The organism is Streptomyces sp. WG7 (assembly GCF_049975785.1).
GTDB lineage: Bacteria > Actinomycetota > Actinomycetes > Streptomycetales > Streptomycetaceae > Streptomyces.
This window is the reverse complement of the sequence record NZ_JBNGGE010000037.1, coordinates 1-54,698: the sequence shown is the minus strand read 5'-3', so window position 1 is coordinate 54,698 and position 54,698 is coordinate 1. Positions and strand designations below refer to the sequence as shown.

Here is a 54,698-nt window from a genome sequence, read left to right as displayed (position 1 = left end):
ACCGACTGGTTTCGACGTACCCGTTGAACCGCTGAGGCGGGCGGCACACTACTCCGGTGAGCCGGGATGCATAGCGCAGGCGCGTGCCTTCGCCTCGCTCTTCCTCGACCAGTTGAGGACCGAGTGGTGCGCCACGATCGGCCAGCGCGCCGACGGCGCGGTACTGCTGGTGGTGAGCGAGCTGATCACCAACGCAGACCGGCACAGCAAAGGGCCGTACATCCTGGAGCTGGAGGGCACGGGCGGCTCCGTGGCGGTGACCGTCTACGACAGCAGCGGGGCGGTGCCCCAGCGCTTCCCCCGCGACCCCGAACGCGTCGGCCGGCACGGCCTGGAGATCGTCCACGCCCTGGCGGAGGCGGTCGTCGTCGAGCAGGTACCGGTCGGCAAACGGGTGCGCGCCGTGGTGCCCCTCACCGAAGCATGACCGTGCCACACCGTTCCTGAACGTCCCGAGCGTGGGGTGCCCCGCCTGCCGGTTGCCGTCAGGCGCAGCCGAGTTCGCCCAGCATGCCCTCGCGCAGCCGGGTGATGATCCGCTTGATCAGCCGGGACACGTGCATCTGCGAGCAGCCGAGCCGCTCGCCGATCTCCGCCTGGGTGGCCTCCTCCACGAACCGCATGTGGATGATCTGCCGGTCGCGCTCGCTGAGCTCGGCCATCAGCGGGGCGAGCGAATGGAAGTCCTCGACGAGCCGCAGCCCGTCCTCCTCCACGCCGATGAAGTCGGCCAGCACCGACTCGCCGTTCTCGGGCCCGTCCCCGGTCAGCGCGGCGTCCAGCGACGAGGAGTTGTAGCCGTTGGACGCGATCTGGCCCTCGACCACCTCGCTCTCACTGATGTTCATCAGCGTGGCGAGTTCGGCGACGGTGGGTTCCCGGTCCAGTCGGGAGGAGAGCTCCTCGCGGGCCTTGGCCAGCTCCACGCGCAGCTCCTGCAGGCGCCGGGGCACGTGCACCGCCCAGGTGGTGTCGCGGAAGAAGCGCTTGATCTCGCCGACGATGTACGGCAGCGCGAAGGACGTGAACTCCACCTCGCGCGACAGCTCGAACCGGTCGATGGCCTTGATCAGGCCGATCATGCCGGTCTGGACGACGTCCTCCATGTCGTCCCCGCGACCGCGGAAGCGGCCGGCGGCGAACCGCACGAGCGACATGTTCATCTCGATCAGCGTGTTGCGCGCGTACTGGTACTCGTGCGTGCCCTCTTCGAGTTCCGCCATGCGCCGGAAGAACTGACGGGACAGCTGCCGTGCGTCACGCGGAGCCACGGTGCGCGGGTCCCCGACACCCGGCAGTGGTCCGCCGCCCGTCCTGCTCCCGGTGGTCTTCTCGACGACCTGTGCTTCCGGCCGGATCACGGCGGACTCCATTACCTCTCCCACGAAAGTCACGGTTCGACGTCTCCCTAGGTTCTTCCCGCTTGCGGGTACCCGGGCCACGGCGGCGCATGCCCCCCGTCTTCACGGGTGGCGAGAACTCGGTGCCGCTGCGTCATCGCGGGGTGATGTGTTCCTCCTCAGCGTAGTCCCGTGGGCGGTGACCGGCACCCGGTGCTTCCCCTCCGGTTTCCCTCTGGGCGGAACGCCGCCCCCTTCCCTCGTGCGGCAGGGATCCTAGGCTGAGGAGGTGACCAGCCACGTGCCGAACGAAGCCCGCATCATCGCGCTGCGCCCGCAGACCGCGCGCCCTGGAGCCCGCCCCGCCGCCTCGCCGGTTCCCCCGGAGCGGAGGTCGCCCACCGGCAGAGAGCCCTTGTGGCGCGATCTCGTCGGCGACGTCCTGCGCCGTGAACGCCTCGCCCAGGAACGCACCCTGAAGGAGGTGGCGGAGGCGGCCCGGATCTCCATGCCGTATCTGTCGGAGGTGGAGCGCGGCCGCAAGGAGGCGTCGTCGGAGGTGCTGGCCGCCGCCGCGGGCGCTCTCGGCCTGGGCCTCGGCGACCTGCTGGCGCGGGCCCACGGAGAGCTGGTCCGCCTCACCTCCCGGCACACCGCCGCCGGCCGGGTCGGTGGTACGTCCGGTGCCCGGTACGACGGAATGTGCCTGGCCGCCTGACCGCCCGCACGGGCCGGCGCCTCGCGGACGGCGACGCGCCGGCCCGGCCTCTCACACCCTCACCAGACGCCGGCTGAGCACTTCGTCGGCCAGCCCGTACGCCACCGCCTCCTCGGCGGTGAACACCTTGTCGCGGTCCGTGTCCGCGCGCAGCGTCGCCACGTCGTGGCCCGTGTGCCGCGCCAGCACTCCCTCCACCTGGGAGCGGATCCGCACCATCTCCTTGGCCTGGAGCGCCAGATCGGACGCCGTGCCGCGCTGTCCGCCGGCGGCCGGCTGGCCGAGCAGCACCCGCGAGTGCTCCAGCACGAACCGCCGCCCCGGATCCCCGCCGGCCAGCAGCACGGCCGCCGTGGAGGCCGCCTGCCCGACGCAGAACGTGGAGATCGGCGCCTGCACGAACGTCATGGTGTCGTAGATCGCCATCAGCGAGGTGTACGAGCCGCCGGGCGAGTTGATGTAGATCGCGATCTCGGACTCCGGGGCCGCCGACTCCAGATGGAGGAGCTGCGCGATGACGACGTTGGCGACGCCGTCGTCGATCTCGGTGCCGAGAAAGATGATCCGCTCGTTCAGCAGCCGGCTGAACACGTCGAAGGACCGCTCGCCCTGCGGGGTCCGCTCGATGACGTTCGGAATCGTGTACGTCCCCATCACCGCAGCCCCATCCTCGGTCGCGTCGTGGCCGGGCGGACGTCCGCGAGGGACTCCAGGACCCGGTCCACCATCCCGTACTCCCTGGCCTGCTCGGCCGTGAACCAGCGGTCCCGGTCGCCGTCCCGGGAGATGGTCTCCGGGCTCTGGCCGGTGTGCTCGGCGGTGATCCGCTCGATGGTCCGCTTGGTGAACTCCAGGCTCTCCGCCTGGATCTCGATGTCGGCGGTGGTGCCGCCGATGCCTCCCGACGGCTGGTGCATCATGACGCGCGCGTTCGGCAGGGCGTACCGCTTGCCCGCGGTGCCGACGCTCAGCAGGAACTGCCCCATGCTGGCGGCGAACCCCATGACGAGCGTCGAGACGTCGTTGGGGATCAGCCGCATCGTGTCGTAGATGGCGAGCCCCGCGTGCACGGAGCCGCCGGGACTGTTGATGTACAGGCTGATGTCGGTCCGCGGGTCCTCCGCGGACAGGATCAGCAGCTGGGCGCAGACCCGGTTCGCGGAGACCTCGTCGACCTGCGTGCCCAGCAGCACGATCCGCTGCGCGAGCAACTGCGCGGCCAGGTGGTCGTCGAACGGGGTCGGAGGGGTGTCGCCCTCCTCCGCCCGGGGCAGCGAGGCCGGGGTGCGGCCGGCGATGAGTGGAGACATCGGCGCTCCTTGTCGAGTCGTGGAGAACGTCGTACGCGGCTGGCGGCGCCGCGGTCCGTCCACTCTGGGCCCGCCCCGGCCCCCGGCGGGGGTTTCTCTGCCCGCGGCAGATTCGCCACGGGCAGATCCCGGTCCGTACGACCGATGAGTTCTTTGGCCCGCACCGGTCGACAGTGGTGACCGTGTTCCACGCCCGGGAGGTACTCATGAGCAGCGACGGATTCACCACGTGTCTCTGGTTCGACGGCCAGGCGGAGGAGGCCGCCCACTTCTACGTCTCCCTCTTCAAGGACTCCGGCATCGGCGCCGTCACCCGCTACCCCGAGGGAGCGCACCAGCCCGCCGGCACCGTGCTCACCGTCGACTTCACGGCCAACGGCCAGAAGTTCATCGCCCTCAACGGGGGGCCGGAGTTCAGGTTCAACGAGGCGATCTCCTTCCAGATCACCTGTGAGAACCAGGAAGAGGTCGACCACTACTGGACCGGACTCACCGAGGGCGGCGGCGAGGAGGGGCCCTGCGGCTGGCTCAAGGACAGGTTCGGCGTCTCATGGCAGGTCGTCCCGAGCCGGCTCGAGGAGATGTTCCGCGACCCGGATCCCGCGAAGGCGGCGCGCGCCAACCAGGCGATGATGTCGATGCACAAGCTCGACATCGCCGCGCTGGAGAGGGCGTACGCCGGGGAGTGAGCGGCCCGCCGGCGCGCGGAGCGGGGCAGGGGCCGACCGGCGTGAGGAAGCGGACCCCCGTCCGGCGCTCCATGTCTCCGACCCGGGCGACCGCACCGCGCTCGGCCGCACGGCCGCGGTTCGGGCCGGTGGACACCCCCTTCGGCCGGTCCGCGGCCCTGAGCGGCCCGCGGGACGCGAACTTCCCGGTGATCGGCATCACGACGACCGAGGGGGGAGATGCCGAAGGTCACGGACGTCTCCCGAGCCCCGTCCGGGCACCCCGCCGGACCATGGCATGATCGGGCGCATGCGTGAACGTGTTGTGGCCGCGTGCGACGGGGCTTCGAAGGGAAACCCGGGTCCGGCCGGCTGGGCCTGGGTGGTCGCCGACGCCTCGGAGAGTCCGGTCCGCTGGGAGGCGGGCCCGCTCGGCAAGGCCACCAACAACATCGCCGAACTCACGGCGCTGGAGCGCCTGCTGGCGTCGACCGACCCCGACGTACCGCTCGAGGTCCGCATGGACTCGCAGTACGCCATGAAGGCCGTCACCACCTGGCTGCCCGGCTGGAAGCGCAACGGCTGGAAGACGGCCGCCGGCAAGCCGGTCGCCAACCAGGAGCTGGTGGTGCGCATCGACGAGCTGCTCGACGGCCGCTCGGTCGAGTTCCGCTACGTACCCGCCCACCAGGTGGACGGCGACCGGCTCAACGACTTCGCCGACCGTGCCGCCAGCCAGGCCGCCGTCGTCCAGGAGCCCGCGGGCAGCGGCCTCGGCTCACCGGAGCCGCCGCCGTCGCCGGACGTTCCCGCGGCCCGCAAGGCACCGCGCCGCAAGCCGGGCGCGGCCCGCAAGGGCGGCGGTCCGCCGGCGCGCACGATCAAGGCGAAGTTCCCGGGGCGCTGCCTGTGCGGGCGGTCGTACGCGGCGGGGGAGTCCATCGCCAAGAACGACCAGGGCTGGGGCCACCCGGAGTGCCGCACGGCGGCGGCCGGGTAGCCCACGCAGGGCCACGGCCGGGCAGCCGGGCCGGGCAGCCGACGCAGGCCCGCGGCCGCGTAGCACCGGCCTGCGCCCCCTCACTTGTTACTGTGCGTTCCCGAATGACCGGAATGTCCGTAATGAGTGCATGCCAGGGGTGTGTGTGAAGGTCGCTTGTGTCGGCGGCGGGCCCGCCGGACTGTATCTGTCGATCCTGCTCAAGCTGCAGGACCCGTCCCACGACGTCACCGTCCACGAACGCGACCCGGAAGGCTCCACCTACGGCTGGGGCGTCACCTACTGGCGCGGACTGCTCGACCGGCTCCGGGAACACGACCCCGAGTCCGCGCGCGCCCTCGCGGAGCACTCGGTGCGCTGGCGGGACGGCGTCGCCCACGTGGGCGGCCGGTCCGCCCGGCACCGCGGCGACGAGGGGTTCGGCATCGGCCGCCACCGGCTCCTGGAGATCCTCGCCGCCCGCGCCCGCTCCCTCGGCGTGCGCCTGGAGTTCGAGCACAGGATCACCGGCGACGACCCGCCCGCCGCCGACCTCGTCGTGGCGGCCGACGGAGCGGGAAGCGCCCTGCGCACCCGCCACGCCGGTCACTTCGGTACCCGGATCCGGGCGGGGCGCAACCACTACGTCTGGCTCGGCACCACCCGGGTCTTCGACGCCTTCACCTTCGCCTTCGTCGAGACCGACCACGGCTGGATCTGGGCGTACGGCTACGGCTACGGCCCCGAAGGCAGCACCTGCGTCGTCGAGTGCGCGCCCGGGACCTGGACCGGCCTGGGCCTGGACCGGGCCGACGAAGCCGAAGGGCTGGTCCTGCTGGAGAAGCTCTTCGCCGACGTCCTGGACGGCCACCCGCTCACCGGCCGGTCCGCGCCGGGCGCCGGTACCCCGTGGCAGACCTTCCGCACCCTCACCAACCGCACCTGGTCCCGGGGCAACCTCGTCCTGCTCGGCGACGCCGCCCACACCACGCACTACTCCATCGGCGCCGGGACCACCCTCGCGCTGGAGGACGCCATGGCCCTGTCCGCCGCGCTGCGCGACCGGGCGACCCTCCCGGAGGCCTTCGCCCACTACGAACGCGAACGCAGGGCGGCCCTGCTGCCGGTACAGAGTGCGGCCCGCCACAGCGCCCAGTGGTACGAGAACCTGCCCCGCTACATCCATCTGCCGCCGGAGCGGATGTTCGCCCTGCTCGGCCAGCGCCACTCGCCCCTGCTGCCGTACGTTCCGCCCCGTCTCTACTACCGGGTCGACCGGGCGGCCGGGCGACTGGCGGCGCTGCGCCGGCTCAAGCGCTGGCTGGGACCGAGGGTCGCGCGGACGGTGCAGGCACGGAACCTGGCCGCCCATGACCAGGGTGCCGGAACCGGGCGGCGGAACCGAAGCCGTCCCGACGCGGTGGGCGATCACTTCGGATGACAGACTGACGGCATGGACGAGCGCACATTCGACAGGTCGGATCAGCACGCATCGGTGGTCGGCCTCGGCACCTGGCAACTCGGCGCCGACTGGGGAGACGTCGACGACAAGGAAGCCCTCGCGGTGCTGGAGGCGGCGGCCGAGTCGGGGGTGACCTTCTTCGACACGGCGGACGTCTACGGCGACGGACGCAGCGAGGAGACCATCGCCACGTTCCTGCGCGGCAGGCCCGACCTGCACGTGCTGGTCGCCACCAAGATGGGCCGCCGGGTCGAGCAGATCCCGCAGAACTACGTCCTCGACAACTTCCGGGAGTGGAACGACCGCTCCCGCCGGAACCTGGGCGTCGACGTCCTGGACCTGGTCCAGCTGCACTGCCCGCCGACCCCCGTCTACTCCACCGACGAGGTCTTCGACGCCCTGGACACCCTGGTCGAGGAAGAGCGCGTCGCCGCCTACGGCGTCAGCGTGGAGACCTGCGAGGAGGCGCTGACCGCGATCGCCCGGCCGAACGTGGCCAGCGTGCAGATCATCCTCAACCCGTTCCGGATGAAGCCGCTGCGCGAGGTCCTCCCGGCGGCGCGGGAAGCGGGCGTCGGCATCATCGCCCGGGTGCCGCTGGCCTCCGGTCTGCTGTCCGGCAAGTACACCCGGGACACGGTCTTCGCCGCGAACGACCACCGGAACTTCAACCGGCACGGCGAGGCCTTCGACCAGGGCGAGACCTTCTCCGGCGTCGACTTCGCCACGGGCGTGGAGGCCGCCGCGGAGTTCGCCGCGCTCGCCCCCGAGGGGTACACCCCGGCCCAGCTGGCCCTGCGGTGGATCATCCAGCAGCCCGGCGTGACCACCGTGATCCCCGGTGCGCGTTCGCCCGAGCAGGCCCGCGCCAACACGGACGCCGCCCGGCTGCCGGAACTGTCCGAGGACACGCTCGCGGCGATCCGCGACCTCTACGACCGCCGTGTCAGGGACCAGGTCGAGGGCCGCTGGTAGACGGTAACCCCGAGCCGCCGGCCGACGGCACCCCGGGCCGCCGGCCGACGGTACCCGCGAGCCTCACGGCACCAGGAGCAGCTGCCGCTCCCGCTCCTGGTCGCCGGAGGCCGCTCCTTCGTCCCGCGTGCTGAAGGCGTGGGACAGCGTCTCGCTCGCCGCTTCGACGGCCTGCGGCGTGCCCTGAACGGTGACCGCCACCGGCGCGGACAGCGGGGCACCCGCCTCTCCCGGTGCCGAGGACGCCTCCGGGGCCGCCGGGGAGTCGAAGGTGGCGGTGCGGACCGTCGCCCCCTCGTCCGCCGGGAGGCCGTCGGGTGCGCCGAAGACGCCCTCCAGTGCGCGGACGATCGCCCGCGCGTCGTCGAGACCGCCACCGCTGAGCGTCACGGTGAGCTGAGTGTCGGACATCCTTCGCCTTCCTCCTGGGCCTGCGTCGGTCCCGGCCCGTGTAACCGTCCGCCGATCACCCAAACCGGGCGCCGCGACCCCGCCACGGCGCCTGAGTACGGGGAACCCGGGAAGGGAGAAGAGGACGCAGGCCGCGGAAACCGGGAGGAACAGTGACGGACTCGGGCTCGGACACGGCGGACGGCAACGGCTCGGTCCGGCGCAGGGGGCGCAACGAGAGCGAGGAGGAGCGGGCGGACCGGATGTGGACGGAGCTGATCCAGGAGGTCCGCGTCGCGCAGATGGGCGTGCAGATCCTGTTCGCCTTCCTGCTGACCGTGGTGTTCACCCCGAAGTACGACGATCTCTCGGACACGGACCAGACGATCTACCTCGTGACGGTCGTCCTCGGCGCCGTGACCACCGGCGCGCTGATCGGGCCGGTGTCCCTGCACCGCATCGTCTCCGGGCGGCGCGTGAAACCCCAGGCGGTGCGGTGGGCCTCCCGGCTGACCCTGCTCGGCATCGTGCTGCTGCTGGCCACGATGACGTCCTCGCTCCTGCTGATCCTCCGGGTGGCGACGGACGACGGCTTCGTGCCCTATCTCGTCACCGGCGTGGTGCTCTGGTACCTGCTGTGCTGGTTCGGGATCCCGCTGTGGACCCGGCACCGCTACACGTCCCACTGAGTTCCGCCGTGGTCCCACCGCGGTACGCGTCCCGCTGAGGTCCGGCCCCGAAGGTCAGCCGTCGGCCATCAGCGCCGCGAGGAAGTCGTCGACGCGCACCTGCTCCTCACCCGGCCGGACCACGGCGTGGGTCTCGTGCAGGAAGGCTTCGACGGCCGCGGCCCACACGAACACCACGGCGTGGTGGCGGTCCCCGTCGGGCCGGACGTCGCCCAGCAGTTCGACGCGCAACTCGTCCCACAGGCCCCGCGACTCGGGGCGCAGCCGCACGTCGCCCACGCCGACCGGGCGGGTGAGCCCGTCGCCCAGCATCTCCCGGTCCAGGGTCCAGCGGGCGAGCACGCGGCCGTCGTGGCTGAACACCACGGTGACCGCGAACGGGTCCGCGGCGTCGTACCCGAAGTGGGCGAGCACGGGGAAGCGGTCGGCGTCGCCCGTCAGGAGCTGCACCACCAGGGTCTTGTGCACGACGGTGTTCACGACAGCGGCCTCCCGGGGAAACGGACACAGAGCCCCTCTAGTACCCCGCCCCTCCGCAAGATGCTCACGCGAACGGGTGATTCGCCCGGGCCCGATTCAGGACCGGCCGAGCGCCTCGCGCAGCGCGGGCAGCAGGGTCTTCTCGGACCAGTCCAGGAAGGCCGGTTGCGACTCGCCCCCGATCTGCACCAGGGCGATCTCGGTGAACCCGGCCTCGGCGTACGGGCGAACGGCCTCCACGAAGGCGTCCGGGTCGTCGCCGCAGGGGATCGACTCGGCGACGTCCTCGGGGGTGACGAACTGGGTGGCCGCCTCGAAGGAGTCCGGGTGCGGAAGTTCGGAGTTGACCTTCCAGCCACTGCCGAACCAGCGGAACTGGGCGTGGGCGCGTTTGATCGCCGTGTTCCGGTCGGGGTCGTAGGACACCGGCAGCTGACCGACGCGCGGCTTGCCCTCGCCGCCGTGCCGGTCGAAGGCCTCCAGCAGCCCCGGCTTGGGTTCGGTGGCGATCACCAGGTCGGCGTGCTTGCCCGCGAGCGCGCAGGAACGTTCCCCGGAGACGGCGATCCCGATGGGCGGCGCACTGTCCGGCAGGTCCCACAGCCGGGCCGACTCCACGTCGAAGTGCGTGCCGCGGCGGTTCACATGACCGCCCTCGAACAGCGCCCGGATGATCTCCACGGCCTCCTCGAGCATCTCGTGCCGCACGTCGACGGACGGCCAGCCGCCGCCCACCACGTGCTCGTTGAGGTTCTCGCCCGAACCGAGCCCCAGCCGGAACCGGCCCTCGGACAGCAACTGCAGCGTTGCCGCCTTCTGCGCCACCACCGCCGGGTGGTAGCGGAACGTCGGACACGTCACGTACGTCATCAGCGGGATGCGGGAGGTCGCCTGCGCCGCGGCGCCGAGCACGCTCCACGCGTACGGCGAGTGGCCCTGCGAGCGCAGCCACGGGAAGTAGTGGTCGGAGGTCACCGAGAAGTCGAACCCCACCTCCTCGGCCCGCACCAGATGGCCGACGAGCTCACGCGGGCCGGCCTGCTCGGTCATCATCGTGTATCCGATTTGCACCATAACGGGCGAGTCCCCGTCCGGGCGCGGCGAAAACGGGGCGAAATCGGAGCCGTGCGTTCGCGCACCGCGTCCGAAGCGGGCGGTCCCCTGTCCGTGCGGCCCGGAACTCCGCCACCGCCGTACGCGAAACCAACAGTCACCGGCGTGCGCGAGACCGACATCCGGGGCCGGCCTGCCGTAACCCGGGGTGCCTACCGATCCCGCGCGGAACCCGGCGTCAGCGCAGTCCGAAGCGGTCCGCCCAGGCCGTCATGTCCGCGGTCGTGGAGTTTCCTCCGCACACCACCAGCCCGATCCGGGCGCCGTCGCCCACCCGCTCCACCACGTGCCGGGCCGCGGGCAGCAGACAGCCCGCGGCCGGCTCGGTCCACACCTTGCCGTGCTCGGCGAGCGCCAGCGAACCCTCGACGGCCTCCCGGTCCGGCACCACGACCACCTCGCCGACCAGCGCCGACACGTGGTCGTACGTCAGCTGTGAGACGGACGGGGCGCTGAGCGTGGTGACGACCGAGGACAGGGGCACGGGGAGTGGCCCGCCGGCCGCCAGCGCCCGCGACATCGCCTCGGCGCCCTCGGTCTCCACGCCCCAGATCCGCACGTGTGGCCGCAGCGCCCGCAGCGCCGCCGCCACGCCCGCGATCAGCCCGCCGCCCCCGATGCTCACGAGCACGTCGGTGAGTTCCCCGGCGTCCTCGGCGAACTCCAGGCCGACGGTGCCCTGCCCCGCGATCACGACCGGGTCGTCGAAGGGGTGGACCAGGGTCAGCCCCTCCTCCCGCAGCCGGGCCACCAGGGCGAAGGCACTGTCCATCCCGTCGGTGAGCCGTACCAGCGCGCCCGCCTCCTCGGCGGTCTCCACGGAACGGGCCGGTGCCGTCCGCGGCATGACCACCGTGGCCTTCACGTCGAGGGCGGCGGCCATGACCGCCACCGCGATGCCGTGGTTGCCACCGCTGACCGCGACGACACCGGCGGCCCGCTCCGCCTCGGTCAGCGACAGCAGCTTCGCCGTCGCGCCGCGCGCCTTGAACGAACCGGTGCGCTGGAGCAGCTCCAGCTTCGCGGTGACCGGGACCCCGAGCAGTGCGGACAGCCCGGGGCTCGGCACGGTCGGGGTGCGTACGACATGTCCGGCGATCCGCTCGGCCGCGGCTTCGATCTCCGTGATCCCGATCAAGGCAGTCATCCTTCCGGCGCGGGCGGTGATCCGCGCCGCTTCGCACCCTTTCGCGCGTCACTCCCGAGGTCAACACGGTTCAGCACGGTTCCGAGGACGGTGAGCGTCTGCCGGGGAAGACCCTCGAGGCCGGTCCGCACCGGGACGGCCGGCGGTGACCGCTGCTCCCCGGCCGTCCCCGCTCACGGCCGCCGCGGCCGTCCTCCGGTCCGCGTGCCGAGGCGCCTCAGTGCTGCTGCGGCTTCTGCGGCGTCACCTCGCTCGGCCGTACGACGACGAAGCCCTGGCCCTGGAGCACCAGTTGTACGGCCTCCCCCGAACCGCCGCGCAGCATCGAGCCGATGGACTGCGAACGGTGCAGGGAGGTCGACAGCCCGGCGGACCAGCCGACGACGGCGTCGGTGTCGACGTAGACCGGGTCCTGGGGCGAGACGGGGATGACCAGCGGGCTGCCCTCGCACACCAGCCCCAGCCTGCCCTGCCCCGTGAAGACACTGTTGAACAGTCCGCCGCCGGTGATGCCCGCGCCCTTCACGGTGGCGATGCGGTACGACAACGAGGAGTCGAAGCACAGGACGTTGCGGCCGTTGACCGTGAACTCGTCGCCGGGTTCGACGTCCACGACGAAGCAGTTCTGCGCCTCGTGAGCGAACCACGCCTCACCCTGTCCGCGCACCGCCATCAAAGGCAGTCCCTCCCCGGTGACCGCGCGTTTGAGCATGCCGCCCACGCCCTGGCCCTTGCGTTCGAACTGGAGACTGCCGCGATAGGCGACCATCGCGCCCTGCCGGGCCAGCATGTCTCCGTTCACCGTGTAACGGATGCACTTGGAGTTCTCGACGGTCATGCCCGGCGCTGTGGCAGGCTGCACCATGTGCTCGCTGGAAAAGAGGTCACCCTTCATATGGGCATACTGGCCCGGAGCGTCCCGTTCCGACAAGATCGTGCCGGTGGCAGGGTTCAACCGCCGAAGACCTGGGTCCAGTACGTGCCCGCCCGGCCGCCGCCGGCGAGGCCGATGCCGATGTGGGTGAAGTCGGGCTTGAGGATGTTGGCGCGGTGCCCGGGGCTGTTCATCCAGCCCTCCACCACGTCGGCCGGGGAACGCTGGCCGCAGGCTATGTTCTCCCCGACCGTGCGCCGCGTGGCGCCCGCGGCGGCGGCCCGGTCCCAGGGCTTGCCGCCGTCGGGATCGGTGTGGGAGTAGAAGTCGCGGGCGACCATGTCCGCGCTGTGCGCCTGCGCGGCGTGGGCCAGCCGGGCGTCGACGGCCAGCGCGGGCAGACCGGCCCCCGCCCGCTCCCGGTTGGTGAGGCCGACCACCTCGGCCGTCGTGCGGGCCAGGCCGTCCGGGGTGAACGGTAGGGCCCACAACGCGGTCCAGTACGTGTCGCCCGAGGGCCCGCCGGTGACCCACGCCCACCCGGCGTGCGTGAAGGCCGCGTCCTGCAGGGTGCGCCGGGTCCGCTCCGTGCGCAAGCAGTACGCGACGAACTCGGCGGGCGTGCGCGGACCGGAGACCAGGTGCTCGCCGACGGTGAGATAGGCGAACCCGGCGGAGACGACGCGCTGGTGTACGGAGACACCGTCCCGGGTCTCGACGCTCAGCGTGCCCGCGGCGGCCATGGTGGCGGCGTGCGCGCGGGCCGCGGAGGCCAGGCGCGGGTCGGCACGGACGGCGGGGGAACCGGCCTGTGCCCGGGCGGAGTTGACCAGACCGAGGAAGCCGTCGGGGTCGGCGGCAGGTGCGGAGGGGGCGGGGGACGCGGCCGTCCGCCGGCCGCCGGGCGACGGGGCGTCGTCGACCTCCACCCCGAAGTCGCGGGCGAGACCGGCGAGCCCGTCGGCGTACCCCTGTCCCAGAGCGCGCAGCTTCCATCCCTCACCGCGCCGGTACAACTCCGCGAGCAGCAGTACGGTCTCGTGCCCGGGGCGCGACGGAGTGAACCGGGCCAGGGCGCGCCCGCTCGCGTCGGTGACGTGGAGCGTGGGGGAGGGGAGTGCGCTCAGGGCCGTCCCGGGGTCCGACGCACTGACCGCCACCGTCACCCGGGTGGCACCGGGGCGCAGCCGCGCGGGCTCGACAGTGAGCGTGTCGCCCCGCAGTCGGGCGCCCGGCGCCGCCAACTGGTTGTAGAAGACGAAGTCGTCATCACCGCCCACCTTGCCACCGTCATCGGTGATGAGCGCCGTCACGTCGAAGCCGCCGGGCACCCGCACGCTCACGGGGCCGTCAGGCAGGGGGACATTGCCCCCGGGGACCAACTCGCTCATCGTGCCGCCTGTGTCCTCGTCCCACATTCCGGTCGGGGTGTCGGTGTCGGGTGAACGTCCACCGGACGACGGGAGTTCCCGGCGCGGGGCCGGCCCCCGGTGCTCAGCCGGCCGCGTCGTCGTTCACCTGATCCCGCCGCGACGTGCTGAGGGCGGCGTAGGGAAGACTGGGGACCATGGACGTGACCGCGACACAGGGAGGGACCCGCATGACGCGCCCGATCACGGCAGGGGTCGACGGTTCGGAGGAGAGCCTGGCCGCACTGGCCTGGGCCGCGAGGGAGGCGGTCCGCCGGGAAGCCCCGCTGCACGTCGTGCACGCCTGGCGTTTCCAGCCGCAGGACGCGGCCGGCCCGGGGGACCGGGACGCGCAGGAACGGTGGGTCCGGGACTCGGTCGCCGAGTCGGTCCGGACCGTCACCGAGCGGCACCCGGACCTCCCGGTGTCCACCGAGGTCCGCGAGGCCGACGACGCCGTCGCCGTACTGCTCGCCGCGGCGGGCGACGCCGGGACGCTGGTGCTCGGCTCGCGCGGCCACGGGGCGGTCGTCGGCTTCCTGCTCGGCTCGGTCGGCCAGCAGGTGATCGCCGAGGCGACCCGGCCCGTCGTCCTCGTACGGGCCGGGGAGGACGCCGCGGCCGAGGCCGCCGGACGCGAGGTCGTCGTGGGGCAGCAGGGGGAGCCGGAGGACAGCGCCGACGTGATCGGCTTCGCCTTCGAGGCGGCCGCCGCGCGCGGTGCCACCGTGCGGGCCGTCCGGGCCTGGGCCCTCCCGACGGTGTTCACCTACAGCCCGGGCTCGATGCGACTCGCCGACGAGGCCGGGGGCCTCGAGGCGTACGAGAGGAAGGCCCTCGGCGAGGCGCTCGGGCCGTGGCGCGAGCGGTTCCCCGACGTTCCCGTGATCGAGCACGTGGAGATGGGCAGCGCGGGGCAGGTGCTGCTGTCGGTGGCCGCGGACGCCCAGCTGATGGTCGTCGGCCGCCGTGCCCGCCGTACGGCCGTCGGCGCCCGGATCGGTTCGGTGGCGCACGGCGTACTGCACCACGCGGACTGCCCGGTGGCGGTGATCCCGCACGCGTGACGCCCGTACGCGCCATGCCCGTACGGCGACAGGCTCGTACGGCGACAGGCTCGCGGGCGTGCGCGTACGGGCCGGTGACTCAGTCGTCCGTCGGCTGCAGGGTCTCCCGGGCCCTGGGCAGGATGTTCGCGATGTAGTCCTCGACGGCCGTGTCCAGGCCGATGTCGTGCTGGGCCCGCTCGGACAGGTACCAGCGGTGCTCCAGCAGCTCGTGGTAGATCTCGGCCGGGTCCATCGCTCCGCGCAGCTCCACCGGCACCGCGCGCACGGTGGGCCGGAAGACCTCGCGCACCCAGCGGTGGGCGAGGACTTCCGGGCGGGCGCCGAGGGGGTCGTCCGGGGCGTAGTCGTCCTGGGTGGCCATCCAGCTCTCCAGGTCGTTCAGCAGCCGCCTGGCCTGGTTCTCCTCGGCGTCCAGGCCGGTCAGGCGCAGCAGCTGACGCTGGTGGTGGCCCGCGTCGACGACCTTGGGCACGAAGGTGACCGTGTCACCGTTGGAGGCGTGCTCGATCTGCATCTCGGCCACGTCGAAACCGAGGTCGTTGAGGCGCCGGATCCGGCGCTCGATGTAGTGGTACTTCCCCGCCGGGTAGACGGAGGTGCGGGTCAGCTCCTGCCACAGGCTCCGGTAGCGGGCGCAGATCTCGGTGCCGAAGTCGATCGGGTCGACGGAGGGGTGCAGCGCCCCCGACGCCTCCAGGTCGAGCAGCTCGCCGCTGATGTTCACCCGGGCGAGGTCGAGGTCGTAGTCGCGCTGCCCGTCGCTCAGCCGCGCGTGCAGTTCCCCGGTCTCGGCGTCGACCAGATAGGCGGCGTAGGCGCCCGCGTCCCGCCGGAAGAGCGTGTTGGACAGTGAGCAGTCGCCCCAGGCGAACCCGGACAGGTGCAGCCGGACCAGCAGTACGGCCAGGGCGTCCATCAGCCGGTGCATGGTCGCCGGGCGCAGCGTCGTCTCGAACATCGACCGGTACGGCATCGAGCCGCCGAGGTGCCGGGTGACGAGCACCGGTTCCAGCGCCTCCCCGGCGCGGTCGGTGCGGCCGGTGACCACGGCCAGCGCGTCCACGGCGGGGATGGCGAGCCGGTCCAGGTCGCGCAGCAGCTGGTACTCGCGCAGGGCGGGCCGTTCGGCCAGCTCCTTGACGGCTATCACCTCGTCCCCGGCCCGCGCGTAGCGGACGACGTGGCGGGAGATACCGCGGGGCAGTGGCACGAGGTACTCCTCGGGCCACTCCTCCAGCGGCGTCTGCCACGGCAGTTCGAGCAGGAGCGCGGGGTGCTCCGGATTGGTGGCACTGATCTGCAAGGCCATGCCCTGACTCTAGAACGCCCGTTCCCGGGCCTGTCGCGCGGCGTCCCTCACCCAGGTCAGTGGGGCGGCGGAAGCGACGGGTCAGGCGGATCCCGTGGGTCCGGTGGGTCCGGTGGGTCCGGTGGGTCCGGTGGGTCCTGCTCCAGCGGTTCCCGGGCAGACCGGGGCCGAGCGGCCGGGCGCATCCCGAACAGGACCCGTGTCACCGGCGTCCTGCGCACCCCGTACTCGTACACGACGAGGATCACGCCCAGCGAAGCGGCCACGATCACCGCGTACTTGACCGCCATCGGCGCGGACCATCCGACCACGCCGTACGCGAAGGCGACCACGACCGGCTGGTGCAGCACGTAGAGGGGCAACGCGGCGAGCGCCAGATACCGCAGCGTCGCGTCCCGTCGCGCGGTCGGGCCGCCCGTGCCGGGCCGCGGGCGCGCCGTCCGGTTCCGCGGCCGGTCCAGCAGACCGAGGATCGAGACCACCCAGCACCAGCCGGCCGCCCCGAACACCGCCCGGGTGAACAGCGCGAGCGGCGTCCATGCCGTGAACGGGTCGTCGCCGTCGACGAAGCCGGGCGCGGACCCGGCGAACAGCACCAGCCCGAGCAGCCCCACCGGTATCGCCGCGCGGCGCATCGCCTCCCGGATCCGCCCGTCGTCCGCGAGGGCGAAACCGCACAGGAAGAACAGCAGGTAGGCCCAGCGGTTCCAGCCCGCGTAGTCCTCCTCCATGCCCAGCAGCGCGTTGACGGCGGCGAGCGGCAGCGCGGGGAGCAGGAGCAGGGCCGGGTGGCGGCGCAGAGCGGGGGCAACGTGTCCGGCGCCGGCCGTCAGCCGGGCCGCGACCGGGACGAGCAGCAGGCAGAAGGCGAGCAGCAGGACGACGAACCACAGGTGCCCGGTCTCGAAGTGGTCCCCCTCCAGGACGAAGGGGAAGTCGGCGAGGTCCGGGCGGACGGTCAGGAAGCGCGGCCAGAACCGCCAGTACGACTCGTGGTGGCCCGGGTCGGCGGCGCGCAGGCGCAGCCACTGGGGGAGGGGGCACAGGACGGCCGTCCCGAAGACCAGGGGGACGCCGAGGCGGAGCAGGCGTTCCCGGGCGAAGCCGCCGGGCCCGCGGCGGCGGATCGAGTGCCGGGCGCCGAGACCGGCGACGAGGAACAGCATGGGCATGGCCCACACCACGCCGAACCCGGCGAGGACGGTGACGGCGTCCGTCGTCCGCGCGTTCTTGACGTAGAAGTCGTCGTCCGGTGAGAAGACGAGGGCGGTGTGGAAGAAGACCAGACCCAGCACGACGAGGGCGCGCAGCGCGTCCAGTTCGCCGCGCCGGCCGCCGGCCGCCCCTCGCCCCGTGTCCGCGCTCATCGGCCCTCCCGCCCGAGGTGCGCCCAGTGTGGGGCAGCGGACCGGGGGAGGACAGACTTCCGGTACGCCGGCGGGCCGGGGTGGTTCAGCGCACGCCGTGCGGGCGGAACTGGACGCTGATGCGGGGCCCGGCGGCCCGGGTGCTCTTGGGGACGCAGTGCTCCCACGTCCGCTGACAGGAGCCGCCCATCACGATCAGGTCCCCGTGGCCCAGCGGGCGGCGCACCGTGTCACCGCCTCCGCCCGCCGGGCGCAGCAGCAGGTCCCGGGGTGCCCCGACCGACAGGATGGCGACCATCGTGTCCTGGCGCGCACCCCGCCCGATCCGGTCACCGTGCCAGGCGACACTGTCCCGGCCGTCGCGGTAGTGGCACAGCCCGGCAGTGGTGAAGGGCTCGCCCAGCTCCTCGGCGTAGTGCGCGGACAGCGCGTCGCGGGCCTCGGCCAGCAGCGGGTGCGGCAGCGTGTCGCCCGCTCCGTAGAAGGCGAGCAGCCGGGGTACGTCGACCACCTGGTCGTACATGGCACGCCGCTCCGCGCGCCACGGGACCTCGGCGGCCAGCCGCTCGAACAGCGCGTCGGCGCCGGTCAGCCACCCGGGAAGCAGGTCGATCCAGGCACCCGAGCCGAGGTGCGTGCGGCGCAGCCCGTCGAGCGGGCCGAGCAGGACCTCGTCCGTCTGGTCGAAGAGCGAGCCCTGGAGGTGCGTGGTCATGGGTCCAGCGTAAACCCTGATTCGAATGGATGTTCTATCGGTGTGTTCTGTCTGTGTTTTCTGTCCGTGCCCCGTTCCCGGCACCCCTTCCGATACACCGCTGTATCGGATACGTTCCCGGATCGAACACAGGGAGGACCGGACATGGCGGTGAAGGCGACGACCGGGCGGGTGACCAGGCGGCGGGCGCGCACCCGCGCGAACCTCCTGGAGGCGGCGTTCACGGTGTTCGCCGAGAAGGGGTTCGGCCGGGTGTCGATCGAGGAGGTCTGCGAGGCGGCCGGTTACAGCCGGGGCGCCTTCTACTCGAACTTCGACAGCCTCGACGAGCTGTTCTTCGCCCTCTACCGCGAACGGGCCGACCTGATCACGGAGCAGGTGTCCGGCGCCCTCGCGCTGGACGGTCCGGACCTGGACGTGCCCGCCGCCGCGGACCGGGTCACCGAAGTGCTGCTCCTGGACCGGGACTGGCTCCTGGTGAAGACGGACTTCCTGGTGCACGCCGCCCGCGATCCGGCCGTGGCACGGACACTGCTGGAGCACCGGGCGCGCCTGCGGCAGGCGATCGCCGAACGTCTCGCCCGGGCCCGCGGGCACACCACTGTTCCCGCCGTCCTGGGCGACGCGGACGGCGCGGCGCACGCCGTGGTCGCCGCGTACGACGGAGTCACCACCCAGCTGCTCCTGGACCGGGACGTCGAGCACGCGCGTGCCTGGCTGGGACAGCTGCTCACCGCACTGCTCACCGAGGGCGGCGACACCCCCTGACCCCCCAGCCCCTCGTCCCTCAACGCTTCGAACCCCTCGAACCCTTCGAGCCCCTCAACCCCTCGAAATCCCCCATGACACGGAACAGGAAGGGACGGTCGCCATGGATGCCGACGTCATCGTGGTCGGAGCGGGCCTGGCCGGGCTGGTCGCGGCCCACGAACTGACCAGCCGGGGCAGGAGGGTGGCCCTCGTCGACCAGGAGAACGCCGCCAACCTCGGCGGTCAGGCCTTCTGGTCCTTCGGCGGCCTCTTCCTCGTCGACTCGCCGGAACAGCGGCGCCTCGGCGTCAAGGACTCCTTCGAACTCGCCTGGAACGACTGGCAGGGCAGCGCGGGCTTCGACCGGACCGAGGACGAGGACTCCTGGGCGGTGCGCTGGGCCCGGGCGTACGTCGAGTGGGCGGCGGGGGAGAAGCGGTCCTGGCTCACCGGGCACGGCATCACCTTCCTGCCCACCGTCGGCTGGGCCGAGCGCGGCGACCTCACGGCCGGCGGGCACGGCAACTCCGTGCCCCGCTTCCACATCGCCTGGGGCACCGGCACGGGCGTAGTCGAGCCGTTCGTGCGGTACGCCAGGCAGGCCGTGCGCGACGGGCTGCTCACCTTCCACCACCGTCACCGCGTCGACCACCTGGTCGTCGAGGACGGCACCGCGCGCGGTGTGCGCGGCACCGTACTGGCCGAGGACCACTCACCCCGCGGAGTCGCCTCCAACCGCGAGGCGATCGGCGAGTTCCGACTCACCGCCCAGGCCGTGATCGTCACCTCCGGAGGCATCGGCGCCGACCACGACGTCGTCCGCCGCCACTGGCCCGAGCGCCTCGGCACCCCGCCCGCCGAGATGGTCACCGGCGTCCCCGCCTACGTCGACGGGCGGATGCTCGACATCAGCGCCGAGGCGGGTGCACGCCTGGTCAACCGCGACCGGATGTGGCACTACACCGAGGGCGTGCGCAACTGGGACCCCATCTGGCCCGGCCACGGCATCCGCATCCTGCCCGGACCTTCCTCGCTGTGGTTCGACGCCCTCGGCCGCCGCCTCCCCGGGCCCTGCCTGCCCGGCTACGACACCCTCGGCACCCTCCGGCACCTGCGCACGGCCGAGGACCTCGCCGGCCACGACCACTCCTGGTTCATCCTCACCCAGAAGATCATCGAGAAGGAGTTCGCGCTCTCCGGCTCCGAGCAGAACCCCGACATCACCGCGAAGGACCGCGCCGGATTCCTGCGCGAACGCGTCCTCGGCAAGGGTGCGCCGGGGCCGGTGGACGCCTTCCTGCGCAGGGGAGCCGACTTCGTGTCCGCGCCGAACCTGGAGCAACTCGTCGACAGGATGAACGGGCTGACCGACAAACCGCTCCTGGACGCCGCCCTGATCCGCCGCCAGATAGAGGCCCGCGACCTCCAGATGGCCAACCCCTACGCCAAGGACGCCCAGGTCCAGGGCATCCGCAACGCCCGCCGCTACATCGGCGACCGTCTCGGCCGGGTCGCCGCGCCGCATCGCGTACTCGACCCGGCGGCGGGCCCGCTGATCGGTGTCAAACTGCACATCCTCACGCGCAAGACGCTCGGTGGCATCCAGACCGACCTCGACTCCCGCGCCCTGGGCGCCGACGGCACGCCCGTCGAGGGCCTCTACGCGGCCGGTGAGGTGGCCGGCTTCGGCGGCGGCGGGGTGCACGGCTACAACGCGCTGGAGGGCACCTTCCTCGGCGGCTGTCTGTTCTCCGGGCGGGCGGCGGGCCGGGCGGCGGCACGGCAGACGTCCTGAGCGAGGCGACCGCTTCGCCGGCGGCTCCGTCCCCCCATGCGGCGGCTCCGTCTCCTCACGTCTCGTCGAGGAGGCGGAGCAGCACGGCGGCATGGCTCTGCTCGGGCGACTTGGACGCGGTCAGCAGCGTCACGTCCCCCTTGCGCGCCAGCTCCCGTACGTGGTCGAGGAGCTCCGCCGCGTCCGGGGCGGCCAGCTCGGCCTCGTACCGCTGCGCGAACTCCTCGTAGGAGCCCTCGCCCGCGTGGTACCAGCGGCGCAACTCGGCCGACGGCGTGAGGCTCTTGGGCCACTCGTCCACGTGCGCCGCGTCCTTCGCCACGCCGCGCGGCCACAGCCGGTCCACCAGGACGCGCACGCCGTCGTCGGGTCCGGGCGGGTCGTAGACGCGGTGCACACGGACGTTCATGGCTGTTCCTTTCTCTCCGGGCCGGTACCCGTGGGGGCGACCGCGCCGCCCCGGCCACCGAGGCCGAGGCGCCGCACCGGGGTCAGCCGGACCTCCGGCGCACGGCCTCACGCCGCTTGAGCGCACGGCGCTCCAGCTCCCCGGTCCCTCCCCAGACGCCGAGGGTCTGCCCCGTGTCGAGCGCCCATCGCAGACACTGCTCCTGGACCGGACAGCGCCGGCAGACCGCCTTCGCCTGCTCGGTCTGCAAAGCGGCCGGGCCGGTGGTGCCGATCGGGAAGAACAGGTCGGGGTCCTCCGTGCGGCATGCGGCGTGCTCTCGCCAGTCGTCCATCAAAGTCACCTGCGATCGGTATCGTTCGCTTCCTCGTGAATGCCTTGCTCCCTTGCGGGTGACCTGTCGACAGCGGAGTGAAACCGGCGCGGGGCCTCGCGTCCGTACCGTCGCGCCTACCTCCGCAGCGTCTCCCGTGCCGCCGTCACCACCGTGTCGGCCACCGTCGCGAGCGCCGGGGAGTCGAGTTTCCACTGCTGCCAGTACAGCGGGACGTCCACCGCCAGATCCGGGGCGAAGTCGACGATCCGGCCGGTGCGCAGCAGCGGCTCCGCCTGGGGCTCGGGCACCATGCCCCAGCCCAGACCGGCGGCGACCGCCTCGACGAAGCCCTCCGAGGTCGGCATGTAGTGCCGCGCCGTACTCGCGCCGCCGTGCCCCAGCCGCCGCGCGAAGCCGTCCTGGAAGTCGTCGCGCCGGTCGAAGACCACCACCGGAGCCCCGGCGAGCACCTCGCGCAGCGGCCCGCCCAGATGCCGTGCGGCGAACTCCGGGGCGGCGCACGGGAGATACCGCATCCGGCCGAGGTACCGGACGGAGCAGCCGGGGACGGGATCGGGCGACGAGGTCACCGCGGCCATCACCACGCCCTCCCGCAGCAGGGCCGCCGTGTGGTCCTCGTCCTCACGGCGCAGCTCGAAGCAGAGCCGGGGTTCTCGAGGCACCCGCGTGAGGGCGCCGAGGAACCATGTCGCGAGCGAGTCGGCGTTGACGGCCACCGAGACCCGGGTCGGCTCCCCGGCACCGCTCAGCCCCAGCTCGGCGTACGCGTCCCGCTCCAGCCGGGCCACCTGGCGGGCGAGGCGCACGAGCACCGCGCCGGAATCCGTCGGCCGCACCGGTTTGGTGCGCAGCAGCAGCACCCGGCCGGTGCGCTGCTCCAGGGCCTTCACCCGCTGGCTGACCGCGGACGGCGTCACGTGCAGTGCCGCGGCGGCCGCGTCGAAAGTGCCCTCGTCCACCACGGCCAGCAGGGTGCGGACCTGGTCGAGCGGAAGGTCCGCGAAAGCCGCCGTGGTCGTGCCCGTCCTCTCCGTCATCACGAGCGCTAATGATACGTAAGAATCTTTAGCTGTACGTCCTGTGATCGTCCGCTTAGCGTCGAGGGCATGACCAACGCACTCACCGCCGCGGCCGCCGGCTTCGGCACCGGCCTCTCGCTCATCGTCGCCATCGGTGCCCAGAACGCCTTCGTCCTGCGCCAGGGGATCCGCCGTGACGCGGTCCTCGCCGTGGTCGGCATCTGCGCGCTCTCCGACGCCCTGCTCATCGCCCTCGGGGTCGGCGGGGTCGGCGCGGTGGTGGTGGCCTGGCCGGGCGCGCTGACCGCGGTCGGCTGGATCGGCGGAGGCTTCCTGCTCTGCTACGGCGCCCTGGCCGCCCGGCGGGTGTTCCGGCCGACCGGTGCGCTGCGGGCGGACGGCGACGCCGCGGGCTCGCGCCGCCGGGCGGTCCTCACCTGCCTGGCACTGACCTGGCTCAACCCGCACGTCTACCTCGACACGGTGTTCCTGCTGGGCTCGGTCGCCGCCGACCGGGGCCCGCTGCGCTGGACCTTCGGCCTGGGTGCCGTGGCCGCCAGCCTGTGCTGGTTCGCCGCGCTCGGCTTCGGCGCCCGCTACCTCGGCCGGTTCCTGGCCCGGCCCGCGGCCTGGCGGGTGCTCGACGGACTGGTCGCCGTCACCATGATCGTCCTCGGCGTCACCCTCGTCGCCGGAGCCTGAACCGGGCCGCCGTCGGCCCAGCCGGCCCACCGGGCCGGGGCCCCGGCCGCGTCGCGCTGCCGGCGCCGCGCCGCTACGGTGCGTGACGCCGCCTCACAGGGAGGCGCGTCCGTGCAGCGCGTAGTGCTCCATGAGCCGGCCCCTCGTCGTCTCCAGCCGGTGCGCGAGGATCTCGGCGACCGACCGCACCAGCACGATGCCCAGCTGCGGATCCTCGTCGCACAGGGCGAGCACCGAGGCCGCCTCGAACTCGTAGGCGCGCACCTGGCTGAAGGCCTCGGCGCCGAAGTCCCACTCGTAGGGCGGGAACAGCCAGGACCAGCCGAGCAGATCGCCCGCGCCGAGGCTGGCGACCGTGACCCGCTGCAGGGGCGTGACCTGCTGGGTCAGGGAGACCGCGCCGGAACGGACGACCCAGAACCGGTCGGCCCTGCCGCCCGCCTCGAAGATCCGGGCGTCCTCCGGGAAGGAGACCTCCCGGGCGAGTGCCGTCAGCCGCTCGCGCTGGGGCAGCGGAAGGGCGGTCAGCAGTTTGATCGCTTTGGTCATGGCACGGGGCTCCTCGCCGGCGATTCGGTTCCGGGGCTTTCCCTATGCCCATTTCAGTCGCTTCGAGCGCCCTGAGCACCTCGGCGGACGGCAGATCCCGTACGGATTCCGTGCCGGATCCGGGGACGGCCGCGCCAGGGTATGAAAAAGCCCTGGCTGGACGGGGGAAGCCAGCCAGGGCCGTAAGCGGTGACGTACGAAGGACACTCCGGTCGACCCCGTCGCCACGTATGCGTGAACGCTAAACCATCTTTGGTTTTTCCGCGAAGCGGGAACCGGGGCACGTGACCTGTTTCACTGGCCCGAGCCGCCACTGCCCCCGCCCGGGGCCTCACCCGCCGTCCTCCGCGACGACCCTGATCGTCTCCAGTCGCGGATCGCTCGGGTCCGGCAGGTACATCCCGGCGTCCAGACCGCTGCGCAGATACCGCAGGACGGGTTCGGCCAGCCGCTCGCCGGGCAGGACGGCCGGGATGCCGGGCGGGTACGGCGTGATCATCTCCGCCGCGACGCGCCCGGCGGCCCGGTCGAGCGGCACGTCCTGGGTGGGCCCGAAGAACGCGTCCCGGACCAGACCCACCTGCGGCATCCGCAGCTCGGACGGCGACGGCACCTCGACGCGCGGGGCGGGGGAAAGGCCGGGGGCGGCGTGCGCGAGGTCCTTGAGCGCGGCGAGCAGCTCGCCGGCGGTCTCCCGGTCGTCGCCGTGGGTGATCTGCGCGCCGATGCGGCGGTGGTCCGTGATGTGCGCGATCACGCCCCGGTGTTCGCGCAGCCAGTCCGCCGCCTGGAAACCCGAGACGCCGAGCCCGTCGAGGTCGATGACGACGGGCAGCGGATCGAACCCGTGGGCCAGTCCCGGGCCGCAGAAGTCGTCCCGGTCGTTGACGTGCATGCCGTCGATCTCCTCGACGGCCGCGCGGACGTCGGCCGCCAGCTCCAGGGCCCCGCCCATCAGCTCGCGGCCGCGCAGCGCCATCTGGCGGCGCCAGCCGTCCAGCCCGGCGAAGATCAGCGCCGAGGGACTGGTGGTGCCCAGCAGGTCCGCCCGCATGCCGAGCAGCTTCGGCGGGACCAGGTCACCGCGCAGATGGAACACGGAGCCCTGCTCCAGGCCGCTGCCCATCTTGTGGATGCTGGTCACGCAGATGTCGGCGCCCGCGTCCATCGCCCAGGACGGCAGACCGGGATGGAAGGGCAGGTGCGCGCCCCAGGCCTCGTCGACGATCAGCGGTGCCGAGCGGCGGTGGCAGACCTCGGCGACGGCCCGCAGGTCGGCGCTCGCGCCGTACGGTGTCGGGCTGGTGACCAGGGCGCCCTTGGCGTCGGGATGGGCGGCGAACGCCTTCTCGAACTCCTCGGCGGACGGCGGATGGGCCAGGTGGCGCTCCGCGTCCCAGCGCGGCTCGACCCAGACCGGCTCGATCCCGGACAGGATCAGCCCGGAGACGACGGACTTGTGGGCGTCCCGGCCGATCAGCAGCTTCTCGTGCGGCCCCGCGACCGCCAGCATCGCCGCCTTCACCGACAGAGAGGACCCGCACGTCGAGAAGAACGTATGGTCGGCGTGCACGGCATCGGCCATCAGCTCCTGGGCGCGCTGCAGCACCCGCCCCCGGGTGAGCCGGTCGTCGAGCCCACCCGTCGCGAGCACGTCCCCGTAGAAGACGGCGTCGCCCAGCACGTCCCGTACCTCCGGGTCGGCCCCGCGGGCCTGTTTGTGCCCCGGCGGCGTGAACGACAGCCGCCCCTCGCGGCGGTAGTCGACGAGGGCTTCCAGAACGGGTGCTCGGGTGTGGTCGGCCGTCATGCGGATCCGGTTTCCCGTCCGGTCCCCGGTCAATCCGCTCCGCGGCTCGTCACCGGGCGTGCCGTCCCGGGGTCAGCACCTCGTCCAGCACCCGCAGGACGGCCTCGTACGCCATCGTCCGTACGGCGGCGTCCCGGGAGCCCTCCGGGTCGGTCGGCCGCAGCTCCTCCCTTCGCGCCCGCCAGGTCCGCTCCTGTTCCACCGCGCAGGCCCTCGCGCGGTGCATGCGGCGCAGCAGTTCGTCCGAGTCCACAACATCCGTCATGTACTCCGCGTACCCCCGCAGAGCCCCCGGATGGCCGCTGGGCCGAACGGAGGGCCGGAGGTTTGGGGGTACGGGCAGAGGTCAGCCGATCGACAGGGCCGTACGGCGCGCGGACGGCGCGCGGGGCCGGCCGGATCCGGCCCATCTCACCGACCAGGGAGCAGACGGATGTGTGACAGGCACACGACCGAACCCGTCGTCGAGCAGCACGGCGCTCACCGGCACCGGCCGTACCGGCCGTGCAAACCGGCCGAGGCGCGCAGGACGGTCGAACGCGTCGTCACCGAGTGCAGCGGCACCGACGGCAGCACGTCCTGCGACGCGGGCGCCCTGTCGGACGCCGTGCTCGTCGCCTCGGAACTCACCACCAACGCGATCCTGCACGGCGGTGGCATCACCGACTTCCGGGCCGACGTCGTCGGGCCCGGTCTGAGGCTGTCGGTGTGCGACCGCAGCCGCGACCTTCCGGTGGCCGTGCCGTCCACCGATCCCCAGGGACGCCGCCGCGTCGGCGGCCGGGGCTGGCCGATCGTCTGCCGGCTGGCACGTGACGTACGGGTGGCAGACCTTCCCTCGGGAGGCAAGTGCATCACCGTGGTCGTTCCGCTGTCCTGAGTACTTTTCGAAAAGCGGAGTTTGTTCCCCCGGGGCAGGGGCAGTCGCAAGTTCGTGCTTCGGACCGGAGGCGCAGCAGCGGGAGCGGTATGGCTGCTTCGGCCCTCCGGGTGGTGACCCGGACAGTGCCGTTCCCGCGGAAAGTCCCCTGAGACCACCGTTCAGGAGCGAACGCGCATGCTCATCGAAACACCCACCGTCCGTCCCGGAACCATCGAGTCCACCAACGCCTCCGCCGCTCCCGCCCGTCGCCGGCACGACGACGCGCCCGACACCATGGCCCTCTTCGGCCGGCTGACGGGGCTGGCGGACGGGCCCGAGCGCGACGCCGTCCGCGACGAACTCGTCACGGCCTGGCTGCCCATGGCCCACCGGATCGCCGGGCGGTTCCGGGACCGCGGCGAGTCCATCGAAGACCTCCGCCAGGTCGCGGCGCTCGGCCTGGTGAAGGCCATCGACCGCTTCGACCCGGAGCGGGGAGCCTTCGAGAGCTACGCCGTGCCCACCATCACCGGCGAGGTCAAGCGCCACTTCCGGGACCGCATGTGGGCCCTCCGGGTGCCCCGCCGGGTCCAGGAACTGCGCAACAAGGTGCGGGTGGCGCGCCGCGAACTCACCCAGAGCCCGGGCAGCCCCGAACCCACGGTGGCCGCCGTCGCCGCCCACACCGGTCTGACCGAGGACGAGGTCAGCGCCGGCATGGAGGCGCTGGAGAGCTTCAGCACCCTCTCGCTGGACGCCGAACTGTCGGCCGGCGACGACGGCTACAGCCTCGCGGACACCCTGGGCGCCGCGGACGCCTCGTACGACACCGTGATCGACCGCGAGTCCGCCAAGGAGGGACTGCGCAGGCTGCCCGAACGCGAGCGCGCCATCCTCTACATGCGCTTCTTCGAGGACATGACGCAAAGCCGTATAGCCGACCGCCTGGGCATCTCGCAGATGCACGTCTCGCGGCTCATCAGCCGCAGCTGCGCCCGCGTGCGCGACGAGGCGATGGGGCAGCGGGCGGGCCGCCGGGGCACCGGCCGGCCGGTGCGCCGCTGACCGGCCGACGAACAGGGAGGGAACGAGACGAATGCTGATGCCTCACCCCGTGGTGCTGCGCGGACTCGTCGACGCGTACGAGGCGGCAGCGGTGCGCGAGCCCGCCGACGAGACGGGCGGACCGGGCCCCCGGACGCGGGACCTGGCGTACACGCTGTGCGTGTCGACCGGCACACGTGATGTGGCAGGGGCCCTGGAGGCCGCCCGCCGCTGGCTCGCGGCCGGTACGGTCCCGGCCCCGCCGCCCGTCGCCGAGTCCGCAGGCGTGGCGGACTGACCCACGGCGGACAGGGAGCGTGTGGTGGCGTGACTGCCCGTATGCCGCGAGACGGCGTACGGGCAGTCGCGCGTCGTCGTCATGAGGACCGGTACGCGCCGCCGCGGTCCGGCGCCGGGACGCGCACGGCAGCCCGGCGCGGTGGCGACCGCGCCGGGTCCCGGCGTCCAGCCCGGCGGGCCCGGGGACCCGGGCGCCCGCGCGCCGGGCGCGGACGGGCCCCACCGCGGACGCCGGGGGACCACGGAACCCGCTGCCCGTCCCCCGGGGCGGGACCTTCGCCGCCTGGTGTGTGCCGACGATGCCGGGGCATCCGGAGTCCGGGAGGGGAGGTCCACATGAACGCACAGGGCAACGCACAGGGCATGGCACGCGCCGGCCGCAACCGGGCCCGGCGGGCGGCGAACGGGTCGACCGCCGAGACAGCGGCACGGGCCGGGCTCACCGCTCGCGGTGTGATCTACCTGCTGGTCGGCATCCTGGCCCTGCAGATCGCCTTCGGCACCGGAGAGCGGCAGGCGGACCGGGGCGGCGCCCTGGCCGAGCTGTCGGACAAGCCGTTCGGCGCCGTCCTGCTGTGGGCGCTGGGCCTCGGGCTCGTCGGCATGGCGCTGTGGCGGCTCTCCGAGGCGCTGTTCGGCGTCACGGGGAAGGACGGCCGCACGGCCAGGAAGCGCCTGCCGGCCGCCGCCCGCTGTGTGTTCTACGCGTTCGTCGCCTACTCCGTACTGGCCTTCGCGGCCGGTACCGGGGGCAGCGGCTCCAGCGACCGGCAGTCCCGGGACGTCACGGCCAGAGTGATGGAGATGCCCGGCGGGCGGTGGCTGGTGGGCGTGGCCGGCATCGCGATCGTCGTCGCCGGAGTGGTGATCGGCGTGCAGGCACTGCGCCGCGGCTATCACAAGAAACTGAAGCTCGGTGCCCTGAGCCCCCGGGCCCGGCGGCTGGTCGACGTCACCGGCGTCGGCGGCGGGACGGCCCGCGGCGTCGTCTTCGCCGCGGCGGGCGCCTTCGCCGTGCGGGCCGCCGTCGACTACGAACCCGACAGGGCGAAGGGGCTCGACGACACCCTCCGCTCCTTCGCCGACACCCCGCTCGGCCCCTGGCTCCTGGTCTGCGTCGCCGCGGGTCTGGTGCTCTTCGGTGTCTTCTCCTTCGCCCTCGCACGCTGGCGCCGCGTCTGAGCCGCGCCGCACGGGGAACCCGGGTCGAATGAACGAACACGAGATTCCTCCGCCGGACGGACGTCCCGTGGACGTCTACCTCGACCTCCTGCGCATCCGCATGGAGACCGACGACTACCAGCTGCTGCTCAGCGTGGTGGAACCCGTCCTCCAGGCGATCGACGAGCACCAGATGCCCACCATCGACTTCTCCCTGGACGGGGACAACGCCGAGGCGCTGCCCCAGGAGATCAGGGACGAGGCCGCCCTGGTCATAGCCACCGCGGTCACGGGCCGGCTGGACAACGAGGTCGTCGAGATCAGGACCGACGAGACCGGCCCGGTCCGGGTCGTCACCGACGCGGTCACCGCCTCCGATCCCGAACGCCTCGGCGAGATAGCCGACTACCTCAAGGAACGCCACCGGCAGAACGAGGAACTGCGCGGCATCGCCGAGGCGAGCGGTCTGCCCAGCGACTTCTGACCGTCACCGGCCCGGACCGCCACGCCGCCGACCGTCACGCCGCAGCCCTTCAACCGCCGCCGACCGTCACCGCGCCGGCGTCCTGACCGGCACCGCCAGCGGCCGGGCGAGGCCCACCACCGCCTCGTCCAGGCGCTCCAGGTGTCGCAGTACCCGGCTGGTGATACGGCCGTAGCGCGGCACCCCGGCGGCGTCCGGTTCCAGCAGCGAGGCGATGCTCGGTCCGGTCTCGACCTCGGTCCGAGCGTCCTCGTCGGCGACGTGCGCGGCGATCGCCTCGATGTTGCGCACCGTACGCCGCACCGCCCCGCGCAGCCGCGGGTCGGCCGCGATCGAGGGGTGGGTGGGCAGCAGCTCGGCCGTCGCGGCGAGGGACCGCGCGTGGTAGGCGCAGGTCTCCAGCAGCGCCACCACGTACTGGGCGGTGTCGCGCCGGGCCCGCAGCGGCGTGATCGGATGGGTCAGCGGCTGGGTGGCGGCCCGCAGATCCCCCAGCGCCTGGTCCAGTTCCCGCGCCGTGTCCAGCAGATCGGCCGCCGCCCCGCCACTGAGCTGGTCGACGGCGCCCTCGGTGACGTCGGTGAGCCGTTCCAGCACCGTGCCGAGCAGTTCGTTCGTACGGCGGTCGGTCCGTATCGGCAGCACCAGCGCCGCCGCGACGATCCCGCAGGCCGCGCCGAGTGCCGTCTCCTCCAGGCGCAGCAGCAGCACGGACAGGCTGTAGGTGTGCAGCAGGGTGTACAGCAGCCCCAGCATCGCGGTGACGAAGAACGACATCAGCGTGTACGACAGCGGTGCCGTGTAGAACATCGCGAAGATGAACAGCAGCACCAGTCCGAACGCAATCCAGGTGTGGCCGCCCACCACGCCCGCCAGCACGATGCCGGCCACCACGCCGAGCATCGTGCCGAGCACGCGGCGGTAGCCCTTGACGAGGATCTCGCCGGTGGAGGCCGTGTTCAGGAAGACGATCCAGCACGCGAGCACCGCCCAGTACCAGCGCTCGGCGGACAGGAACTCCCCGCCCAGGATGGCCAGCGACGACCCGACCGCCACCTGCACCGCGGCGCGCGTCGTGGGCCGGCGAAGCCCGGTCGGCTCCTCCTTCTCAGAGGTCTCCTCACCGGCGTCGATGGCGGCGTCCTCGGCGTCCAGTTCCTCCCGGGAACGGGTCGTCGCGGGCGTGTCGTCCGACTCGTCCTGCGGCCCGTCCAGGGCGATCCTGAGGCCCATCACCGCGCGCGCCGTCTCACCCAGGCCGCGGAACACGTCCTGCACCGCCGGTGTCGCCTCGGGCAGGTTCTCCTCGTCGCGGTAGCCGAGGAGCCGGTTGCGCAGATGCGAGAGCGCGGTCCCGCGCGCCTCGGAGGGCGGCCGCAGCACCAGCGTGCGCAGCGCCCCGAGATCGCGGCGCAGGAGCTCCGTCGCCTCGCCGGGCGCCGGTGAACTGCCCACCGAGGGGGCGGGCGCGCCGGGCAGGTGCAGGGTCAGCGTGTCCGCCCGCTCGGCGCTGCGCGCGGTCAGCAGCAGCAGGCCCAGCCGCTCGGCGGCGATCTCGGCGTCCGCGATGCGCCGCTGCACCAGGCGGGCCGTGGACTCGTCCGGAGTGCCCTCCTCCAGCCGGGACTGGATCATCAGAGCCGTCTCGTGCAGGCGTGCGGTGCCGTCGCGCAGGTGCTCGAGCGTCTTCTCGATGCCGTCCGGGCCGGCGTCCAGCAGTTCGGTCTGCGTGGCGATCAGCTGGGCCAGCCGGGCGCGGAAGGCCTGCCGCAGCCGCTGGAGCACGCCCGCCGGTGTCTCCGGTACCACCGCGAAGCGGACCACCGCGCTGCACACGAACGCCACCGCGATGGCTCCCAGCAGCTCCGGCAGCACCGACACCTGCGCGCCGACGAACAGGGAGACGAAGTAGACCTGGAAGCCGATCAGCCCGAGCGCGGTGCCCCGGTCGCCGAACCGGCGGACGAAGACGGCACAGAAGATCAGGACGACGAAGAAGGCGTCACCGATGACGACTCGCGAGGTGAGCAGCGAGCTGACCGACACCGACGCCAGGGCGACGGGCAGCCCCAGTGCCAGGGTGACGGCCTGCGCGCCCAGCTCCTTCTCCCGGATGGCGAACGTGGCGACCATCGCCGTCATGGCGCCCGCCACCAGATGGGTGACGTCCGCACCGAACACGGCGAGCACCGCCAGCGCCAGCGCGATGGCGCCCACCGTCCGCAGCCCCGCCGTCAACCGCAGCAGCCCGGGGTCGGACGCGGCGACGCGGTCCCGCAGCCGTGTCCGCGCCGAGCGCCCCGCTGCCTTCACGCCGCCGTACACTCTCCCGATTCACGCCTGGTTCACGACCGGTCCCCGGCCGGTTCGCGCCGAGATCCACTTCTCAGCATGTCATGCCGCGAACCGGCCGGGGCCGCGGGGTCACAGCTCCGCCCGGCCCGCCTCCTTGACCCGCTCCCGCACCTGCTCCGGCGTCAGATAGGCGTCGGTGTACTCGAAGTCCTTCAGCTTGGCGGGCTTGCGGGCCTGGAAACCGGTGCGTACGAAATCGTCGCCGGCGACCGCGTTGAGCGTCCAGTTGGCCGCCACCCGGGCCTTGGCCACACCCGTGCGCAGCGCCGACCAGTGGTAGCCGCGGGCCACGGCCTGGGCGGGCAGGCCCTTCAGCTCGACGCCCAGCGGCTTGGAGACCGCGTCCTTGCCGCCGAGGTCGACGACGAGCCCCAGGTCCTTGTGGACGTACGGCCGCATCGGCTGGTTGCGCAGGGTGGCGATGAGGTTCTCGGCGACGTGCCGGCCCTGCCGCATGGCGTGCTGGGCGGTGGGCGGGCAGACGGCGCCCTCCTGGCCCTTGGCGAGGTCCGGCACGGCGGCACAGTCGCCGAGTGCGAACACCCCGTCGTGGTTCGGCAGGCACATCTCGGCGGTGACCGCGAGCCGCCCCTTGACCGTCTCCGCGCCGAGCGTGGCCATGAGCGGGCTCGCCACCACCCCGGCGGTCCAGATCAGCGTGCGGGTGGGCACCACCCGGCCGTCCGTGAAGGTGACCTCCTCGGGTCCGGCCTTGTCGATGGACACGCCCAGGGAGATCTCGATGCCGCGCCGCGTCAGCACCTCCTGCGCGTCGCGTCCGAGCTTCTCGCCCAGCTCGGGCATCAGCTTCGGGGCGATGTCGATCAGATGCCACTTGATCAGACTCGGGTCGAGCCGGTTGTAGCGCTTGACGGCCGCGTGCGTCAGCCGCTGCAGACAGGCCGCGGTCTCGGTGCCCGCGTAACCGCCGCCGACCACCACGAACTGCAGCCGGGAGGCGCGCTCCGCCGGGTCCTGACTGGCGTCGGCGAGGTCCAGCTGCGAGATGACGTGGTCACGGATGTACGCGGCCTCCGCCAGCGTCTTCATGCCGAACGCGTTGTCGGTGAGCCCCGGGATGTCGAAGGTGCGGGTGACGCTGCCGGGGGCCAGCACGATGTAGTCGTACGGCTCGTTGACGATCTGGTCGGTGATGGTGCGCACCACGCAGACCTTCGCCTGGAGGTCCACGCCGATGGCGCCGCCCGGGATGATCCGGGTCCGGTACTTGCTGCTGCGGCGCAGGGAGAGCGCGATCGACTGGGGCGTGAGCACCCCGGAGGCGACCTGGGGCAGCAGCGGCAGGTAGAGCTGATAGGAGAACGGCGTCACCAGGGTGACGTCCGCCTCGTTCGGGGAGAGCCTCCGCTCCAGACGACGGACGCACTCCACGCCGGCGAAACCTGCGCCGACCACCAGGATCCTGGGTCGTGTCACGGTGTTCATCCCTTTCTGCGGCTCCAGGCGGTCTGCCGCGAACGCCATTCGCCTGCCCCTGGATCGCTGCTTCGCACCTCGTCGATCCCACCGCGTCCGCGCCGGTTCGGCCAGCCGGGCCGGGCGGGCGGGCGACACGTCCTGATCACCACCATGCCCCGCCGGGGCCCGGAGCGCACCGGGTGGGAGTGAACGGCCCGGAACTTTCCCGTGGGGAGCGGTGCCGCCGGGTCAGCCGGAGCCGCGGAGGTGGCAGAGCAGCAGGCACACGTCGTCGTCCCGCTCGGAGTCGCTGAGCAGGGGGCGCAGGATCCCGTCCGCCGAGCCTTCCAGGTCCGCCTCCAGCTCCGCCGGGCCGAACGACCCGAGCGCCTCCGTCAGCCGCGCGATGCCCGGGTCTATGCCCCGGGCGCGGCGCTCCACCAGGCCGTCCGTGTACAGGGCGAGCGTCGAACCCGGCGCCAGCGGCACCGTGTGGTCGGCGATCTCCTGCTTCAGCGGGATACCGAGCATCGCACCCGGTTTGGCGTCCAGGGTCTGGACCCGCCCGTCCGGGGTACGCAGCACCGGCGGCGGATGGCCGGCGGCGGCCCACGTCAGCGTGGGGTCGTCGGGGTGGAAGCGGGCGATGACGGCGGTGGCGAAGAGGTCGGGCTGGAGGTGGTGCAGGAAGGTGTGCAGCCGGGTCAGGAGCCGGCCGGGGCTGCCACCGTCGACGGCGTAGGCGCGCAGCGCGGTGCGCAGCTGGCTCATCATCACGGCCGCGCGCAGTCCGTGCCCGGTCACGTCGCCGACCACGGCGATGACACCGCCGTCGGGCTGGCGGAAGGCGTCGTACCAGTCGCCGCCGATGTTCAGCCCGTGGGTGGCGGGCAGGTAACGCGCGGCCAGGGCGAGTCCCGGCGGGGCGGGCAGTTCCGTCAGCAGGGCCCGCTGGAGGGTCTCGGCGATGTCGCGGTTGTGCTGGTAGCGCTGGGCGTGATCGATGGCGGTGCTGGCCCGCCGGGTCAGCTCGATCAGCATCACGGCGTCGTCGGCATCCCAGCGCTCCCCGGGCGGGGACAGGGTCACCACGCCCAGGGGCGCCTGCCGCGTTGGCAGTGGGATGCACAGCAGGGCCCGGTCCGGGGCCAGCGCCGAGGGCGGCTGGTCGTCGACACCGGGCAGGCAGCCGGGGTGCGGAGCGGCGTACTGGGGCCGGCCGGTGCGGGCGGCGACCACGGCGGCGGCCGCGTGCGCGGGGCCCGGCCGGTCGCCGTCCTGGTCGAACAGCCAGACGTCGACGCTCGCGGCGTACTCGGGCACCAGCAGCTCGGGCAGGCGGCGCACGATCTCGTGGTGGTCGAGCGACGCCGTCAGCACCGCGCTCGCGTCCGCGAGGAACGTCAGTCTGCGACGGGCGTTCTCCGCCTCCGTACGCGCCTTGCGCTCTGCGGCGAACGCCTCCCGCTGGGCCCGCCCGGCGGCGTCCAGCTCGGCGTGCAGCGCCACGACCCCCTGGTTCGTCTGGTGCAGCTCCTCCCGGTGGAAGTCGACCAGGGCCTCCTGCTCGGCGAGCCTGTCCAGTACCAGCGCCGTGTCCTCGTCGGCCCCCAGCAGGGCCTCCGCCGAGGCGGCCGGGTCGTCCGCCGAGACGTCGGCCTCCGTGTCCGGCACCGCCTCGGGGCAGGGCACCGTGATCCGCCACGGCGGCTGGCCGGCGGCAGCGGCATCGCGCGACGGCGTCAGCACGGCGTGCAGCACCCCGTCCCCGGCCTCCGGCGTGGCGCGGGAGACCGTCCCCGCCTCAAGAGTGAGCCGCCAGGTACCGCCCTTGGCCAGGCACAGCCGCAGCTGCGCGCCGAGCGAGGCCACCAGCCGCGCCCGCTCCAGAGGCGGCACACCGTAGGCCGTGGCCAGGCGTGCGGTGGTGATGCGTGCCCGTGCCGCGTCGGTGATGTCGGTGATCTCCCAGGTGCGGGTCATGGGCGGTCCAGCGGGGTCGGGACCGGGCCGGCGGAGGTGGTGCCGTCCCGGGTGGGGCGGGTGGGGCGACTGGTGTGCGGGGCTGCCGGCAGGGTGTCTTCGAGGGGTGGCGCGCCGCGGGTGGCGGCCGGGCGTGCGGTCGTGACGCGTGCCCGTGCCGCGTCGGTGATGCCGGTGGTCTCCCAGGTGCGGGTCATGGGCCGTCCGGCGGGGACGGGGCCAGTACGGCCACGGCGGTGTCGTCCCGTACCGGGCGGGCCGAACTGCTGGCGTCGCGGACCGTCACGGCGGCCGTCACCGCCGGGTCGGCCGCCGTGCGGCAGGTGTCGGGGGCCGGCGTCCAGCGGCTCGGCAGACCGTCGCTGTGCAGGACCAGCACCCGGTCGTCCGTCCAGGCCGTCTCCTCCTCGCGCAGGGTCGTGGGCCGGTGGGTGCCGACGATGCCGGGCCGGGACAGCAGGTGTCGCCAGGTGCCGCCCTCGCACAGCCGTGCCCCGATGTTGCCGACGCCCGCGAACCTCAGCACCGCGGCACGCGTGTCGACCTGCGCCACCGCGACGGCCGCGCCGCGGGTCCCGGTCAACGCCGTGTCGAGCCGCCGCAGCGCCTCCGCGGGGGTGAGGTGGGCCGAACCGCGCAGGGCCTCCACGGCGGCGGTCGACGCGCGGGCCGCCTCCGGCCCGTGGCCCAGCCCGTCGGCCAGCATCAGCGTGACCCGGTCCCCGGCCCTGACCCAGGCCCAGGCGTCACCCGAGTAGTCGGCCCCGCCGAAGGGGACGTTCACCGCGCCGGCCCGTACCCCGGCCGCCGGTCCCGGTTCCGCGGCACGGCCGCCGGGTACGGCGCCGACCCGGGCGACCACCACCGTGCCCCGGCCCGGGACGCTGTGCAGGTCGAAGTCGTCGGCGAGGCGCGCGCAGGTGCCGAGACCGGCGCCGAGGGAGCGCGTCGTGCTGAAACCGTCGCGCAGGGCGGCGGACACGTCGGCGATCCCGGGACCGTGGTCGACCGTGACGACCTGCACCTGCCGGGTCTCGGCCCGGTCGGCCGTGAGAACGGCGGGAGCGACGACGTCGATGAGGACCTCGCCGCCCCCGGCGTGCTTGAGCAGGTTGGTGGCCAGCTCGGTCGCCACCAGCGCCGCGGTGGCGGTGTGCTGATCGTCTAGCCCGGCCAGGGCCGCCGCGTGCTCCGCGGCCACCCGGGCGTCGCGCACCCGGGTCGAGTCGTGCACCGGGACATCCCACACGCGCGGCATCAGGACTCCTCACGCGGGCGGGGCGCCCGGCCCACCCAGGAGGTCACCCGCACGGTGGTGCCGGCCCCCGGGTCGCTCTCGATCGCGAACTCGTGCACCAGGCGCCGCGCGCCGCCCAGCCCCATGCCCAGTCCGCCCCCCGAGGTGAAGCCGTCACTGAGCGCCTGCTCCAGGTCCGCGATGCCCGGTCCCTCGTCGCTGAAGGTCAGCCGCAGTCCCTGCGCGCCCCCCTCGCTGAGAGGCTCCGTCTCCATCGTTCCGCCGCCGCCGTACACGAGCGTGTTGCGGGCCAGTTCGCTGGCCGCCGTGACCAGCTTCGTCTGGTCCACCAGACCGAAGCCGAGCTGAGCGGCCGCCTGCCGCACGTGCTGACGTACCCACACCAGATCCATGTCCGAACGGATCGGCAGGCGGGCCTGGGCGCCCGCGGCAGTGCGCATCACGGACTCTCCTGGCGCAGGCCGCCGAAGTGGGAGGACGGGGCGTGCCGCGTCAACAGCTCGAGGGCCACCTCGGTACTGAGCGCGGTGTGCACCCTCGGCAGCGTCAGGCCCAGCTCCACCAGGGTGATGGCGACCGCCGGCCGCATGCCGACGATCACGGTGCGCGCGGCCAGCAGCTCGGTCTGCCCGGCGATCTCGGCCAGTACCCGGCCGAGGAAGGAGTCGACGATCTCCACCCCGGAGACGTCGATGATCACACCGGTGGCCCCGCTGTGGGAGATGGTCTCGGCGAGGTCCTGCTGAAGCTGCTGCGCCGTGCTGTCGTGCAGGTCGCCCTGGAGGGTGACCAGCAGCACCTCGCCGAGCCGGAGGACCGGAACATGACCCGTCACGGGACCCGGGTGGGGCCCCGGGAATGCCTGGCTCACCGCGTGACCGGACCGTTCGTGACGGGGTTCACGATGCCGACCCCGAGCTGGTGCAGCACGTACCCCAGCGCGTCGGCGAGGCTCGCCCGGGTGACCACGGTACCCAGGTCCAGGCCGAGGTGGACCATGGTCTGCGCGATCGCGGGCCGGATGCCGGAGACGATGCACTCGGCCCCCATCAGCCGGGCCGCCGCGACCGTCTTCATCAGGTGCTGGGCCACCAGCGAGTCGACGGTCGGGACCCCGGTGATGTCCAGGATCGCGTACCGCGCCTGCTGTTCGACGATGGACTCCAGCAGGGTCTCCATGACGACCTGGCTGCGGGCGCTGTCGAGCGTTCCGATGAGCGGAACGGCCACGATGCCGTCCCACAGCTTGATGACGGGAGTGGCCACCTCCAGCAACTGCAGCCGCTGGCGGTCGATGAGCGCCTGTCCCTCGCTGAGCGCCGTCTGCATGACCACGACCCGCAGCGTGCCCATCAGCACACTCAGCGTGGTGACACAGTCCCGGGCGTGCTCGGCGGAGGCGTCCGGCAGGTCGGCCACGAGCAGGTTCTCGACCGGCGGGCGCAGGGCGGCCAGCTCGCTCGACACCTGGGCGGTGCTCAGTCCGGCCCGGGAGCGGGCCGCGCCCATCCGTGCCAACTGCTCGCGCACCGTCGTGAATCCGGCGGCGTCCGGGTCCTCCACCCGTGCCGCGTCCGCGACTTGGGCCAGCGCGTCCACCACGGCCTTGCCCGCCTCGACCGCCTCGTCGCGCGAGACGGTGAACACGGCCCGGAACAAGGGCTCGTCCGCCCATCGTTGGGCGATCTGCTCACGGCGGCGCCGCAGAAAGTCCCTGACCTCGTCCGTCGGCGATCCCGCTGTTCCCTCCGCCTGTTCCGGCACCTGTTCCACTCCTCATCCGCATTGCGCCGCACACCACCCAGGAGGCGACGTGACGGCGACGTGAGTCTGCCGGGCGACCACTGTAACCATCCGCCGACCTCGTACGACACCTGCTCCCGCGTGAACGCTCCGGATGAGCGCCGGGGAGGAGGAGATCTCAGGCGTCCGGGACCTGCGGGCCCGCGGGCTGTGCGTCGACGCGGGAGAGCGCCTCGTCGACGCTCTCGGAGACCGGCACGGTGATGCTCACCCCCGTCAGGTCCAGGACGCGCCGGACCGCGGGGGCGGGCGAGATGATGTGCACGCTGCCCGGCAGCTCCCGGGCCTCCTGATAGACCCGCAGGATGATGTTCATGCCCGACGAGTCCATGAACGGGACCTCCGACAGGTCCAGCAGGAAGTGCCGTCGGCCGTGGTGGAGTTGGTTGGCCAGATGGTGCTGGAACTCGGTCGCGGTGTCGACGTCCAGGTACCCCTCCACCCTGAGCAGCGCGACCTCCTCCCGGGGCAGCGTCACCTCGACGGACAGCGGGTTCTGGGCTATGGGCACGGATACCTCCAACAATGCGGCCGGGCGATGGCGTGTCGTGTACCACCGCGCCCGGCGGTTACCCCCGAATCCGGTCACCACACCTGTCCGGCCCGGGCACCGTCCGTCACCCGACGCGGATACCCACGAGGCACGTGTCGTCGTCCGTGTCCGACCTGCTGTAGGTGAGCAGCCGGTCCAGGTGCTGGTCGAGGGTGTGGGGTGTCGGACGGACGGTCCTCAGCAGCTGGGCCAGCGCCTCCTCCACCGAGCGGTCGCGGCGTTCGATCAGCCCGTCGGTGTACATCAGCAGCGTGTCCTCGCCGGCCAGCTGCACTTCGTCCTCCTCGTACGCCGCCTCGGCCACCGCGCCCAGCAGCATGCCCTTGAGCAGCGGCAGCGGCTCGGCCCGGGAGCCCCGGACCAGCACCGGCGGCAGATGGCCCGCCCTGGCCCAGCGCAGCGTGCGCCGGGCCGGGTCGTACAGGCCGCACACCGCCGTGGCCGTGACCCCGCCCGTCAGGTGGTGCGCCACGATGTTGAGCCACGACAGCAGCTGGCCCGGCCCGGCACCGGTCACCGCCAGTCCGCGCAGCGCGTTGCGCAGGACCACCATGCTGGTCGCCGCCTCTATGCCGTGCCCGGCCACGTCCCCCACGCACAGCAGCACCCGCCGGTTCGGCAGCATCACGGCGTCGTACCAGTCGCCTCCCACGAGCTGTTCGGTCTCCGCGGGCCGGTACCGGACGGCCACCTGGAGGTCCGGAACCCTGAGCGGGGTCTGGGCGGGCGGCATGATGGCGTGCTGCAACTGCAGGGTCAGCCGGTTGCGTTCGATGGCCTGCTGCTCGGTGTGCGCCAGCTGGTCGCGCGTCGCCGCGAGCGCCACCTCGGTCCAGTGCTGCGCCGAGATGTCCTGGTAGGCCCCCCGCACGACGAGCAGGCGGTCGTCGGCGTCCAGGACCGGTTCGGCCACCACCCGGACGTGCCGGGTCACCCCGTCGGGCCGCTGCAGCCGGAACGCCGCCGACGCCGGCCGCCGGTGGTGCAGCAGCGTGCGCAGGAACCGGCCGATGGTGACCGCGTCGTCCGGGTGGGCGTGGGCGGTCAGCTCCTCGAGCGGCACCGGCGTCATCGTCCGCGGACGCCCGTACAGGTCGAACAGCTGTCCGTTCCAGGTGATCTCGCCGGTCAGCAGGTTCTCCTCGAAGCCGCCGATGCGGCCGAGGCGCTGGGCGTGCTGGAGGAGGCTGGCCAGCCGGGCCGTCTCGTCCTCGATGCGCCAGATCAGCAGGACGGCGTTGCCGTGCCGGCTGATGCTGATGTCCGCGACAGCCGAGAGCGGCACCTGGTCCACCAGCGCGGTGAGGTTGATGTGCCGGGCCCGGAAGGGCTCGCCGGTGGCGTACACCCGCTCCACGTTCTGGAACAGCTCGCTGTCCCCGGCGGCCATCGGGTACGCCTCCAGCAGCAGCGCGCCGCCCACGACGGCCCGCGGCCGTCCGGCGGGGTCCAGGAAGCTCTTGTTCACGTGCTGGATGCGGAAGTCCGCCAGGTGCCCGTCGGCGTCCAGGTGCGGCACCAGGACCAGGGCGGGGTCGTACAGGCCGTCGGCCAGGTCCATCAGCTCCACCGCGTCCGGCATGACCCGCGGCTCCTGTCCGGCGCCGTGCGGTGGCGTGTACGACTCCAGGGTGTGCGCGCACAGCTCCGCCAGGGCCTCCACCTGGCGCACCACCTGCGGCGGCTGCGGGGCCAGCGGCGCCGGCCAGACGATCTCCAGCACGCCGTGGATACGGCCCCCGGTGCCGGCGGGCACGGCGACCCTGCCGCCGTCCGGGTACTGGTGCCGGCCCACGCTGGGCAGCCCGGTTTCGGCCAGGGAGGTGAACCACTGGCCCGTGCGCTCGGTCAGCCCGCACCGGGCCACCGTCGTCACGTCCGGCGGCACGTAGCGCCAGCGGGTGGCCTCGGCTTCGGAGAACCCCGCGCTGCCGGCCAGCGTGAGCGATCCGTCGTACCCGGCCGCCCAGATGGCCACGGCGGCCGCGCCCAGCGGACGCAGCGCCTGTTCCAGCAGGGCGTCGGCGACGGCCTGGGTGTCGCCGGCCGCCAGCGCACCGCTCTCGGCCGCCCGCAGGCGCACGGCGGCCGAGCCGGCCCCGGCCTCCCCGGTGTCCGTGCCGTCCTCGGCGTCCGCGCTCCGCACGGCGGCGGTGGCCGCGAGGAACGCGTCCGTCACCTCCGACATCCGGTCCCGGGCGGCCTGGTTGATGACGTCGACCGCGAACTCCAGGGGCGTGACCTGGGACTGCTCGGCCAGCTCGGCGAGCTGCCGGGCGGCCTGCGCCGGACCGCACCCGAGCCGTGCGACCAGGACGCCCTTGGCGAGCTCGATCAGCGCCCGGCCCTCGGCCTCCGCCTGGGCGGCCCGCACCTCGCGGCTGAGCCGGTCCACCGTGGCCGCCAGTCTGCCCACCGGCGACAGCGGGGTCATCCCGCGCAGACCGGCGCCCGGCCCGTCGACCGCGCAGGACCGCGGTGGCCCGGACACCGGGGGCGGCGCGGCGGACGCGTCCCGCGGGGCGCCGCCGGCCGGCTCGGGCGGCTGCTCGGATTCGCTCACGACGGGGACACTCCTCGGCTGGAGACCGCCGCGGACCGCGGCGGGACACGCCGCGCACCGCCCGGCCCACCGGTGTACGGGACGGGAGCCGGTGCGCTCATGCCGGCAGCCACCGTCGGACGCAGGCGATGAGGTCCTGGGTGTCGACGGGCTTGGTGACGTAGTCGCTGGCGCCCGAGGCGAGGCTCTTCTCCCGGTCGCCGGGCATCGCCTTCGCCGTGACCGCGATGATCGGCAGCTCGGCGTACCGCGGCATCCGCCGGATCTCGGCCGTCGCCGTGTAGCCGTCCATCTCCGGCATCATCACGTCCATCAGGACGAGTGCGACCTCCGGGTGGTCCACGAGCGTCTCGATGCCCCGGCGCCCGTTCTCCGCGTGCAGGACCCGGAAGCCGTGGAGCTCCAGGATCCCGCTGAGCGCGAAGAGGTTGCGCGCGTCGTCGTCGACGACGAGGACGGTGCGCCCGGCCGGCGAGTCGTCCACGGCGTCCGGGGCCAGGTGCTGCGGCTCCTCGGTCCGGACCAGGGAGAGTACGTCCCCGGGTTCCTCGGCGGCCAGGTGCAGGGCGATGCGCTCCCGCAGTTCGTCGAGGCTGGACAGGAACTCCAGCGCCCCGCCCCGAGCGCCGGAGCGCAGGCTCTCCTCCAGCGCGGCGTCCGTCCGGTGACCGCTGTGCACGAGCACCGGCACGCTCGCCAGCGCCGAGTCGCCCCGCAGGGCCTGGAGGAAGCGGGACGCCTCGGCGTCCGGCATGCCCAGCTCCAGCACGACGCAGTGGCACGGCTCGGCCGCCAGCGCACCGGCGGCCTCCTGCGCCCCCACGGCCGTGATGACGTCGAGCGGCGGCCGGTCGCCCGCGTCGTCCTGCCCGTGCGTCAGGTCGGCGATCACGCTCTCCGCGACGAGGGTCAGCAGACCCCGCGGACGCTCCTCCACGACGAGCAGCCGACGCGGGCGCTGCCGGTGGCCGCCCGTGAACTCGGGTGCCGGCGCCGGGCGGGCGAGGACGTCGGCGGCCGACTCGGCCGGGGCGTGCTCCGCGCCCCGCTCGAGCAGCTCCTCGAAGTCGGGCCGGGCCACCGGCAGGAACAGCGTGAACGTGCTGCCCCGGTCGGGCGTGCTGTCCACGGTGACGGCGCCGCCGAGCAGCTGGGCGATCTCCCGGGTGATGGACAGGCCGAGCCCGGTGCCGCCGTACTTGCGGCTCGTCGTGCCGTCCGCCTGCTGGAAGGCGCCGAAGACCGACTCCAGGTTCTGCTCGGGGATGCCGATGCCCGTGTCCTTCACCCGGAAGGCCACCACGGCACCACCCCGGATCACCCCTCTGGGCACCTCCTCGTCCGGCGCCGGTTCGACGGCCAGTTCCACCCGGCCCCGCTCGGTGAACTTCACCGCGTTGGACAGCAGGTTGCGCAGCACCTGACGCAGCCGGGAGTCGTCGGTCAGCAGGTCCGCCGGCGCCCCGGGCGCCGTCGTCACCGCGAACTCCAGGCCCTTCTGCGTCGTCATGGGCCGGAACGTCGCCTCGACGTACTCGATGAGCTGCCGCAGGGTCACGCGCTCGGGGGAGACGTCCATCTTCCCGGCCTCGACCTTCGACAGGTCCAGGATGTCGTTGATCAGCTGGAGCAGGTCCGAGCCCGCGGAGTGGATGATGCCCGCGTACTCGACCTGCTTCGGGGTGAGGTTGCGCGACGGGTTCTGGGCGAGCAGCTGGGCGAGGATGAGCAGGCTGTTGAGCGGGGTGCGCAGTTCGTGGCTCATGTTGGCCAGGAACTCCGACTTGTACTTCGAGGCCAGCGACAGCTGCTGGGCGCGGGCCTCCAGCTCCTGCCGCGCCTGCTCGATCTGCAGGTTCTTCGCCTCGATGTCCCGGTTCTGGGTCGCCAGCAGGGACGCCTTGTCCCCCAGCTCGGCGTTGGAGCGCTGCAGTTCCTCCTGCTGCACCTGGAGCTCCGCCGAGCGGGCCTGGAGCTCCGCGGTCAGGCGCTGCGACTCGGCGAGGAGCTCGTCGGTACGGGCGTTGGCCACGATCGTGTTGACGTTGACGCCGATGGTCTCCATCAGCATGTCCAGGAAGTCCCGGTGGACCTGCGTGAACGCGGTCACCGACGCCAGCTCGATCACGCCGAGGACCTGCCCCTCGACCACGATGGGCACCAGCACCAGAGCGGCCGGCACCACCTCGCCGAGCCCGGAGGAGATGGTCACGTAGCCCGGTGGCAGCTCGTCCACCACGATGGTGCGCCGGCTGCGCGCGGCCTGGCCGACCAGGGTGCGGCCGAAGGCGATGCGGGTGGGCCTGCCCGCGTCGCCGGGGTAGCCGTAGGAGCCGACGAGTCGCAGCTCGGGCCCCTCGTCGCCGTCCTCGGCGAGGTAGAACGCGCCGTACTGGGCCGACACCAGCGGCACCAGCTCGTCCATGATCAACTCGGCGACCACGGGCAGGTCCCGGTGCCCCTGCATCAGGCCGGAGATCCGGGCGAGGTTGCTCTTGAGCCAGTCCTGCTCCTGGTTGGCCCGCGTGGTCTCGCGCAGGGACTCCACCATGGAGTTGATGTTGTCCTTGAGCTCGGCGACCTCGCCGGACGCCTCCACGTTGATGGAACGGGTCAGATCGCCCTCGGCCACGGCGGAGGTCACCCCGGCGATCGCGCGGACCTGGCGGGTGAGGTTGCCGGCCAGCTCGTTGACGTTCTCCGTGAGGCGCTTCCAGGTGCCGGAGACGCCCTCCACCTCGGCCTGGCCGCCGAGCCTGCCCTCGGTGCCGACCTCGCGGGCCACGCGGGTGACCTCGTCGGCGAAGGCGGAGAGCTGGTCGACCATCGTGTTGATCGTCGTCTTGAGCTCCAGGATCTCGCCGCGCGCGTCGACGTCGATCTTCTTCGACAGGTCGCCCCGGGCCACGGCGGTCGTCACCAGCGCGATGTTGCGCACCTGGCCGGTGAGGTTGTTGGCCATGGAGTTGACGTTGTCGGTGAGGTCCTTCCAGGTCCCGGCGACGTTCGGCACGTGCGCCTGGCCGCCGAGCCTGCCCTCGGTGCCGACCTCGCGGGCCACCCGGGTGACCTCGTCGGCGAACGCGGAGAGCGTGTCGACCATCGTGTTGATGACGTCGGCCAGCGCCGCGACCTCGCCCTTGGCCTCGACCGTGATCCGCTGCGACAGGTCGCCGCGCGCCACGGCGGTGGCGACCTGCGTGATGGAGCGGACCTGGCCGGTGAGGTTGTTGGCCATGGAGTTGACGTTGTCGGTGAGGTCCTTCCAGGTGCCCGACACACCGCGCACCTGGGCGCGGCCGCCCAGGTTGCCCTCGGTGCCGACCTCGCGGGCGACGCGGGTGACCTCGTCGGCGAAGGCGGAGAGCTGGTCGACCATCGTGTTGATGGTGTTCTTGAGTTCGAGCATCTCGCCGCGGGCGTCCACGGTGATCTTCTGCGACAGGTCGCCCTTGGCCACGGCGGTCGCCACCTGGGCGACGTTGCGGACCTGGCTGGTCAGGTTGCCCGCCATGAAGTTCACCGAGTCGGTGAGGTCGCGCCAGGTGCCCCGGACACCCTGGACGTCGGCCTGGCCGCCGAGCCGCCCGTCGGTGCCGACCTCGCGGGCGACGCGGGTGACCTCGTCGGCGAAGGCGGAGAGCTGGTCGACCATCGTGTTGATGGTGTTCTTGAGTTCGAGGATCTCGCCGCGGGCGTCCACGTCGATCTTCTGCGACAGGTCGCCCTTGGCCACCGCCGTGGCGACCTGGGCGATGTCACGGACCTGGGTGGTGAGGTTCCCCGCCATGGCGTTGACCGAGTCCGTCAGGTCGGCCCAGGTGCCCGAGACGCCCGGCACCCGCGCCTGACCGCCGAGGGTCCCCTCGGTGCCGACCTCGCGGGCCACCCGGGTGACCTCGGAGGTGAACACGGACAGCTGGTCCACCATGCCGTTGAAGACCTTGGCGATGTCGCCCATCAGACCGTCCGCCTCGTCCGGCAGACGCGTGCCGAAGTCGCCGTCCCGCACGGCCGTCAGGCCCGCGAGGAGGCGGCGCAACTCCTGGTCGCCCGGAACCGCGTCGACGGCCCCGGTGCTGTCGCTGGTCATGCGCACCCTCGTTCCGCTCCCCAGGAGCCCTCGGCGACGAGGACTCGGAACCCCTCCGGACCGGTCGGGCGGTCCGGCCTGTTGTGCGTGCTTTTCCGCAGTTCACGGATCCGCCCAATGAGAAAAATACGTCAGAGGCTAACCCAGGTCCCGGGTGCGGACAAAGCGGGGCCTCACCCGGTGGAGCGCGGCCCCGTACGGATCATGCCGTGCGTGCGGGCCCGGCCGGGGCCCGGCCGATTTCCCCGCCGATCGGCCCGCGGCGTCCGAATGCGGTGGCCCGGGCCGGGTATCTGCTGCTGTAGGAGCCGGTCCGGCCCGTGGCGTCCGCCCGGCCCCACAGTCGTCACCGACGTGGGAGGGAAGGGACAGCGTGCCGATGGAGAGCATCTGGTCGTATGCGGAGGGCAGCGGTCACGTGCGGGGACAGGACCTGACGGGCTGCACCGTCGTCGCGAGCGACGGCACCATCGGTCACGTGGACCGGCAGGCCGAACACTTCGGCATGCGGCACCTGGTCGTCGACACCGGCGTCTGGGTCTTCGGCCGGAGCGTGCTCGTGCCCGTCGGCATGGTCAGGGGCGTCGACACCGAGGCCCGTACGGTCACGGTGGGCTGCACCAGGGCGGAGGTCAAGGCCGCGCCCCGGTTCCGGACCGACAGCGAGACGATGGACCGGGAGTACCTGGCGTCCGTCGGCGACTACTACCACCGGCTGCCGCCCCGGGAGACCTCCGCGGACTGACCCGGTTGTGATCACAGCACGGCGAACACCAGGGACACCACTGACATGGAATCAACCGACCGGATCACCACGGCCCCGACCGGCGTCGCGTCGTCCCGCGTACCGGGACCGGGCGCCGTCACCGGCGCGGCGACGGCGCGTGCGTACGCGGAGGCGGTGGCGCGCACGCGATGGGGGTCGGGCCGCGGGGTGCGGGAGGAGGACGTCATCGACCTGCTGCTCGTGGTCTCGGAGTTGGTCACCAACGCGATCCGGCACGGAGACGGTCTGGCGGGTTTCGAGGTCCGGCCCACGGCCGAAGGCGTGTGGATCGCCGTCCACGACAACAGCGCGGTGGTGCCCCGGGCCGCGTACGCGTTCCCCACCAGGCACCACGGGAACGGCTACGGCTGGCCGCTGGTCGCCCGCCTGGCACGCGAGATCGACGTCGACCGGCACTCGGGGGGCGGCAAGACGATCAGCGTGCTGGTGCCCCTGCGCGACGCGGGCGCGCCGTGAGCAGGGCCGTCACCATGGCCGTCACCAGGGCCGTCACCAGGGCAGGAAGACGTGGATGTCCTTGCCCCGCTCGCCGGTGACGACGCTCACCTGGTCGGACAGGGTGTGGATGAGATGCCAGCCGATGCCGCCGCCACCGCTGCTCGGATGGAAGGGGCGCGGCGCGGGTTCGGTCGTACTGGAGTCGTGCATCACCACGTGCACGCCGTCGAAGGTACGGCGCAGCCGCAGCTGGAACGGCCCCGGAGCGTACTGCACCGCGTTCGCCGCCAGCTCCGTGACGACGAGGAGTATGTCGTCCCAGTGCTCGGGCTGCGAGGGTGGTGACGCACGGGCCAGGTCGTAGAGGAATTCCTCCGCGACCAGGCGCGCACCGGTCACATTGTGCAGCTCCCCGGTGAAGCTGGCGGTGCGGTTCGTGATCTCCTCGGAAGCCAGTGTCCTGTCCCAACGCGACTCGGCTGCCATTGCGCCTTCCCGGCCCGGCATCCGCCGGGCGTTGTCCCTTCTTCGCTTTCCCTTCGTTTGTTAGTTCCCGTGCCGGCCGAGCCTACGCGCCTCGGTATGCCGGGCCGGGCCGAGGTGGCCAGGGGTGACGGGGCCGTGACCCCTGGGGCGCGTTCCCGGCCCCGGCGCGCACCGCCTTCGGCCGGCACGCCGAACGGCGAGTGCGCGGGCTCGGCGTACTCCACCGGGCGAGCCCGCGCACCGTCGCGGGCTCGCCCGGTCACCGGAGGAACACGTTGTCCGAGTCCTCCCAGCCGGCCTGCTCCTCCGGGACCCTCCGCGGCCGACGGTGCGAGCGGGCCTCGTACATCGCGTCGATCTCGAAGGCATAGGTCCTTGTGATCTCGTCCCGCCGGAGTTTCATCGACGGCGTGAGGAGCCCGCCCGCCACGTCGAACGGATCGGGCAGTACCCGGAAGACCCGGATGGACTCCGAGCGCGACACGGCGCTGTTGGCCGCGGCGACGGCCCGCGCGACCTCTTCCCGCAGCGCGTTCTCCTCCCGTGCCTCCCGGGCCGGGGCGTCGCCCTGCAGGGCCAGGCCCGCCCGCCAGTGCGTCAGGAACTCCGGGTCGAGTGTGATCAGGGCGCCGACGCAGGGCCGGTTGTCGCCCACGACCACCGCCTGGTGGACGAGCGGGTGCATGCGCAGCCGCTCTTCCAGGGCGGCCGGAGCCACGCTCTTGCCGCCGCTGGTGATGATGACGTCCTTCTTGCGCCCGGTGATCGCCAGATAGTTCTCGTCGTCCAGATGCCCCAGGTCGCCGGTGGCCAGCCAGCCGTCCCGCAGCACCTCATGGGTGGCGGCCTCGTCACCGACGTACCCCTGGAACAGTGACGGACCGCGCACCAGGATCTCCCCGTCGTCGGCCACCCGGACCTCCATGCCGGGCAGGGGCTGCCCGACGGTGCCGGACTTCTCCCGGCCCAGCGGCTGCATCGTCAGCCCGCCGCTGGTCTCGGTGAGGCCGTAGCCGTCGTGGACGTAGATGCCGATGCCCTCGTAGAACAGGGACAGCTCGCGGCTGAGCGGCGAACCACCGGACGTCGCGCGGTGCACCCGGCCGCCCAGCGCGTTCCGCAGCCGGCGGTAGACCGTCCGCTCGTACAGGGCGTGCTGGAGGCGGAGGTCGAACCCGGGGCCCGGCCCCCTGCCCAGCCGATGGCGCTCCAGCGCGGCGGCGAAGTCCCGCGCCGTGTCGGCGGCCCGCTCGAACAGCGCCCCGCGGCCCGCCTGCTGGGCGGCGCGCAGGAAGTTCTTGTAGAGCTTCTCCAGGACCGACGGGACGGCGTAGAAGTACGTCGGGCGGAAGGAGCGCAGGGCCGAGGCCAGCGCCTCCTGGGACATCGCGGGCTCGTGCGCCATGAGCAGTCCGCCCCGGACGCACAGGTTCTGGATCATCAGCCCGTACACGTGGGAGAAGGGCAGGAAGGCGAGGACGGCGCCCTGCTCACCCGGGGGCGCCACCGTGCTGCCCCAGCCCGCGAGCAGGGTGTCGCACGGGCCGGCCAGACTGCGGTGGCTCAGCGCGCAGCCCCTGGCGCGGCCGGAGGTGCCCGAGGTGTAGGCGACGACCGCCGTGGAGTCCGGCAGCACGATGCGGCGCATGGAGTCGACGCCGGCGGACGGGAGGCACGCGCCGCGCGCCACCAGTGTGTCCACCGCGCCCGCGTCCAGTTGCCAGACATGGCGCAGCGTCGGCAGCGAGGCGCACACCGAGCCGACGGTCATCACACTCTGCTCGTCCTCGACCACCACGGCGACGCAGCCCGAATCCCGCAGGATCCACTCGACCTGGTCGCGCGAGGAGGTCGGATAGATCGGCACGACCTCGGCGCCCACCGTCCACAGCGCGTAACTGAAGACCGTCCACTCGTACCGGGTCCGCGCCAGGATCGCCACCCGGTCGCCCGGCGAGATCCCGCACGCGATCAGGCCCTTGGCGACGTCGACCACCTCGTCGCGGAACTCCGCGGCCGTCACCTCCTGCCAGACGGGGGAGTCCGGCGTGGGACGGCGGGCCAGCATCGGCAGGGCCGGCGTGCGTGCGGCCGTCTCGAAGAGGCTGTCGGCGAGCCCGCCCGTCAGGGGCCCGGCGGCCCGGGGAGCGGGAGCGGGGTCGCGCATGCGCTGGCTCCTGACATGTACGGACGGTGACACCGCCGACGAGCACCGTTATCGGCGGTGCTGAATCTAGCCGAGGCGATGGTCGCGGGGGGCCGGGACGGCAGAAGTGTTCCCACCCGGTGATCTCGGCGGATCGGGGGACTCGTAGGGCATGACTCACACGAATCCGGACCCGGAACCCGAACGCAGCACCGGACTGGAGCCGGGAGGCGGCGTACCGCCCGGCGAGACCCCGCCGGGGGAGAGCAGCATGTCCGAGGCGGGCCCGTGGGAGGGGAACAACCCGCCCAAGGGGTGGGCCAAGGCACCCCTGACGGTGATCCTCGTTCTCGTGGCGCTCATCGCGGCCGGCTTCCTCGGCTACGCACTGGTCCTGATGCTCTGAACGCGGGCGAGGAGCCGCAGGCCTCCGCAGGGGCGTCTCAGGCCGTCTGCGTGCGGCGTACGCACTCGGTGACGACGTCCCGCAGGCTGCCGGTGCGCTCCAGCAGCTCGCGCTGCACCCGCGCCCCGTTGCCGTGCCGCAGCAGCTCGGCGGCGCCGTCCCGTACCCGGTCGAGGTCGCCGTCGGCGGCCAGCGCCTCCCCGACGTGGTCCAGCAGGGCCCGTACGACCGTTTCGGCCGGCATCCGCCGCATCGTCGCGGGATGCAGCAGTTCCTCCGTCAGCCCGGACCGGGCCGCCCGCCAGGCGGCGAGACGCAGCAGGCTCACACTGTGCCCGGCCGGCTCCCTGCCCTCCCGCCACTCACGTGCGGCCGTTTCCACCAGCGCGCGGGCGAGGGCGGCGACGACGACGGCCGTTCCGGCGTCCAGGCAGACGTCCGCGACCCGGAACTCGACCGTCGGGTACCGCTGGGACAGCCGGACGTCGAAATAGATCATCCCCTCGTCGAGGATCGTGCCGGTGGCGAGCATGTCCGCGACCCGGCGGTGATAGGTCTCCGCCGAACCGAACAGCTCCGTCGGACCGGCCGACGGCCAGCGCTGCCAGACCCGGCTGCGATAACTGCTGTAGGCCGAGTCCCGGCCCTGCCAGAAGGGGGAGTTGGCGCTCAGCGCGGCGAGCACCGGCAGCCAGGGCCGCACCCGGTCGATCACCGCGACGCCCTCCTCGTCGGACTCCACGGAAACGTGCACGTGGCAGCCGAGGACGAGCTGTTCGTGGACCACGACGCCGTACTGGTCCGCCATCCACCGGTAGCGGCGGTTCATTCCGACGGAGGGGCTGACCGGCAGCGGCGACGTGGCGAGCGCCGCCACGGCACATCCGATCTCTCCGGCGTGCCGCCCGGCCTCCCCGCGGCAGCGGACGATCTCCGCGTGCAGACGCCCCATGTCCGCCTGCGGATGAGTGGCGAACTCGAGCATCTGCTCGTGCAGTTCCTTCTCGAACACGTCCTGTCCGGCATCGTCGAGCAGGACGTGGGCGAGCACGGCGGCGGACAGCGCCCGCGGCTCGCCGGTCTCGGGGTCGACCAGGAGGAGTTCCTCCTCCACTCCGACGGTGCGCACGTGATGCCGCCTTTCTGTGGGCCCGGCCCCGGCGACGAGGTCTTCGCGGTCGCCAGGACCACCGACTGCCCCGGGAGAGCGGCCGGACACCTGGCCGGCCGCCGCGCCTCACCGGGCGTACGGCATCAGCCACACCGTGGCCAGCGGCGGGAGCGTGATCCGGATGCTCCCGTCCTCCGGTTTGACCGGGTCGGAGCCGGTCACCCCGGAGCCGCCGTACTCCGCGGCGTCGGTGTTGAGGACCTCCTGCCAGGCGGTGACGTCGTCGCCCACCGCGAGCCCGTAGTCGTGCCGGACGACCGGGGAGAAGTTCGACACCGCCAGCAGCGGGGTGCCGTCCGTGTCGAACCGCAGGAACGCGAAGACGTTGTCCTCGGCCGCGTCCACGGCGACCCACCGGAAGCCGGCCGGATCGGTGTCGCGCCGCCACAGGGCCGGGGTCCGCCGGTAGCGGGTGTTGAGTTCGCGCACCAGGTCCTGGATGCCGCGGTGGTCGCCCGCCGAGTGGTACCCCTCGTCGAGCAGCCACCACTCCGGTCCCTGCTTCTCCGACCACTCGGCGCCCTGGGCGAACTCCTGCCCCATGAACAGCAGCTGCTTGCCCGGGTGCGCCCACATGAAGCCGAGGTAGGCGCGGACGTTCGCCCGCCGCTGCCACCAGTCGCCGGGCATCTTCGACACCAGCGCCTGCTTGCCGTGCACCACCTCGTCGTGGGAGATCGGCAGGCAGTAGTTCTCGCTGTACGCGTAGACCATCGAGAAGGTCATCTCGTGGTGGTGGTACTTGCGGTGCACCGGCTCGTGCGCGACGTACTCCAGCGAGTCGTGCATCCAGCCCATGTTCCACTTCAGGCCGAAGCCGAGCCCGCCGGCGTCGGTGGGCCGGGTCACCCCGCCCCACGCGGTCGACTCCTCGGCGATCGTCACCACGCCGGGGCAGCGCCGGTAGACGGTCGCGTTCATCTCCTGGAGGAACGCCATGGCCGCCAGGTCCTCGCGGCCGCCGTACTGGTTGGGCTCCCACTGACCGGAGTCGCGCGAGTAGTCCAGGTAGAGCATCGAGGCGACCGCGTCGACGCGCAGCCCGTCGATGTGGAACTCCTCGCACCAGTACACGGCGTTCGCCACGAGGAAGTTGCGCACCTCGGTCCGCGCGAAGTCGAAGGTGTACGTCCCCCAGTCCGGATGGGTCGCGCGCCGCTCGTCCCCGGGCTCGTACAGCGGGTCCCCGTCGAAGCGGGCCAGCGCCCAGTCGTCCTTCGGGAAGTGCGCCGGCACCCAGTCCATGATCACGCCGATGCCCGCCCGGTGCAGCGCGTCGACCAGGTACCGGAAGTCGTCGGGCGGGCCGAGGCGCGCGGTCGGCGCGTAGAAGCCGGTGACCTGGTAGCCCCAGGACGGGCCGTAGGGGTGCTCGGCGACCGGCATCAGCTCGACGTGGGTGAAGCCCAGGTCCCGGACGTACGCGGGCAGCTCCTCGGCCAGCTCGCGATAGGTCAGCCCCGGCCGCCAGGACGGCAGGTGCACCTCGTACACCGAGAACGGCGCCTCGTGCACGGGCGTGTCGGCGCGGGTCCGCATCCACTCGCCGTCGCCCCACTGGTACGCCGACGCGGTCACCACGGACGCGGTGTTCGGCGGCTCCTCCGCCGCGCGGGCCATGGGGTCGGCCTTGAGGAACCGGTGACCGTAACGCGAGTGGATCTCGAACTTGTACCGGGTGCCCTCGCCGACGCCCGGCAGGAACAGCTCCCAGACCCCGGACGAACCGAGCGAGCGCATCGGGAACGCGGTGCCGTCCCAGTGGGTGAAGTCGGTGGCGACCCGCACCCCCTGGGCGTTCGGCGCCCACACCGTGAACCGGGTGCCGGTGACACCCTCGTGGGTCGTCGGCTCCGCGCCGAGGGCCCGCCACAGCTGCTCGTGCCGGCCTTCGGAGATCAGGTGCAGATCGAGCTCGCCGAGGGCGGGCAGGAAGCGGTACGGGTCGTGCGTCTCCTGCTCGCCCGCCTCGTACGTCACGACGAGGGTGTACGCGGGGATCTCCGCCAAGGGCAGGACACCGGAGAAGAGGCCGTCCTCCTCCGACACGAGGCCGTGGCGCTCGCCGTCGACGACCACGCTCACCTCGCGGGCGAACGGGCGCAGCGCCCGGAAGGCGATGCCGCCCGGGACCGGGTGGGCGCCCAGCAGGGCGTGCGGGTCGTGGTGGGCGCCTGCCAGGAGGCGCCCTCGGTCGGTCGGGTCGAGGGGCGGGGCGGTTCCGCACGCACCGGGGGTGGGCGGGACGGGACCGGACGGCTCGGGGAGCGAGGTGTCGCGGAGGGCCACGGGTCAGTCTCCTCTCACGGCGAGTCGTTCGATCGCCGCCATGGGTACGGGAAGCCAGTCGGGGCGGTGCCGGGCCTCGTACAGCACCTCATACACGGCGCGGTCCGTCTCGTAGGCGCGCAGCAGGCCGTGCTTCTTACGGGGGTCCCACCCGGCGCGGGCGGCGTAGCCCGCGCAGAAGGCCTCCCGGCAGCGGCGCGCCCATTCGGGGCGCCACGGGCGGCGCTGCCGGGCGGCGTAGTCGAAGGAGCGGAGCATGCCCGCGATGTCCCGCACGGGTGAGTGGGCGCTGCGCCGTTCGGACAGCGGGCGGGACGGCTCGCCCTCGAAGTCGATGACGAACCAGTCCCGGCCGGCCCGCAGCACCTGGCCCAGGTGCATGTCGCCGTGGATGCGCTGGGCCGGCGGCCCGGAGTCGCAGGTGGACAGTGCCGCGAAGGCCGTCCGCAGCCCGGGCACGAAGGGCTGCAGCGCCGGTACGCAGTGCGCGGCGGCGGTCAGCCGCTCGGTCATCGCCGCCGCCGTGCGGCCGTTCTCCCCGGGGGCACCGGCCGGGAAGGCGGAGGCCAGCGCGAGGTGGACGTCGGCCATCGCCTGCCCGAGCTCGCGGGCCTGCACGGTGAAGTCGTCCCCGCCGGCCAGCGCGTTCAGGGCGAGGGTCCAGCCGTCGGACGCGTCGTGCAGGAACGGCTGGAGCACGCCGAGCGTCGCCCCGTACGGATGGGTCGTACGCATCCACGCCACCGGCGCGGGGACCCGGCCGCAGCCCTGCCGGGCCAGCGCGTCGGGCACCTCCAGGTCGGGATTGACGCCGGGCTGGATGCGCCGGAAGAGCTTCAGGATGAACTCGTCGCCGTAGATCAGCGACGAGTTGGACTGCTCGGCGTCCAGCAGCCGCGGTACGAGCCCGCCGGGCACCGGCCGGGCGGGGTCGGACTCGAAGCGCAGCGGTCCCGCCTTGCCGGGACGCCTGAGCCGTTCCAGGAGCAGCTGGGCCGCCCGGGGGTCGTGCAGCGCGTCGTAGACCGTCCGGCCGGCCAGCGGGCCGTCCTGAACCTGCCCGATGAGTGCCCGGCCCAGACGCGGCGACGGCTGCTCGCGCACGCCGAGCAGCAGTTGGTAGCAGTCGCCGGCCGGGGGAGCGCCTCCCGGCGCGGGCACGGGGCCCTGCCCGGTGTGGACCAGGAGATGCAGACAGCCCGGGAAGAGCTCGGTCATCGACAGCAGACCGAGCTCGGCGACGGGACGGTCCTTGCCGGCGAACCAGCGCTGGCGCGGCAGCCACTGACGCAGCAGTTCGCCGAGCGACGCCATGGGCTCGGCGAGATGCCTGCGTCTGGGGCGCAGGGGTGCGGTCTTCGGCATGGTGACGCGTCCTTTCCTCGGCCCACGCTCACACGCGGCGGCCGATGCGGGATGCGACTCGGGTGAGCCGGAACCAGTAGAAGCCGTGGCCCCCGAGGGTCAGCAGGTACGGCAGTTCGCCGATGGCGGGGAAACGGACGCCGCCGAACAGCTCGACCGGATGGCGTCCGGCGAACTCGCGCAGGTCGAGTTCGGTGGGCTGGGCGAACCGCGCGAAGTTGTTCACGCACAGCACCAGGTCGTCCTCGTACTCGCGCAGGAAGGCGAGCACCGCGGGGTTGGAGGACGGCAGTTCGGTGTAGGTGCCGAGGCCGAAGGCGGGGTTCTGCTTGCGGATCTCGATCAT

General features: G+C 72.8%; 54 protein-coding genes and 1 pseudogene (1 of these 55 running past the window's edge). 20 read left to right on the top strand and 35 right to left on the bottom strand.

From position 1 onward, the window contains the following. A protein-coding gene (locus tag ACP4J0_RS28830; protein WP_426524277.1) for an ATP-binding protein crosses the window boundary here: on the top strand, positions 1 to 427 show its 3' portion. 29 nt of this gene lie to the left of the window's left edge; 427 of the gene's 456 nt are visible here — the last part of the coding sequence; its start codon lies off the left edge, out of view; its stop codon occupies positions 425 to 427. A gap of 58 nt (positions 428 to 485) precedes the next feature. Here the strand turns inward: ACP4J0_RS28830 and ACP4J0_RS28825 are convergent, their stop codons facing one another. After that, positions 486 to 1,373: an RNA polymerase sigma factor SigF gene (locus ACP4J0_RS28825; RefSeq protein ID WP_426601677.1), complete on the bottom strand. Its 888-nt coding sequence runs from the start codon at positions 1,371 to 1,373 to the stop codon at positions 486 to 488. A 256-nt stretch (positions 1,374 to 1,629) separates the two neighbouring features. On the opposite strand from ACP4J0_RS28825, the gene ACP4J0_RS28820 reads away from it, so the two are divergent. After that, positions 1,630 to 2,058, top strand: a complete 429-nt coding sequence (locus ACP4J0_RS28820) for a helix-turn-helix domain-containing protein (protein WP_426601649.1) — start codon at positions 1,630 to 1,632, stop codon at positions 2,056 to 2,058. Positions 2,059 to 2,109: 51 nt separating this feature from the next. On the opposite strand, the gene ACP4J0_RS28815 is transcribed toward ACP4J0_RS28820, so the two are convergent. Together ACP4J0_RS28815 and ACP4J0_RS28810 are read right to left on the bottom strand one after the other, a co-directional pair. Further along, the gene (locus ACP4J0_RS28815) at positions 2,110 to 2,712 is read right to left on the bottom strand and encodes a ClpP family protease (protein ID WP_426601648.1); all 603 of its coding nucleotides are present in this window, start codon (positions 2,710 to 2,712) and stop codon (positions 2,110 to 2,112) included. Then, positions 2,712 to 3,368, bottom strand: coding sequence for an ATP-dependent Clp protease proteolytic subunit (locus tag ACP4J0_RS28810; protein ID WP_426601647.1), 657 nt, complete (start codon positions 3,366 to 3,368; stop codon positions 2,712 to 2,714). Before ACP4J0_RS28810 ends, ACP4J0_RS28815 begins: the two co-directional genes overlap by 1 nt. A gap of 206 nt (positions 3,369 to 3,574) precedes the next feature. Here ACP4J0_RS28810 and ACP4J0_RS28805 point away from each other — a divergent pair, with 206 nt between their 5' ends. The 5 genes and pseudogenes from ACP4J0_RS28805 (at position 3,575) to ACP4J0_RS28785 (ending at position 7,452) form a co-directional block, all read left to right on the top strand. After that, on the top strand, positions 3,575 to 4,057 hold the full coding sequence (locus tag ACP4J0_RS28805) for a VOC family protein (RefSeq protein WP_426601646.1): 483 nt from the start codon (positions 3,575 to 3,577) through the stop codon (positions 4,055 to 4,057). A 113-nt stretch (positions 4,058 to 4,170) separates the two neighbouring features. After that, a pseudogene (locus tag ACP4J0_RS28800) lies at positions 4,171 to 4,354 on the top strand (hypothetical protein); the annotation flags it as partial. Next, positions 4,335 to 5,036 carry a ribonuclease H family protein gene (locus ACP4J0_RS28795; RefSeq protein WP_426601645.1) on the top strand — a complete coding sequence of 234 codons (702 nt, stop codon included), beginning with the start codon at positions 4,335 to 4,337 and terminating at the stop codon, positions 5,034 to 5,036. The pseudogene ACP4J0_RS28800 and the gene ACP4J0_RS28795, both read left to right, overlap by 20 nt. A gap of 139 nt (positions 5,037 to 5,175) precedes the next feature. Further along, positions 5,176 to 6,456: an FAD-dependent monooxygenase gene (locus ACP4J0_RS28790; RefSeq protein ID WP_426601676.1), complete on the top strand. Its 1,281-nt coding sequence runs from the start codon at positions 5,176 to 5,178 to the stop codon at positions 6,454 to 6,456. Positions 6,457 to 6,468: 12 nt separating this feature from the next. Next, positions 6,469 to 7,452, top strand: a complete 984-nt coding sequence (locus tag ACP4J0_RS28785) for an aldo/keto reductase (protein WP_426601644.1) — start codon at positions 6,469 to 6,471, stop codon at positions 7,450 to 7,452. 63 nt (positions 7,453 to 7,515) lie between these two features. Here the strand turns inward: ACP4J0_RS28785 and ACP4J0_RS28780 are convergent, their stop codons facing one another. Continuing rightward, positions 7,516 to 7,863 (bottom strand): hypothetical protein, encoded by a 348-nt coding sequence (locus ACP4J0_RS28780; RefSeq protein WP_426601643.1) that lies wholly within the window; start codon positions 7,861 to 7,863, stop codon positions 7,516 to 7,518. A 152-nt stretch (positions 7,864 to 8,015) separates the two neighbouring features. Between ACP4J0_RS28780 and ACP4J0_RS28775 the strand changes: the two genes are divergently transcribed. Then, on the top strand, positions 8,016 to 8,531 hold the full coding sequence (locus ACP4J0_RS28775) for a DUF6328 family protein (protein WP_426601642.1): 516 nt from the start codon (positions 8,016 to 8,018) through the stop codon (positions 8,529 to 8,531). A 54-nt stretch (positions 8,532 to 8,585) separates the two neighbouring features. Here the strand turns inward: ACP4J0_RS28775 and ACP4J0_RS28770 are convergent, their stop codons facing one another. From ACP4J0_RS28770 to ACP4J0_RS28750, 5 genes are all read right to left on the bottom strand, one after another. Continuing rightward, positions 8,586 to 9,011 carry an SsgA family sporulation/cell division regulator gene (locus ACP4J0_RS28770; protein ID WP_426601641.1) on the bottom strand — a complete coding sequence of 142 codons (426 nt, stop codon included), beginning with the start codon at positions 9,009 to 9,011 and terminating at the stop codon, positions 8,586 to 8,588. Between the two features lie 96 nt (positions 9,012 to 9,107). Further along, a complete protein-coding gene (locus ACP4J0_RS28765) occupies positions 9,108 to 10,085 on the bottom strand; it encodes an LLM class F420-dependent oxidoreductase (protein WP_426601640.1) in 978 nt (325 codons plus the stop codon). Positions 10,086 to 10,302: 217 nt separating this feature from the next. Further along, positions 10,303 to 11,262, bottom strand: coding sequence for a threonine/serine dehydratase (locus ACP4J0_RS28760; protein ID WP_426601639.1), 960 nt, complete (start codon positions 11,260 to 11,262; stop codon positions 10,303 to 10,305). Positions 11,263 to 11,488: 226 nt separating this feature from the next. After that, positions 11,489 to 12,166, bottom strand: a complete 678-nt coding sequence (locus ACP4J0_RS28755; RefSeq protein WP_426601638.1) for an AIM24 family protein — start codon at positions 12,164 to 12,166, stop codon at positions 11,489 to 11,491. A 56-nt stretch (positions 12,167 to 12,222) separates the two neighbouring features. Next, complete coding sequence (locus ACP4J0_RS28750; protein ID WP_426601637.1) at positions 12,223 to 13,536, bottom strand: CAP domain-containing protein; 1,314 nt, start codon at positions 13,534 to 13,536, stop codon at positions 12,223 to 12,225. A gap of 209 nt (positions 13,537 to 13,745) precedes the next feature. On the opposite strand from ACP4J0_RS28750, the gene ACP4J0_RS28745 reads away from it, so the two are divergent. Further along, complete coding sequence (locus ACP4J0_RS28745; RefSeq protein WP_426601636.1) at positions 13,746 to 14,621, top strand: universal stress protein; 876 nt, start codon at positions 13,746 to 13,748, stop codon at positions 14,619 to 14,621. 79 nt (positions 14,622 to 14,700) lie between these two features. On the opposite strand, the gene ACP4J0_RS28740 is transcribed toward ACP4J0_RS28745, so the two are convergent. The 3 genes from ACP4J0_RS28740 to ACP4J0_RS28730 all read right to left on the bottom strand — a co-directional run bounded on the left by ACP4J0_RS28740 (position 14,701) and on the right by ACP4J0_RS28730 (position 18,015). Further along, positions 14,701 to 15,933, bottom strand: coding sequence for a DUF4032 domain-containing protein (locus ACP4J0_RS28740; protein ID WP_426601635.1), 1,233 nt, complete (start codon positions 15,931 to 15,933; stop codon positions 14,701 to 14,703). 56 nt (positions 15,934 to 15,989) lie between these two features. Beyond that, a complete protein-coding gene (locus ACP4J0_RS28735; protein WP_426601634.1) occupies positions 15,990 to 17,300 on the bottom strand; it encodes an acyltransferase family protein in 1,311 nt (436 codons plus the stop codon). Between the two features lie 85 nt (positions 17,301 to 17,385). Next, positions 17,386 to 18,015 carry an alpha-ketoglutarate-dependent dioxygenase AlkB gene (locus ACP4J0_RS28730; RefSeq protein ID WP_426601633.1) on the bottom strand — a complete coding sequence of 210 codons (630 nt, stop codon included), beginning with the start codon at positions 18,013 to 18,015 and terminating at the stop codon, positions 17,386 to 17,388. Positions 18,016 to 18,159: 144 nt separating this feature from the next. Here ACP4J0_RS28730 and ACP4J0_RS28725 point away from each other — a divergent pair, with 144 nt between their 5' ends. Together ACP4J0_RS28725 and ACP4J0_RS28720 are read left to right on the top strand one after the other, a co-directional pair. Then, entirely contained in the window at positions 18,160 to 18,783 is a 624-nt protein-coding gene (locus ACP4J0_RS28725; RefSeq protein ID WP_426601632.1) for a TetR/AcrR family transcriptional regulator, read from the top strand. Between the two features lie 103 nt (positions 18,784 to 18,886). Further along, positions 18,887 to 20,560, top strand: coding sequence for an FAD-binding dehydrogenase (locus tag ACP4J0_RS28720; RefSeq protein ID WP_426601631.1), 1,674 nt, complete (start codon positions 18,887 to 18,889; stop codon positions 20,558 to 20,560). Positions 20,561 to 20,615: 55 nt separating this feature from the next. Here the strand turns inward: ACP4J0_RS28720 and ACP4J0_RS28715 are convergent, their stop codons facing one another. The 3 genes from ACP4J0_RS28715 to ACP4J0_RS28705 form a co-directional block, all read right to left on the bottom strand. Further along, the gene (locus tag ACP4J0_RS28715; protein ID WP_426601630.1) at positions 20,616 to 20,969 is read right to left on the bottom strand and encodes a DUF488 domain-containing protein; all 354 of its coding nucleotides are present in this window, start codon (positions 20,967 to 20,969) and stop codon (positions 20,616 to 20,618) included. Between the two features lie 82 nt (positions 20,970 to 21,051). Beyond that, positions 21,052 to 21,303: a WhiB family transcriptional regulator gene (locus ACP4J0_RS28710; RefSeq protein WP_426601629.1), complete on the bottom strand. Its 252-nt coding sequence runs from the start codon at positions 21,301 to 21,303 to the stop codon at positions 21,052 to 21,054. Positions 21,304 to 21,419: 116 nt separating this feature from the next. Further along, on the bottom strand, positions 21,420 to 22,343 hold the full coding sequence (locus ACP4J0_RS28705) for a LysR family transcriptional regulator ArgP (protein ID WP_426601675.1): 924 nt from the start codon (positions 22,341 to 22,343) through the stop codon (positions 21,420 to 21,422). Positions 22,344 to 22,412: 69 nt separating this feature from the next. Between ACP4J0_RS28705 and ACP4J0_RS28700 the strand changes: the two genes are divergently transcribed. Then, complete coding sequence (locus ACP4J0_RS28700) at positions 22,413 to 23,027, top strand: LysE/ArgO family amino acid transporter (RefSeq protein ID WP_426601628.1); 615 nt, start codon at positions 22,413 to 22,415, stop codon at positions 23,025 to 23,027. Positions 23,028 to 23,120: 93 nt separating this feature from the next. Here the strand turns inward: ACP4J0_RS28700 and ACP4J0_RS28695 are convergent, their stop codons facing one another. From ACP4J0_RS28695 to ACP4J0_RS28685, 3 genes are all read right to left on the bottom strand, one after another. Next, on the bottom strand, positions 23,121 to 23,576 hold the full coding sequence (locus ACP4J0_RS28695; protein ID WP_426601627.1) for a cyclic nucleotide-binding domain-containing protein: 456 nt from the start codon (positions 23,574 to 23,576) through the stop codon (positions 23,121 to 23,123). 331 nt (positions 23,577 to 23,907) lie between these two features. Next, a complete protein-coding gene (locus ACP4J0_RS28690; protein ID WP_426601626.1) occupies positions 23,908 to 25,386 on the bottom strand; it encodes an aminotransferase class I/II-fold pyridoxal phosphate-dependent enzyme in 1,479 nt (492 codons plus the stop codon). Between the two features lie 49 nt (positions 25,387 to 25,435). Next, on the bottom strand, positions 25,436 to 25,651 hold the full coding sequence (locus ACP4J0_RS28685) for a hypothetical protein (RefSeq protein WP_426601625.1): 216 nt from the start codon (positions 25,649 to 25,651) through the stop codon (positions 25,436 to 25,438). A 168-nt stretch (positions 25,652 to 25,819) separates the two neighbouring features. On the opposite strand from ACP4J0_RS28685, the gene ACP4J0_RS28680 reads away from it, so the two are divergent. The 5 genes from ACP4J0_RS28680 (at position 25,820) to ACP4J0_RS28660 (ending at position 29,237) form a co-directional block, all read left to right on the top strand. Next, positions 25,820 to 26,266: an ATP-binding protein gene (locus ACP4J0_RS28680; protein WP_426601624.1), complete on the top strand. Its 447-nt coding sequence runs from the start codon at positions 25,820 to 25,822 to the stop codon at positions 26,264 to 26,266. Positions 26,267 to 26,443: 177 nt separating this feature from the next. Next, positions 26,444 to 27,313, top strand: a complete 870-nt coding sequence (locus ACP4J0_RS28675) for a SigB/SigF/SigG family RNA polymerase sigma factor (RefSeq protein ID WP_426601623.1) — start codon at positions 26,444 to 26,446, stop codon at positions 27,311 to 27,313. Between the two features lie 31 nt (positions 27,314 to 27,344). Beyond that, positions 27,345 to 27,590: a DUF5133 domain-containing protein gene (locus tag ACP4J0_RS28670; protein WP_426601622.1), complete on the top strand. Its 246-nt coding sequence runs from the start codon at positions 27,345 to 27,347 to the stop codon at positions 27,588 to 27,590. A gap of 338 nt (positions 27,591 to 27,928) precedes the next feature. Continuing rightward, positions 27,929 to 28,774, top strand: a complete 846-nt coding sequence (locus tag ACP4J0_RS28665; RefSeq protein WP_426601621.1) for a DUF1206 domain-containing protein — start codon at positions 27,929 to 27,931, stop codon at positions 28,772 to 28,774. 28 nt (positions 28,775 to 28,802) lie between these two features. Beyond that, positions 28,803 to 29,237 carry a hypothetical protein gene (locus tag ACP4J0_RS28660; protein ID WP_426557757.1) on the top strand — a complete coding sequence of 145 codons (435 nt, stop codon included), beginning with the start codon at positions 28,803 to 28,805 and terminating at the stop codon, positions 29,235 to 29,237. 66 nt (positions 29,238 to 29,303) lie between these two features. On the opposite strand, the gene ACP4J0_RS28655 is transcribed toward ACP4J0_RS28660, so the two are convergent. From ACP4J0_RS28655 to ACP4J0_RS28605, 11 genes are all read right to left on the bottom strand, one after another. Next, entirely contained in the window at positions 29,304 to 31,550 is a 2,247-nt protein-coding gene (locus tag ACP4J0_RS28655; protein WP_426601620.1) for an FUSC family protein, read from the bottom strand. A 111-nt stretch (positions 31,551 to 31,661) separates the two neighbouring features. Next, positions 31,662 to 33,038, bottom strand: coding sequence for an NAD(P)/FAD-dependent oxidoreductase (locus ACP4J0_RS28650; RefSeq protein WP_426601619.1), 1,377 nt, complete (start codon positions 33,036 to 33,038; stop codon positions 31,662 to 31,664). Positions 33,039 to 33,260: 222 nt separating this feature from the next. After that, a complete protein-coding gene (locus ACP4J0_RS28645) occupies positions 33,261 to 34,994 on the bottom strand; it encodes a PP2C family protein-serine/threonine phosphatase (RefSeq protein ID WP_426601618.1) in 1,734 nt (577 codons plus the stop codon). Then, complete coding sequence (locus tag ACP4J0_RS28640; RefSeq protein ID WP_426601617.1) at positions 34,991 to 35,191, bottom strand: hypothetical protein; 201 nt, start codon at positions 35,189 to 35,191, stop codon at positions 34,991 to 34,993. The genes ACP4J0_RS28645 and ACP4J0_RS28640 overlap by 4 nt, the downstream gene beginning before the upstream one ends. Beyond that, the gene (locus ACP4J0_RS28635; protein WP_426601616.1) at positions 35,188 to 36,252 is read right to left on the bottom strand and encodes a SpoIIE family protein phosphatase; all 1,065 of its coding nucleotides are present in this window, start codon (positions 36,250 to 36,252) and stop codon (positions 35,188 to 35,190) included. The genes ACP4J0_RS28640 and ACP4J0_RS28635 overlap by 4 nt, the downstream gene beginning before the upstream one ends. Then, entirely contained in the window at positions 36,252 to 36,692 is a 441-nt protein-coding gene (locus ACP4J0_RS28630) for an anti-sigma regulatory factor (RefSeq protein ID WP_426601615.1), read from the bottom strand. The genes ACP4J0_RS28635 and ACP4J0_RS28630 overlap by 1 nt, the downstream gene beginning before the upstream one ends. Beyond that, positions 36,692 to 37,123 (bottom strand): STAS domain-containing protein, encoded by a 432-nt coding sequence (locus ACP4J0_RS28625; protein WP_426601614.1) that lies wholly within the window; start codon positions 37,121 to 37,123, stop codon positions 36,692 to 36,694. The genes ACP4J0_RS28630 and ACP4J0_RS28625 overlap by 1 nt, the downstream gene beginning before the upstream one ends. Beyond that, positions 37,120 to 38,016 (bottom strand): STAS domain-containing protein, encoded by an 897-nt coding sequence (locus ACP4J0_RS28620; protein ID WP_426601613.1) that lies wholly within the window; start codon positions 38,014 to 38,016, stop codon positions 37,120 to 37,122. Before ACP4J0_RS28620 ends, ACP4J0_RS28625 begins: the two co-directional genes overlap by 4 nt. A gap of 157 nt (positions 38,017 to 38,173) precedes the next feature. After that, positions 38,174 to 38,566, bottom strand: a complete 393-nt coding sequence (locus tag ACP4J0_RS28615; protein ID WP_426601612.1) for an STAS domain-containing protein — start codon at positions 38,564 to 38,566, stop codon at positions 38,174 to 38,176. 106 nt (positions 38,567 to 38,672) lie between these two features. Then, positions 38,673 to 41,171 carry a SpoIIE family protein phosphatase gene (locus tag ACP4J0_RS28610; protein ID WP_426601611.1) on the bottom strand — a complete coding sequence of 833 codons (2,499 nt, stop codon included), beginning with the start codon at positions 41,169 to 41,171 and terminating at the stop codon, positions 38,673 to 38,675. Between the two features lie 97 nt (positions 41,172 to 41,268). After that, positions 41,269 to 45,264, bottom strand: a complete 3,996-nt coding sequence (locus ACP4J0_RS28605; protein ID WP_426601610.1) for a HAMP domain-containing protein — start codon at positions 45,262 to 45,264, stop codon at positions 41,269 to 41,271. A gap of 379 nt (positions 45,265 to 45,643) precedes the next feature. On the opposite strand from ACP4J0_RS28605, the gene ACP4J0_RS28600 reads away from it, so the two are divergent. Beyond that, entirely contained in the window at positions 45,644 to 46,009 is a 366-nt protein-coding gene (locus ACP4J0_RS28600; protein WP_426601674.1) for a PRC-barrel domain-containing protein, read from the top strand. 45 nt (positions 46,010 to 46,054) lie between these two features. Next, complete coding sequence (locus tag ACP4J0_RS28595; protein WP_426601609.1) at positions 46,055 to 46,507, top strand: ATP-binding protein; 453 nt, start codon at positions 46,055 to 46,057, stop codon at positions 46,505 to 46,507. A 33-nt stretch (positions 46,508 to 46,540) separates the two neighbouring features. Here the strand turns inward: ACP4J0_RS28595 and ACP4J0_RS28590 are convergent, their stop codons facing one another. Further along, positions 46,541 to 46,975 carry an ATP-binding protein gene (locus ACP4J0_RS28590; protein WP_279562485.1) on the bottom strand — a complete coding sequence of 145 codons (435 nt, stop codon included), beginning with the start codon at positions 46,973 to 46,975 and terminating at the stop codon, positions 46,541 to 46,543. 259 nt (positions 46,976 to 47,234) lie between these two features. Further along, complete coding sequence (locus tag ACP4J0_RS28585) at positions 47,235 to 49,142, bottom strand: AMP-dependent synthetase/ligase (RefSeq protein WP_426601608.1); 1,908 nt, start codon at positions 49,140 to 49,142, stop codon at positions 47,235 to 47,237. 151 nt (positions 49,143 to 49,293) lie between these two features. Between ACP4J0_RS28585 and ACP4J0_RS28580 the strand changes: the two genes are divergently transcribed. Next, on the top strand, positions 49,294 to 49,527 hold the full coding sequence (locus ACP4J0_RS28580; RefSeq protein WP_426601607.1) for a DUF6480 family protein: 234 nt from the start codon (positions 49,294 to 49,296) through the stop codon (positions 49,525 to 49,527). A gap of 37 nt (positions 49,528 to 49,564) precedes the next feature. Here ACP4J0_RS28580 and ACP4J0_RS28575 read toward each other — a convergent pair whose 3' ends face one another. The 4 genes from ACP4J0_RS28575 to ACP4J0_RS28560 form a co-directional block, all read right to left on the bottom strand. Next, entirely contained in the window at positions 49,565 to 50,656 is a 1,092-nt protein-coding gene (locus ACP4J0_RS28575; protein WP_426601606.1) for a glutamate--cysteine ligase 2, read from the bottom strand. A gap of 108 nt (positions 50,657 to 50,764) precedes the next feature. Further along, positions 50,765 to 52,987, bottom strand: coding sequence for a 1,4-alpha-glucan branching protein GlgB (gene glgB, locus ACP4J0_RS28570; protein WP_426601605.1), 2,223 nt, complete (start codon positions 52,985 to 52,987; stop codon positions 50,765 to 50,767). Between the two features lie 3 nt (positions 52,988 to 52,990). Next, positions 52,991 to 54,352 (bottom strand): maltokinase N-terminal cap-like domain-containing protein, encoded by a 1,362-nt coding sequence (locus ACP4J0_RS28565; protein WP_426601604.1) that lies wholly within the window; start codon positions 54,350 to 54,352, stop codon positions 52,991 to 52,993. 28 nt (positions 54,353 to 54,380) lie between these two features. After that, positions 54,381 to 54,698 (bottom strand): alpha-glucosidase C-terminal domain-containing protein (locus ACP4J0_RS28560; RefSeq protein WP_426601603.1); only part of this gene is annotated, 318 nt, incomplete at its 5' end.

Excerpts from the sequence above, each read along its gene's own strand:
- ACP4J0_RS28825 (WP_426601677.1), bottom strand. The coding sequence starts at position 1,373 with ATGGAGTCCGCCGTGATCCGGCCGGAAGCACAGGTCGTCGAGAAGACC.
- ACP4J0_RS28815 (WP_426601648.1), bottom strand. The coding sequence starts at position 2,712 with ATGGGGACGTACACGATTCCGAACGTCATCGAGCGGACCCCGCAGGGC.
- ACP4J0_RS28810 (WP_426601647.1), bottom strand. The coding sequence starts at position 3,368 with ATGTCTCCACTCATCGCCGGCCGCACCCCGGCCTCGCTGCCCCGGGCG.
- ACP4J0_RS28805 (WP_426601646.1), top strand. The coding sequence starts at position 3,575 with ATGAGCAGCGACGGATTCACCACGTGTCTCTGGTTCGACGGCCAGGCG.
- ACP4J0_RS28795 (WP_426601645.1), top strand. The coding sequence starts at position 4,335 with ATGATCGGGCGCATGCGTGAACGTGTTGTGGCCGCGTGCGACGGGGCT.
- ACP4J0_RS28785 (WP_426601644.1), top strand. The coding sequence starts at position 6,469 with ATGGACGAGCGCACATTCGACAGGTCGGATCAGCACGCATCGGTGGTC.
- ACP4J0_RS28780 (WP_426601643.1), bottom strand. The coding sequence starts at position 7,863 with ATGTCCGACACTCAGCTCACCGTGACGCTCAGCGGTGGCGGTCTCGAC.
- ACP4J0_RS28765 (WP_426601640.1), bottom strand. The coding sequence starts at position 10,085 with ATGGTGCAAATCGGATACACGATGATGACCGAGCAGGCCGGCCCGCGT.
- ACP4J0_RS28755 (WP_426601638.1), bottom strand. The coding sequence starts at position 12,166 with ATGAAGGGTGACCTCTTTTCCAGCGAGCACATGGTGCAGCCTGCCACA.
- ACP4J0_RS28750 (WP_426601637.1), bottom strand. The coding sequence starts at position 13,536 with ATGAGCGAGTTGGTCCCCGGGGGCAATGTCCCCCTGCCTGACGGCCCC.
- ACP4J0_RS28745 (WP_426601636.1), top strand. The coding sequence starts at position 13,746 with ATGACGCGCCCGATCACGGCAGGGGTCGACGGTTCGGAGGAGAGCCTG.
- ACP4J0_RS28740 (WP_426601635.1), bottom strand. The coding sequence starts at position 15,933 with ATGGCCTTGCAGATCAGTGCCACCAATCCGGAGCACCCCGCGCTCCTG.
- ACP4J0_RS28735 (WP_426601634.1), bottom strand. The coding sequence starts at position 17,300 with ATGAGCGCGGACACGGGGCGAGGGGCGGCCGGCGGCCGGCGCGGCGAA.
- ACP4J0_RS28730 (WP_426601633.1), bottom strand. The coding sequence starts at position 18,015 with ATGACCACGCACCTCCAGGGCTCGCTCTTCGACCAGACGGACGAGGTC.
- ACP4J0_RS28725 (WP_426601632.1), top strand. The coding sequence starts at position 18,160 with ATGGCGGTGAAGGCGACGACCGGGCGGGTGACCAGGCGGCGGGCGCGC.
- ACP4J0_RS28720 (WP_426601631.1), top strand. The coding sequence starts at position 18,887 with ATGGATGCCGACGTCATCGTGGTCGGAGCGGGCCTGGCCGGGCTGGTC.
- ACP4J0_RS28715 (WP_426601630.1), bottom strand. The coding sequence starts at position 20,969 with ATGAACGTCCGTGTGCACCGCGTCTACGACCCGCCCGGACCCGACGAC.
- ACP4J0_RS28710 (WP_426601629.1), bottom strand. The coding sequence starts at position 21,303 with ATGGACGACTGGCGAGAGCACGCCGCATGCCGCACGGAGGACCCCGAC.
- ACP4J0_RS28705 (WP_426601675.1), bottom strand. The coding sequence starts at position 22,343 with ATGACGGAGAGGACGGGCACGACCACGGCGGCTTTCGCGGACCTTCCG.
- ACP4J0_RS28700 (WP_426601628.1), top strand. The coding sequence starts at position 22,413 with ATGACCAACGCACTCACCGCCGCGGCCGCCGGCTTCGGCACCGGCCTC.
- ACP4J0_RS28695 (WP_426601627.1), bottom strand. The coding sequence starts at position 23,576 with ATGACCAAAGCGATCAAACTGCTGACCGCCCTTCCGCTGCCCCAGCGC.
- ACP4J0_RS28690 (WP_426601626.1), bottom strand. The coding sequence starts at position 25,386 with ATGACGGCCGACCACACCCGAGCACCCGTTCTGGAAGCCCTCGTCGAC.
- ACP4J0_RS28685 (WP_426601625.1), bottom strand. The coding sequence starts at position 25,651 with ATGACGGATGTTGTGGACTCGGACGAACTGCTGCGCCGCATGCACCGC.
- ACP4J0_RS28680 (WP_426601624.1), top strand. The coding sequence starts at position 25,820 with ATGTGTGACAGGCACACGACCGAACCCGTCGTCGAGCAGCACGGCGCT.
- ACP4J0_RS28675 (WP_426601623.1), top strand. The coding sequence starts at position 26,444 with ATGCTCATCGAAACACCCACCGTCCGTCCCGGAACCATCGAGTCCACC.
- ACP4J0_RS28670 (WP_426601622.1), top strand. The coding sequence starts at position 27,345 with ATGCTGATGCCTCACCCCGTGGTGCTGCGCGGACTCGTCGACGCGTAC.
- ACP4J0_RS28665 (WP_426601621.1), top strand. The coding sequence starts at position 27,929 with ATGAACGCACAGGGCAACGCACAGGGCATGGCACGCGCCGGCCGCAAC.
- ACP4J0_RS28660 (WP_426557757.1), top strand. The coding sequence starts at position 28,803 with ATGAACGAACACGAGATTCCTCCGCCGGACGGACGTCCCGTGGACGTC.
- ACP4J0_RS28650 (WP_426601619.1), bottom strand. The coding sequence starts at position 33,038 with ATGAACACCGTGACACGACCCAGGATCCTGGTGGTCGGCGCAGGTTTC.
- ACP4J0_RS28645 (WP_426601618.1), bottom strand. The coding sequence starts at position 34,994 with ATGACCCGCACCTGGGAGATCACCGACATCACCGACGCGGCACGGGCA.
- ACP4J0_RS28640 (WP_426601617.1), bottom strand. The coding sequence starts at position 35,191 with ATGACCCGCACCTGGGAGACCACCGGCATCACCGACGCGGCACGGGCA.
- ACP4J0_RS28635 (WP_426601616.1), bottom strand. The coding sequence starts at position 36,252 with ATGCCGCGCGTGTGGGATGTCCCGGTGCACGACTCGACCCGGGTGCGC.
- ACP4J0_RS28630 (WP_426601615.1), bottom strand. The coding sequence starts at position 36,692 with ATGCGCACTGCCGCGGGCGCCCAGGCCCGCCTGCCGATCCGTTCGGAC.
- ACP4J0_RS28605 (WP_426601610.1), bottom strand. The coding sequence starts at position 45,264 with ATGACCAGCGACAGCACCGGGGCCGTCGACGCGGTTCCGGGCGACCAG.
- ACP4J0_RS28600 (WP_426601674.1), top strand. The coding sequence starts at position 45,644 with ATGGAGAGCATCTGGTCGTATGCGGAGGGCAGCGGTCACGTGCGGGGA.
- ACP4J0_RS28595 (WP_426601609.1), top strand. The coding sequence starts at position 46,055 with ATGGAATCAACCGACCGGATCACCACGGCCCCGACCGGCGTCGCGTCG.
- ACP4J0_RS28590 (WP_279562485.1), bottom strand. The coding sequence starts at position 46,975 with ATGGCAGCCGAGTCGCGTTGGGACAGGACACTGGCTTCCGAGGAGATC.
- ACP4J0_RS28585 (WP_426601608.1), bottom strand. The coding sequence starts at position 49,142 with ATGCGCGACCCCGCTCCCGCTCCCCGGGCCGCCGGGCCCCTGACGGGC.
- ACP4J0_RS28580 (WP_426601607.1), top strand. The coding sequence starts at position 49,294 with ATGACTCACACGAATCCGGACCCGGAACCCGAACGCAGCACCGGACTG.
- ACP4J0_RS28565 (WP_426601604.1), bottom strand. The coding sequence starts at position 54,352 with ATGCCGAAGACCGCACCCCTGCGCCCCAGACGCAGGCATCTCGCCGAG.